Annotated in this window: 43 protein-coding genes, 1 tRNA gene and 1 pseudogene (1 of these 45 only partly in view); 14 read left to right on the plus strand and 31 right to left on the minus strand. The window is 71.0% G+C overall.

Going from position 1 to position 50,966, the window contains the following annotated elements; all coding sequences use genetic code 11:
• Both ACFC0D_RS04525 and clpS read right to left on the minus strand, forming a co-directional pair.
• On the minus strand, nt 1-437 hold the 5' portion of the coding sequence (locus ACFC0D_RS04525) for a DUF2017 domain-containing protein (RefSeq protein WP_376430971.1). It extends 148 nt beyond the left edge of the window; the window shows 437 of its 585 coding nt (coding positions 1-437); its start codon is at nt 435-437; its stop codon lies off the left edge, out of view.
• Entirely contained in the window at nt 437-742 is a 306-nt protein-coding gene (gene clpS, locus ACFC0D_RS04530; RefSeq protein WP_329120087.1) for an ATP-dependent Clp protease adapter ClpS, read from the minus strand. The genes ACFC0D_RS04525 and clpS overlap by 1 nt, the downstream gene beginning before the upstream one ends.
• Nucleotides 743-842: 100 nt before the next feature.
• On the opposite strand from clpS, the gene ACFC0D_RS04535 reads away from it, so the two are divergent.
• Together ACFC0D_RS04535 and ACFC0D_RS04540 are read left to right on the plus strand one after the other, a co-directional pair.
• The gene (locus ACFC0D_RS04535) at nt 843-2,171 is read left to right on the plus strand and encodes a nicotinate phosphoribosyltransferase (protein WP_376430972.1); all 1,329 of its coding nucleotides are present in this window, start codon (nt 843-845) and stop codon (nt 2,169-2,171) included.
• A 131-nt stretch (nt 2,172-2,302) separates the two neighbouring features.
• Nucleotides 2,303-2,899: an isochorismatase family protein gene (locus tag ACFC0D_RS04540; protein ID WP_376430973.1), complete on the plus strand. Its 597-nt coding sequence runs from the start codon at nt 2,303-2,305 to the stop codon at nt 2,897-2,899.
• Between the two features lie 128 nt (nt 2,900-3,027).
• On the opposite strand, the pseudogene ACFC0D_RS04545 reads toward ACFC0D_RS04540, so the two are convergent.
• A pseudogene (locus tag ACFC0D_RS04545) lies at nt 3,028-3,327 on the minus strand (hypothetical protein); the annotation flags it as partial.
• Between the two features lie 124 nt (nt 3,328-3,451).
• Entirely contained in the window at nt 3,452-5,893 is a 2,442-nt protein-coding gene (locus ACFC0D_RS04550; protein ID WP_376430974.1) for an immune inhibitor A domain-containing protein, read from the minus strand.
• A 343-nt stretch (nt 5,894-6,236) separates the two neighbouring features.
• On the opposite strand from ACFC0D_RS04550, the gene ACFC0D_RS04555 reads away from it, so the two are divergent.
• Nucleotides 6,237-6,509 carry a hypothetical protein gene (locus ACFC0D_RS04555; protein WP_376430975.1) on the plus strand — a complete coding sequence of 91 codons (273 nt, stop codon included), beginning with the start codon at nt 6,237-6,239 and terminating at the stop codon, nt 6,507-6,509.
• A gap of 13 nt (nt 6,510-6,522) precedes the next feature.
• Here the strand turns inward: ACFC0D_RS04555 and ACFC0D_RS04560 are convergent, their stop codons facing one another.
• Both ACFC0D_RS04560 and ACFC0D_RS04565 read right to left on the minus strand, forming a co-directional pair.
• Nucleotides 6,523-7,308: an RDD family protein gene (locus ACFC0D_RS04560; protein WP_376430976.1), complete on the minus strand. Its 786-nt coding sequence runs from the start codon at nt 7,306-7,308 to the stop codon at nt 6,523-6,525.
• Nucleotides 7,309-7,412: 104 nt separating this feature from the next.
• Nucleotides 7,413-8,912, minus strand: coding sequence for an RDD family protein (locus ACFC0D_RS04565; RefSeq protein WP_376430977.1), 1,500 nt, complete (start codon nt 8,910-8,912; stop codon nt 7,413-7,415).
• Between the two features lie 293 nt (nt 8,913-9,205).
• Here ACFC0D_RS04565 and ACFC0D_RS04570 point away from each other — a divergent pair, with 293 nt between their 5' ends.
• Nucleotides 9,206-9,697, plus strand: coding sequence for an SsgA family sporulation/cell division regulator (locus tag ACFC0D_RS04570; RefSeq protein WP_376430978.1), 492 nt, complete (start codon nt 9,206-9,208; stop codon nt 9,695-9,697).
• Nucleotides 9,698-9,810: 113 nt separating this feature from the next.
• Here the strand turns inward: ACFC0D_RS04570 and ACFC0D_RS04575 are convergent, their stop codons facing one another.
• The gene (locus ACFC0D_RS04575; RefSeq protein ID WP_376430979.1) at nt 9,811-11,190 is read right to left on the minus strand and encodes an FAD-binding oxidoreductase; all 1,380 of its coding nucleotides are present in this window, start codon (nt 11,188-11,190) and stop codon (nt 9,811-9,813) included.
• A gap of 109 nt (nt 11,191-11,299) precedes the next feature.
• On the opposite strand from ACFC0D_RS04575, the gene ACFC0D_RS04580 reads away from it, so the two are divergent.
• Nucleotides 11,300-12,826 carry a tetratricopeptide repeat protein gene (locus ACFC0D_RS04580; protein WP_376430980.1) on the plus strand — a complete coding sequence of 509 codons (1,527 nt, stop codon included), beginning with the start codon at nt 11,300-11,302 and terminating at the stop codon, nt 12,824-12,826.
• A gap of 457 nt (nt 12,827-13,283) precedes the next feature.
• Here the strand turns inward: ACFC0D_RS04580 and hppD are convergent, their stop codons facing one another.
• Nucleotides 13,284-14,429, minus strand: coding sequence for a 4-hydroxyphenylpyruvate dioxygenase (hppD, locus tag ACFC0D_RS04585; RefSeq protein ID WP_376430981.1), 1,146 nt, complete (start codon nt 14,427-14,429; stop codon nt 13,284-13,286).
• Between the two features lie 121 nt (nt 14,430-14,550).
• Between hppD and ACFC0D_RS04590 the strand changes: the two genes are divergently transcribed.
• The 4 genes from ACFC0D_RS04590 to ACFC0D_RS04605 all read left to right on the plus strand — a co-directional run bounded on the left by ACFC0D_RS04590 (nt 14,551) and on the right by ACFC0D_RS04605 (nt 17,295).
• The gene (locus tag ACFC0D_RS04590) at nt 14,551-15,027 is read left to right on the plus strand and encodes an Lrp/AsnC family transcriptional regulator (protein WP_329120067.1); all 477 of its coding nucleotides are present in this window, start codon (nt 14,551-14,553) and stop codon (nt 15,025-15,027) included.
• A 106-nt stretch (nt 15,028-15,133) separates the two neighbouring features.
• Nucleotides 15,134-15,748 carry an ArsR/SmtB family transcription factor gene (locus ACFC0D_RS04595; RefSeq protein ID WP_376430982.1) on the plus strand — a complete coding sequence of 205 codons (615 nt, stop codon included), beginning with the start codon at nt 15,134-15,136 and terminating at the stop codon, nt 15,746-15,748.
• Nucleotides 15,749-15,766: 18 nt separating this feature from the next.
• Complete coding sequence (locus ACFC0D_RS04600; RefSeq protein WP_376430983.1) at nt 15,767-15,991, plus strand: hypothetical protein; 225 nt, start codon at nt 15,767-15,769, stop codon at nt 15,989-15,991.
• Nucleotides 15,988-17,295: an MFS transporter gene (locus ACFC0D_RS04605; RefSeq protein ID WP_376430984.1), complete on the plus strand. Its 1,308-nt coding sequence runs from the start codon at nt 15,988-15,990 to the stop codon at nt 17,293-17,295. Before ACFC0D_RS04600 ends, ACFC0D_RS04605 begins: the two co-directional genes overlap by 4 nt.
• Here ACFC0D_RS04605 and ACFC0D_RS04610 read toward each other — a convergent pair.
• Nucleotides 17,228-18,022: a S16 family serine protease gene (locus tag ACFC0D_RS04610; RefSeq protein WP_376430985.1), complete on the minus strand. Its 795-nt coding sequence runs from the start codon at nt 18,020-18,022 to the stop codon at nt 17,228-17,230. The two genes, ACFC0D_RS04605 and ACFC0D_RS04610, sit on opposite strands and share 68 nt — an antisense overlap.
• A gap of 9 nt (nt 18,023-18,031) precedes the next feature.
• Complete coding sequence (locus tag ACFC0D_RS04615) at nt 18,032-19,243, minus strand: alpha/beta hydrolase family protein (RefSeq protein WP_376430986.1); 1,212 nt, start codon at nt 19,241-19,243, stop codon at nt 18,032-18,034.
• 91 nt (nt 19,244-19,334) lie between these two features.
• On the opposite strand from ACFC0D_RS04615, the gene ACFC0D_RS04620 reads away from it, so the two are divergent.
• Entirely contained in the window at nt 19,335-20,294 is a 960-nt protein-coding gene (locus tag ACFC0D_RS04620; RefSeq protein WP_376430987.1) for an ArsR/SmtB family transcription factor, read from the plus strand.
• 126 nt (nt 20,295-20,420) lie between these two features.
• On the opposite strand, the gene ACFC0D_RS04625 is transcribed toward ACFC0D_RS04620, so the two are convergent.
• The 5 genes from ACFC0D_RS04625 to ACFC0D_RS04645 all read right to left on the minus strand — a co-directional run bounded on the left by ACFC0D_RS04625 (nt 20,421) and on the right by ACFC0D_RS04645 (nt 25,458).
• Entirely contained in the window at nt 20,421-21,062 is a 642-nt protein-coding gene (locus tag ACFC0D_RS04625; RefSeq protein WP_376430988.1) for an IclR family transcriptional regulator, read from the minus strand.
• Nucleotides 21,063-21,474: 412 nt separating this feature from the next.
• Complete coding sequence (locus ACFC0D_RS04630; RefSeq protein ID WP_376430989.1) at nt 21,475-23,265, minus strand: DEAD/DEAH box helicase; 1,791 nt, start codon at nt 23,263-23,265, stop codon at nt 21,475-21,477.
• Nucleotides 23,266-23,367: 102 nt separating this feature from the next.
• Nucleotides 23,368-23,760 (minus strand): type II toxin-antitoxin system death-on-curing family toxin, encoded by a 393-nt coding sequence (locus tag ACFC0D_RS04635; protein WP_376430990.1) that lies wholly within the window; start codon nt 23,758-23,760, stop codon nt 23,368-23,370.
• On the minus strand, nt 23,757-23,957 hold the full coding sequence (locus ACFC0D_RS04640; RefSeq protein ID WP_376430991.1) for a CopG family transcriptional regulator: 201 nt from the start codon (nt 23,955-23,957) through the stop codon (nt 23,757-23,759). The genes ACFC0D_RS04635 and ACFC0D_RS04640 overlap by 4 nt, the downstream gene beginning before the upstream one ends.
• Nucleotides 23,958-24,003: 46 nt before the next feature.
• Nucleotides 24,004-25,458, minus strand: coding sequence for an MFS transporter (locus tag ACFC0D_RS04645; protein ID WP_376430992.1), 1,455 nt, complete (start codon nt 25,456-25,458; stop codon nt 24,004-24,006).
• A gap of 287 nt (nt 25,459-25,745) precedes the next feature.
• Here ACFC0D_RS04645 and ACFC0D_RS04650 point away from each other — a divergent pair.
• From ACFC0D_RS04650 to ACFC0D_RS04665, 4 genes are all read left to right on the plus strand, one after another.
• A tRNA-Cys gene (locus ACFC0D_RS04650) sits at nt 25,746-25,820 on the plus strand.
• Between the two features lie 165 nt (nt 25,821-25,985).
• The gene (locus tag ACFC0D_RS04655) at nt 25,986-26,894 is read left to right on the plus strand and encodes a serine/threonine protein kinase (protein WP_376430993.1); all 909 of its coding nucleotides are present in this window, start codon (nt 25,986-25,988) and stop codon (nt 26,892-26,894) included.
• A gap of 4 nt (nt 26,895-26,898) precedes the next feature.
• Complete coding sequence (locus ACFC0D_RS04660; RefSeq protein WP_376430994.1) at nt 26,899-29,058, plus strand: protein kinase; 2,160 nt, start codon at nt 26,899-26,901, stop codon at nt 29,056-29,058.
• Nucleotides 29,059-29,089: 31 nt separating this feature from the next.
• The gene (locus tag ACFC0D_RS04665; protein ID WP_376430995.1) at nt 29,090-31,168 is read left to right on the plus strand and encodes a PQQ-binding-like beta-propeller repeat protein; all 2,079 of its coding nucleotides are present in this window, start codon (nt 29,090-29,092) and stop codon (nt 31,166-31,168) included.
• Nucleotides 31,169-31,214: 46 nt separating this feature from the next.
• On the opposite strand, the gene ACFC0D_RS04670 is transcribed toward ACFC0D_RS04665, so the two are convergent.
• The 16 genes from ACFC0D_RS04670 to ACFC0D_RS04745 form a co-directional block, all read right to left on the minus strand.
• Entirely contained in the window at nt 31,215-31,799 is a 585-nt protein-coding gene (locus ACFC0D_RS04670; RefSeq protein WP_376430996.1) for a hypothetical protein, read from the minus strand.
• Nucleotides 31,796-33,616, minus strand: coding sequence for an alpha/beta hydrolase (locus tag ACFC0D_RS04675; RefSeq protein ID WP_376430997.1), 1,821 nt, complete (start codon nt 33,614-33,616; stop codon nt 31,796-31,798). The genes ACFC0D_RS04670 and ACFC0D_RS04675 overlap by 4 nt, the downstream gene beginning before the upstream one ends.
• 5 nt (nt 33,617-33,621) lie before the next feature.
• On the minus strand, nt 33,622-34,083 hold the full coding sequence (locus tag ACFC0D_RS04680; protein WP_376430998.1) for a hypothetical protein: 462 nt from the start codon (nt 34,081-34,083) through the stop codon (nt 33,622-33,624).
• Nucleotides 34,084-34,326: 243 nt separating this feature from the next.
• Complete coding sequence (gene mycP, locus ACFC0D_RS04685) at nt 34,327-35,772, minus strand: type VII secretion-associated serine protease mycosin (RefSeq protein WP_376430999.1); 1,446 nt, start codon at nt 35,770-35,772, stop codon at nt 34,327-34,329.
• A gap of 28 nt (nt 35,773-35,800) precedes the next feature.
• Nucleotides 35,801-37,348, minus strand: a complete 1,548-nt coding sequence (locus tag ACFC0D_RS04690) for a hypothetical protein (RefSeq protein WP_376431000.1) — start codon at nt 37,346-37,348, stop codon at nt 35,801-35,803.
• A gap of 30 nt (nt 37,349-37,378) precedes the next feature.
• Nucleotides 37,379-37,939, minus strand: coding sequence for a hypothetical protein (locus ACFC0D_RS04695; RefSeq protein WP_376431001.1), 561 nt, complete (start codon nt 37,937-37,939; stop codon nt 37,379-37,381).
• 229 nt (nt 37,940-38,168) lie between these two features.
• On the minus strand, nt 38,169-38,786 hold the full coding sequence (locus tag ACFC0D_RS04700) for a hypothetical protein (protein ID WP_376431002.1): 618 nt from the start codon (nt 38,784-38,786) through the stop codon (nt 38,169-38,171).
• Nucleotides 38,783-40,273: a hypothetical protein gene (locus ACFC0D_RS04705; RefSeq protein WP_376431003.1), complete on the minus strand. Its 1,491-nt coding sequence runs from the start codon at nt 40,271-40,273 to the stop codon at nt 38,783-38,785. The genes ACFC0D_RS04700 and ACFC0D_RS04705 overlap by 4 nt, the downstream gene beginning before the upstream one ends.
• Before the next feature lie 17 nt (nt 40,274-40,290).
• Nucleotides 40,291-40,767, minus strand: a complete 477-nt coding sequence (locus tag ACFC0D_RS04710) for a hypothetical protein (protein ID WP_376431004.1) — start codon at nt 40,765-40,767, stop codon at nt 40,291-40,293.
• Between the two features lie 250 nt (nt 40,768-41,017).
• Nucleotides 41,018-43,333: a xanthine dehydrogenase family protein molybdopterin-binding subunit gene (locus ACFC0D_RS04715; RefSeq protein ID WP_376431005.1), complete on the minus strand. Its 2,316-nt coding sequence runs from the start codon at nt 43,331-43,333 to the stop codon at nt 41,018-41,020.
• Nucleotides 43,330-44,589: a 2Fe-2S iron-sulfur cluster-binding protein gene (locus tag ACFC0D_RS04720; protein ID WP_376431006.1), complete on the minus strand. Its 1,260-nt coding sequence runs from the start codon at nt 44,587-44,589 to the stop codon at nt 43,330-43,332. Before ACFC0D_RS04720 ends, ACFC0D_RS04715 begins: the two co-directional genes overlap by 4 nt.
• On the minus strand, nt 44,586-45,461 hold the full coding sequence (locus ACFC0D_RS04725) for an FAD binding domain-containing protein (RefSeq protein ID WP_329120019.1): 876 nt from the start codon (nt 45,459-45,461) through the stop codon (nt 44,586-44,588). The genes ACFC0D_RS04720 and ACFC0D_RS04725 overlap by 4 nt, the downstream gene beginning before the upstream one ends.
• 224 nt (nt 45,462-45,685) lie before the next feature.
• Complete coding sequence (locus tag ACFC0D_RS04730; protein ID WP_376431007.1) at nt 45,686-47,533, minus strand: beta-N-acetylhexosaminidase; 1,848 nt, start codon at nt 47,531-47,533, stop codon at nt 45,686-45,688.
• 105 nt (nt 47,534-47,638) lie between these two features.
• Entirely contained in the window at nt 47,639-48,478 is an 840-nt protein-coding gene (locus ACFC0D_RS04735) for a carbohydrate ABC transporter permease (protein WP_376431008.1), read from the minus strand.
• Complete coding sequence (locus tag ACFC0D_RS04740) at nt 48,475-49,494, minus strand: carbohydrate ABC transporter permease (RefSeq protein ID WP_376431009.1); 1,020 nt, start codon at nt 49,492-49,494, stop codon at nt 48,475-48,477. The genes ACFC0D_RS04735 and ACFC0D_RS04740 overlap by 4 nt, the downstream gene beginning before the upstream one ends.
• Entirely contained in the window at nt 49,491-50,798 is a 1,308-nt protein-coding gene (locus tag ACFC0D_RS04745) for an extracellular solute-binding protein (protein ID WP_376431010.1), read from the minus strand. Before ACFC0D_RS04745 ends, ACFC0D_RS04740 begins: the two co-directional genes overlap by 4 nt.
• Between the last annotated feature and the right edge of the window lie 168 nt (nt 50,799-50,966).

Consider the following 50,966-nt stretch of genomic DNA (forward strand, 5'->3'; position numbering starts at 1 on the left):
CCGATGGTCAGCCGGAGGTCGTTGAGGGCGCCGAGCCAGGACCGGGACTCGTCGGCGGTCAGCTTGAGGATCGCCCCGCCCTCGCCGGAGGAGGAGAGCGCGTCCAGGTTGCGGATGACCGCGAGGGCGTCCTCGCGCTTGCGCGCGCGCAGGTCTTTCTCGGTGTAGCGGCGGAAGTCCGCCGCCGCCGCGCGCAGCTCCTCGTCCTCGTCGCCGTACGCGTCGGGGAAGAGCCGCTTGAGCGCGGGATCGGACGGGGGCTCGCTCGGGCCCTCGGCGAAGAGCGCGGCCAGCGGGTCCTCGCCCTCCACCGGCTCGTCGCCCGGGCCGATCAGCTCCAGGAGCTGGACGGCGAGGGAGCGCAGGATGGAGATCTCGACCTCGTCGAGCGCGACGGCCGCGCCGCCGCCGGGCAGCGCCTCGAATTGCCCCGCCATCAGCCGCGGTCCTGGGTGAGGGTCGCCCACAGCCCGTAGCCGTGCATTGCCTGCACGTCCCGTTCCATCTCCTCGCGGGTGCCGCTGGAGACCACCGCGCGGCCCTTGTGGTGCACGTCGAGCATCAGCTTGTGCGCCTTGTCCTTGGAGTAACCGAAGTACGCCTGGAAGACGTAGGTCACATAGCTCATCAGGTTGACCGGATCGTTGTGGACGAGGGTCACCCAGGGGACGTCCGGCTCGACGACCGCGTGGGTCTCCTCGGCCGACTCCGTGCGTTCGATCTCAATAGGCGCGACGCTCACTTACCCCATGCTGCCACCTCGGAAGGGGGGTCGCACAAACGGGTCACCCCCTTGCCAGAGAAATCGTCAGTCTGACGATTTCTCGTGTAGCATCGCTGACATGAACGCTGCGGACCTTGGGCTCCCGGTGGACGTGCCGTCGACCGCGCTCTTCACCGACCAGTACGAGCTGACCATGCTGCAGGCCGCCCTCCAGGCCGGCACCGCCGACCGGCGCTCCGTCTTCGAGGTCTTCACCCGACGCCTGCCCGAGGGGCGGCGCTACGGCGTGGTGGCCGGTATCGGACGCGTCCTGGACGCCGTCGAGAACTTCCGCTTCGACCCGGGCGTCCTCGGCTTCCTGCGCGACCAGGGCATCGTCGACGAGCCGACGCTGAGGTGGCTGGCCGGCTACCGCTTCTCGGGCGACATCTGGGGCTACCCCGAGGGCGAGGTGTACTTCCCCGGCTCCCCGATCCTGCGGGTCGAGGGCTCCTTCGCCGAGTGCGTGCTCCTGGAGACCGTGATCCTCTCGATCCTCAACCACGACTCGGCCATCGCCGCGGCCGCCTCCCGGATGTCGGCCGCGGCCGACGGCCGGCGGCTGATCGAGATGGGCGCCCGGCGCACCCACGAGCTGGCCGCCGTCGCCTCCGCGCGGGCCGCGTACGTCGGCGGCTTCGACTCCACCTCGGACCTGGCGGCCGGCTTCCGCTACGGCATCCCGACCGTCGGCACCTCCGCGCACGCCTTCACCCTGCTGCACGACAGCGAGCGGGACGCCTTCCAGGCCCAGGTGGAGTCGCTGGGCCGCGGTACGACGCTGCTGGTCGACACCTACGACGTGGCCGAGGCCGTGCGCACCGCCGTCGAGGTGGCGGGCAAGGAGCTCGGGGCGGTCCGGATCGACTCCGGGGACCTGCTGCTCGTCGCGCACCGGGTGCGGGCGCAGCTCGACGAGCTGGGCGCGAAGGAAACCAAGATCGTGGTCACCTCGGACCTCGACGAGTACGCCATCGCCTCGCTGGCGGCGGCACCGGTGAACGCGTACGGCGTGGGAACGCAGCTGGTCACCGGCAGCGGCCACCCGACCTGCTCGATGGTCTACAAGCTGGTCGCCCGGGCCACGTCGGCCGACCCGAAGGCGCCGCTGATCCCGGTCGCCAAGAAGTCGGTCGGCGGCAAGGTCTCGATCGGCGGCCGCAAGTGGGCGGCGCGCCGGACGGACGCGGAAGGGGTCGCGGAGGCCGAGGTCCTCGGCACGGGTCCGGTCCCGCCGGAGCTCGCCGACCGCCAGCTGCTCGTCGAGCTGGTCAAGGGCGGCGACGTGGTGGCCCGCGAGCCGCTGGAGGCGGCGCGGACGCGGCACTTCGAGGCGCGGGCGGGGCTGCCGATGTCGGCGATCCAGCTGTCGCGGGGCGAGCCGGTACTGCCGACGGAGTACGTGTAACACCCTGCGACGCCCCCTCCCGCGCGAAGGGGGAAGTCTCTAGGCTCGACGTCATTCCTCTCCAGGCTCGACGTCATTCCCCCTTCCGTGCCCCTCCGTTCCCCCCACCGGCCCACCAAAGGACACCCGCCATGCACCGCGCATTGATCGTCGTGGACGTTCAGAACGACTTCTGCGAGGGCGGCAGCCTCGCGGTGGCGGGGGGAGCGGATGTCGCCGCCGCCATCACCGACCTGGTCGGGGAGACGGCGGGCGCCGCGTACCAGCACGTGGTGGCGACGCGTGACCACCATGTCGACCCGGGCGACCACTTCGCCCCGGCGGGCCAGGAGCCGGACTACGTCACCTCCTGGCCTGTGCACTGCGTCGCCGGCACGGAGGGCGTGGGCTTCCACCCGAACTTCGCGCCGGCGGTCGCCAGCGGGGCGATCGAGGCGGTCTTCGACAAGGGGGCGTACGAGGCGGCGTACAGCGGCTTCGAGGGGCGCGACGAGAACGGTCGCACGCTCGCGGAGTGGCTGCGAGAGCGGGATGTGCGCGAGGTCGACGTGGTGGGGATCGCGACGGACCACTGCGTGCGGGCGACGGCGTTGGACGCGGCGCGGGAGGGGTTCGCGGTCCAGGTTCTCCTCGACCTCACGGCGGGCGTGGCCAAGGAGACGACGGAGCGGGCCCTGGAGGAGCTGCGGGGCGCCGGGGTTCAGCTGACCGGGAAGCCCGTGGTCTGAGGGCTCCCGAGACGAACGACCAGGTCGGCGGGGTGCGGGTGCAGGTCCGCGAGGAGCGCACCCGGGTCGACGGGGTGCGGCTCGGCGGATATGCCCCTGCGGTCCGCCTCCGTGGCGGTACATGTACTCGCCACGGGTTCGCGCGGCAGCAGGCGGGCCGAGTGCCAGAGCTCTCCGGCCGTGGATCTCCACAGCAGGCCGTCCGGGTGGTGGAGGACCGCGGTGATCTCGTCCGGCGTCGGGGGTTCCGTGTTGCCGCGGAGGTAGACCGCTCGCAGGCCCAGGTTCCGCAGCCGGGTCAGGGCGCGGGCGCGGTTCGCGGCATGGACCAGGAAGCGGACCGTGACCCCGTCGCCGGCCGGGCTCGGCAGCCCGATCGCGACGACCACGCTGCCGCCTGGCAACTTGCAGAACCCTCCACCGGGCATCCCGAAACCACTCCCCCTGTGAGCTTGCTGTCAATAAGAACTCGGTCAGAGGCACCTAAACACGATCGGCCGCCGCCCGCTAGAGGGCGACGGCCGATCATGGTTTGACCTGCGAAGATGCAGATTACTTCTGGGACGGACCCACCTGGACGGTGATCGTCTGGCCGTCCTTCGGCTCCTTGACGACCGCGATCTTGGTGTTGGTGTCAGTTACCTGGACACCGGCGCGCTCGGTCTGGGTGTACCAGTACGTACCCCGCCGGTCGTCGAAGACCGGGACGCCGGGCTGCGACTTCACCCACGCCGGCTGGTCCGCCTTGTGCAGCCGGATCGCGTCGGTGCGGTAGGTGCCGAACGTCGAGTCGTACGCCTGGACGCGGTTGCGCATCAGGGTGCCGTCGGCGTTCTTCAGCGGCGTCGGGTGCGCGTCGATCGGAAGGATCAGACCCTGGCCGGGGTGGACGGCCGTGTTGTTGTCCTTCTGCGAGGTGTCCCACTGCCAGATCAGCAGACCGTTCTGGTACGGGTAGTGCTCGACCCAGCTGGCCTTGTCACCGGTGAACCCGAAGTTGTACGGGCCGACCTTGAGGGTCGCGTCGTACGAGACGTACTGGCGGTTCTCCGCGATGTAGTACTGCTCGTACTCCTTCGTGAAGCCCTTGGCGATCCGCGAGAAGCCCTTCGCCGTCCAGCCGTTGTCACCGTTCTCGGCGTTGTCCGAGAAGACGGTGGCGCCGTCCGCGGTCAGCGTGATGGCGTCGGCCGCGAAGCCCTTGCCGCCCGCGCCGCCGTCCGTCTGGTAGCGGAAGCGGAGGTCGAACTTCTTGCCCGCGTAGGCGTCCAGCGGGAAGACGAGCGGCTTGTACGCGCCGGAGACGTCGGTCAGCGCCGGGGCGCCGCTCGCGTCGCGCGGCAGCGGCTTGCCGTCCACCGTGCCGTCCAGGGCGGTCCAGTTGGCGCCGCCGTCCGTCGACACCTCGGTGTAGAGGTAGTCGTAGTCCAGCTCGATGTCGTACCAGCCCTTGAGCTCCAGGGTGGCCTTCGACTTGCCCGTGAGGTCGACGGAGCGGGTCAGGGTGTTCTTGAGGTCGTCACCCATGTCGCTCCACCACTGCGTGGCACCCTCGGCGGGCGCGACGACATCGGTGGTGACCTTCTTCTTCGGCAGCTCGACGACGAGCGCCTGCGGGTTCTTGGTGTTGTACTCGGCCACGCCCAGCTTGTGGGTGGACTTCGTACCGCGCTGCTCGTTGCTCACCTTGGTGTAGTTGAGCCAGCCGAGCTGCAGCTTGTCCCAGGAGTTCATGTCGCCGGGCAGGTCGCCGATGGACTCCTTGCCCCGGCCGAGCCAGGAACCGGAGGACATCAGGGACCAGAAGCCGGTCGAGTTCTCGGCGCCGGCCTTGCCCGAGGTGTCGTACAGGTCGGGCAGACCCAGGTCGTGACCGTACTCGTGGGCGAAGACGCCGAGGCCGCCGTTCTCGGGCTGCATCGTGTAGTCGCCGACCCAGATGCCGGTGTTGCCGACCTGCGTGCCGCCGGACTTGTTGTGCGACGGGCCGGTCTTGCCCGCGTCCGTGCCGTACGCGTACCAGCGGTGGGCCCACAGGGCGTCGGAGGCCTGGGCACCGCCGCCCGCGGACTCGTCCTCACCGGCGTGGACGATCTGGAAGTGGTCGATGTAGCCGTCGGCCTCGTTGAAGTTGCCGTCGGCGTCGAAGTCGTACCGGTCCCACTGGTCGTACTGCGCGATGTCGGCCTTGATCTGGGCGTCGGTACGGCCCTTGGCCTTCTGGTCCGCGGTCCACGCGGTGACACCGTCGCGGACGGCGTCCCAGACGTTGGCGCAGTTGCTGTTGCCGCAGTAGTTCGAGCCGTAACGGGCCTCGTTGTACTCGACCTTGACCCAGTCCGAGACGCCGCCCTCGACCGAGTACCGGCCCGAGGAGGTCTTCTCGTAGTAGGTCTTCAGGGACTGCTTCGGCTGGCCCTTCTTGTCCTTGCCGGTGCCGAAGTACAGGTCCTGGAAGTGCTGCTGGTTGTAGTCCTTCTGCCAGGCCGTGGAGTTGTCCTTCGCACGGTCCGGCTCGGCTATCTGGTTGTGCAGCGGGCCGGGCGTGCCGCCGAACTTCGGCTTCGGCTCGGTCGTGTCGTCGTCGGCGCGGTCGACCAGGGTGGTGTTGTCCACCTTGTCGCCGAACTCGACGAGGATCGTGAAGATCTTGTCGGTCTTCTCACGGCCCAGCTCGACGTACTTCTTGCTGTCGAGCTTCACGACCTGGGAGCCACCGCGGCGCTCGACCTTGGTCTCGCCGCTCAGCACCTGCTCCAGGGCAGCCTTGCGCTGCTGCTCCTGCTGCTTGCTGTACGGGCCTTCGAGGTCGTGGTCGACCGCCGTCTTGTCGACGCCTGCACCCGGGGCCGGGTCCTGACGCTCGATGCCGGCCGGTGCGCCCGGGCCCTTGTCGTCGGCCCATGCGGTGGCAAAAGTCGAGGCGCTGGCGGCGGTGGCCGCGAGCGCCACGACGACTGCGGACGCTCTGATCGCCCGTCGTCTGTTGGTCACTTGATGATTCCTCCCCGGCGCCCACGACCGCACGGACCGAGGGTGGGGTGTCCGCGGGCGGGGTCGCGCGTCACAAGTGACGACATTCGACCGGAGTTACGAGAGAAAAGACAGACCTTGACTTGAACAGGCCAACTGCACTATGCAGGAGTTGATTTCCGTTATCCGGACGGCCAGCAGGCGCATCCCGAGGGGTGGTTGGCGGTACCGATGACTCCATGCGCCCCCTGTGCACCCGTACCGTGGGTTAGGTCACGCTTACTACCCGTTTCGCTCGGGCATCCACCGTCGTAGAGTCGCTCGCGAGTGCGACCCGCCGATGCTTCGAGGGACGGTACCCGTCATGCCGCGTCCGAACGCCGCACAGCTCGCCTATGGTTCGGCCACCGTCGTCTTCTCGACCGTCGCCCTGCTACTGCTGTCCCGCACCACGACCGCGCTGGGGATCGTCGTGATCAGCGCCGCCGGACTGCTTCTCGGGCTGCTGGTCACGGTGACGATGCCCGTGCACCGCAAGGGCGCCCCGGCACCCGCGCCGTCCCTCCCCCGGAACGACGAGATCCGGGTACCGGCCGCGCCGGTGGGCGCGGGGGTCGATACCCGGATCGGTTCGTGAGGCTCGTCCGTCGCTACTGCGGCACGGACACCACCACGGTCTTGGCGGCCTTGTCGTGCAGGCCCTGCTTGTAGGGCTTGTCGACCAGGATCAGGATCAGCAGGAGCAGCGGCCACAGGCAGGCGCAGCAGATCAGCGCCGGCAGCCACAGCACGATGGCGCGGATCAGCGAGGCGTTCATCGGCGGTGTGGAGCCGTCGTTGAGCATCGCGACCCGCAGCTTGAACCACTTCTTGCCGAGGGTCTGACCGTTCTTCGCCACCATCACGGTGTCGTACCCGACGTACGCCACGATGGTGATGAGCTGGAAGACGAGACCGGTGCCGGTACTGGTCGCGGTGATGGTGTCACCGAAGTCGTCGCCGTCGGTCGCCCGGTCGTACACGTTGAACGGGATACCGATGATCGCGAGCGGAATGGCGACGATCAGCCAGTCGATGATCCTCGCGAGGATGCGCTTGCCGGAGTCGGCGAGCGGCGGCATCCCGGCGAGCGGGTCCGCACCGCCGTACGCACCACCGCCGCCGTAGGGCTGGGAGCCGTACGGCGGGGGCGGCGGGGGCGCGTTGTCGTACGGGGAGCCGGGCGGCGGGCCCCCCGGCGGGGGACCTCCGGGCGGCGGCCCCTCGGGCGGGGGGCCTCCCGGAGGAGGGCCTCCGGGCGGCGGTCTTTCGGGGGGAGGCGGCTGCCCCCCGCTCCCCGGGGGAGAGCCCGCCGACGGCGGCGTGGGCTCCTGCGGCTTCTTGAGGAACGGGTCGTCCTCGGGCGGCTGGCCGGGCGTCGGCTGGTCGTTGCTCATGGGGGCAGTGCATCCCGCGAGTCAGTGCCCCGCAAGGAATCGCCGCCCGTTCGAGCGACCGCCGTACGGGCCACCCCGGCGTGGCGGTGTCCGGCGGCTGCCCTCTAGCCCGCCACGAACGTGTGGGCCGCCTTGTCGTGCCAGCACTGGCGCCACGGCCGGTCGAAGAGGCACCACAGGACGTTCAGGACACCGAGGACCAGAAGCCCCAGGACGCTGTAGACGAGCCAGCGGCGCAGGGCCGCGCCGAACGTCGGCGGCTCGTGCGCCTCGATGTCCCGCACCTGGAGGCCGCAGAGCTTCTTGCCGAGCGTGCGACCCCACTTGGCGGTGGGCAGCGCCTCGTACAGCACGCCGATGACGAGCAGCGCGGCCAGCGCGATCCCGAAGTTGAGGGAGGTCGTGCCGTCCAGGAGCCAGACCTGGACCGTGGTGCCGGTCTGCTTGGCCGCCTCGATCTTGGCGTCGATGTGGTCGAGCGCCTGAGTGACGAAGGGGAAGGACGCCCCTCCGACGAGCGCGCCGAGGACCAGGGTGTCGACGAGGCGTGCGGCCAGGCGCTTGCCGAGACCGGCGGGGCGGGCGGCGGCCTGCGCCCGGGCGGCCTGCAGGAACGGGTCCTCGACGGGCGGCTTCCAGGGCAGGACGGGCGGCTCGGCCTCGGCCCGGGGGCTCGCCGCGGCGGGCGAGGGCTGCGCGAGCTGCTGCACCTGCTGCGGCCAGGAGGGGGCGCCGCCGCCGGGGCCGGTGGTGACGGGGGCAGGGGCGGGGGAGGCGGCGGACGCGGGCGTCGGGGCGGGGGCCGGTGCGGGCTGCGGCTGGCCGGGCACATGCGGAAGCGGGGCCTGCGGGGCCTGGGGGGCCCTGAGGCCCTGCGGGCCTTGCGGGCTCTGCGCCCCGGGGGCGTCCGGTGTCCCGTGCAGTCCCTGAGCCGCCTGCGCGCCCTGGGGCGCACGCACGGCCTGAGAGGCCTGTCCGCCCTTCGGCGCGAGGGCACGGATCGTCATCGTCCCGTCCCCCTGGGACTGCCGTACGCCGGGCAGCGCGCCGCCCGTCGGGTCGGCGGCCGGAGCCGGGGTGACGGGCATCCCGCCGAGCCGCGCCGGAGACGAGGTCGTCGGGCGCGCGGCGGGCGTGGGAGCGGGCTCGGGGTCAGGGGTCCGGGCGGCGGCCACACGGGGGTCCTGCGTCGCCGGCGTCGAGGCCGCGGGCTCCGCCTCCGGCGCGCCCCAGGAGACCCGCTGGTCGCGGTCGCCGCCGAAGCCGGTCTGCCGCGAGACGTCCGCCTGCCAGGCCGAGGCCGGCTCGGGCCGCGTCTCGGCGACCGGTTCCTCGTCCAGGAAGACGGGTCCCGTCTCCTCCACGGCGGGTACCGGGGTGGACGGAACCGCGGGGGCGGGCGAGGGGTTCGGGGCCAGGGCCGGCCCCGCGGGCATCACCCCTGCGGGGGCGGCCGGTGGTGCCTCGCCCTCCCTGGGCGCGGGACGGCTCGTCCCGGGCACCCAGGCGCCCCCGTTCCAGTACCGGATGTATCCGGGAATGGACGGGTCCGGGTAGTACCCGGCCTGCGGTACCTCCCCGCCGGCTCCAGGAGGAGTAGCCACTGCCCCGACTCCGTTCCGTGACAACGCTTCTACGACATCGGGCCCCGCGGGCCCAAGGAGGACAGTAACGAAGAACGGTGCCGCGGGAAGAACGTGGCCGTGAGAAACCCGCCTTCGAGCGACATACCCACGGATCCCGCCACTCACCGTCACGCTCGGGCCGACGATCCCGCCGGAACCTCGCGGAAATCTCCGCAAAAAACTTCTCCGAAGTCGCGTAATGGCCAGCCACGACCGCGCTCTCTTCCGGTGCGGGCCCACCCGGGGCCCCGGACCGGAGAGGACGTCACGCCATGCAGAACACCGAGAACACCGTGGTCGAGCGCGAACTGGAGCTGAAGCTGGTGCTCTCCCCCGAACGTTCCATCCCCGTGCCCGCCCGGCTCGCGTACCGCACCGACGACCCGTACGCCGTGCACATCACCTTCCATGTCGGCTCGGACCACCCGGTCAACTGGACGTTCGCCCGCGAACTCCTCGTCGAAGGTGTCTTCCGGCCGTGCGGCCACGGGGACGTCCGTATCTGGCCCACCAAGGTCGACGGGCGCAATGTCGTCCTGATGGCGCTCTCCTCCCCCGACGGCGACGCACTGCTCGAAGCACCCTCCGCGCAGGTGTCCGCGTGGCTGGAGCGAACCCTGCGCGCCGTTCCGCCGGGCACCGAGTCCGAGCGGCTCGGCATCGACGACGGGCTGGCCGAACTCCTGGCCACCACCTCGGTCGCGGACGACCTGTGGCTGCGCGACCCGTGGCCGTCGGACGAGTCCCAGGACGGTGAGGTGTGAGCGGGAGCGCCACGAGGTCGGAATCCGGGATCGCTTCGGGGGCGGGACACACGACCGCTTCAGGGGCGGGACACGTCACCGCTTCGGAGGCGGGACACGAGACCGCTACCGGGTCAGAACAGCTTTCCCGGGTTGAGGATCCCCAGCGGGTCGAAGGTCCGCTTGATGCCCTGCTGCATCTCCACGCCCACCGGCCCCAACTCCCGTGCCAGCCACTCCTTCTTCAGCACACCCACACCGTGCTCGCCGGTGATCGTGCCGCCCAGCTCCAGACCGAGCGCCATGATCTCGTCGAAGGACTCCCGCGCGCGCCGCGACTCGTCCTCGTCCCCCTGGTCGAAGCAGACGACGGGATGGGTGTTGCCGTCGCCCGCGTGCGCGCAGACGCCGATGGTCAGGTCGTACTTCTCCGCGATGGCGGAGGTGCCGTCGAGCATCGCGGCCAGCTTGGTGCGCGGTACGCACACGTCGTCGATCATCGTCGCGGACTTGATCGTCTCCAGGGCGGTCAGCGACAGCCGGCGCGCTTGGAGGAGGAGTTCGGACTCGGCGGCGTCCTCCGCCGGGACGATCTCGGTGGCCCCGGCGGCCGCGCACAGCTCTCCGACGGCGGCCAGATCGGCTGCCGGGTCCGGGGTGTCGAAGGCGCACAGCAGCAGGGCCTCGGTGGTGTTCGGGAGCCCCATGTTCGCCATCTTGTTGACGGCGCGGATGGTGGTGCCGTCCATCAGCTCGAGCAGCGAGGGCGTGTGGCCGCGCTCCATGATCGCGCAGACGGCTTCGCAGGCGGCGGCCGCGGAGGGGAACTCGGCGGCGAGCGCGAGCTGTACGGGCGGCTGCGGCCTGAGCGCGAGGGTCGCGCCGACAACGATGCCGAGACTGCCTTCCGAGCCGACGAAGAGCCGGGTCAGGTCGTATCCGGCGACGCCCTTGGCGGTGCGCCGGCCGGTCGACATCAGCCGCCCGTCGGCGAGGACGACGTCCAGGCCGAGGACGTACTCCGCCGTCACTCCGTACTTCACACAGCACAGGCCGCCGGACGCGGTGCCGATGTTCCCGCCGATCGTGCACATCTCCCAGCTGGAGGGATCCGGCGGGTAGTACAGCCCGTGCTCGTTCACGGCGCGGGACAGGACGGCGTTCACGACGCCCGGCTCGACGACGGCGATCCGGTCGACCGGGCTGATCTCCAGGATCCGGTCCATCTTGACGAGAGACAGCACGATGCAGCCCTCGGAGGCGTTCGCGGCGCCGGACAGACCGGTGCGCGCGCCCTGCGGGACGACCGGGACGCGCAGCGCGGTCGCGGTCCGCATGATGTGTTGGACCTGTTCGACGGTGCGCGGGAGCACGACGGCCGCGGGGGTGCCGGCCGTGCAGAAGCTCGCCATGTCGTTGGCGTAGGAAGCGGTGACGTCCGGGTCGGTGATCAGCGCCTCGGCGGGCAGGCCCGCGCGCAGTTCCGCGTGGAGCCGCGTCAGAAGATCGTCCATGCGTCCAGCGTGGCACCCGGGGCCATCGGTGTGAACCCGCCTGACGTTCGGGTTCGCCGAGCGGAGTGGACGCTTCGTGTGCTCTTCGTACTGGCCCAGAGTGGGCGCCATGAAGACGGAGAACGTGTCGAGGACGGTCCTCGCGGCCGGGGTGGGCGCGGTGCTCGCGGCGACGGCTCTGCTGTACGCCCCCGAAATCGCCCCCGGCCTGTTCGACGACGGGCGGCCGCCCGCCCCCGGCCCGGCCGCGCGGGCGGTGATCGCGGCGAAGGCCGGAACACAGGCCTCGCTGCCCGATCTGGACGCACTCATCGGAGACCGGGAGAAGTGGCTGGCGGACCATCCGACTGACGACGCGTCATGGGCCGTGCTGGGCACGGCCTATACGGAACGGGGTACGCGGCTCGGCGACACGACGTACTACCCGCGGGCGGAGCGTGCGCTGAAGCGCTCGCTGGAGGTACGGCCGGCGCAGCGCGGGAACCTCGACGCGCAACTGGGGCTCGCCGCCCTGGCCAACGCGCGGGGCGACTGGCGCACGGCACGGACCTGGGGCGAGGCGGTCCGCAAGGAGGACCCGAAGCGCTGGTCGGCGTACCCGCTGCTGATCGACGCGTACAACGGGCTCGGCGAGTACAAGTCCGCCCAGAAGGCGCTCTCCACGCTGGAGGAGCTGCGCACGGGCGGGGCGGTCAGCGCGCGGTCGGCGCAGATGTACCGCAACCGCGGCTGGCGGGAGGACGCGGCGGTGGCCGCGCTCGACGCGGTGGGGCAGGCGGAGTCGGGCGCGGAGAAGGCTGCGGCGCTGGCCCGGCTCGGCGATCTGGCCTGGGAGCGGGGCGAGCCGGAGGAGGCGCTCACGGAGTACGGGAAGGCACTGGCGCTCGTCGGGGACCACGGCCCTTCGCTGGCCGGCCGGGCCCGGGCGCTCGCGGCGCTCGGCCGCACGGACGAGGCGGTCGCCGGCTACCGGGCGGCACTGGCACGGCTGCCGCTGCCCGAGTACGTCCTGGAGGCGGGCGAGCTCTACCAGTCGCTGGGCCTGGACGGGGACGCGCGGAGCCAGTACGAGCTGCTGCGGACGCGGACGTGGGTCAACGCGGAGGCCGTCCTCGGCCTGTTCGAGGCGGACCACGGCGACCCGGAGGCGGCGGTGCGGCGCCTGAAGGCGGAGTGGGCGCGGGGGCACCGGTCGGTGCAGGTCGCGGACGCGCTGGGGTGGGCGCTGTACCGGTCGGGGGAACCGAAGGAGGCGCTGGAGTACGCGAAGCGGGCGACGGACGAGGGGCTGCGGAGCGCGCTGTTCGCGTACCACCGGGGCGAGATCGAGCGCGCGGTGGAGGAGCACGGCCCGGCCCGCCGCCACCTGGCGGAGGCGCTGCGGATCAACCCGCACTTCTCGCCGCTGCTGGTCCCGAAGGCCCGCAAGGCGGTGGCAGCGCTCGGCGACCCGCCGGACGAACTGCCGGAGGAACTCCGCGGGGAGCGGCAGGAGCAGCCGAAGACGGACGAGCCGGCGTCGGAGTCGGAGTCGGAGTCGGAGTCGGCGTCGGCGTCGGCGTCGGCGTCGGCGTCGGGGGAGAACGCGGCCACCCCGACTCCCCGGGAGACGCCGACGGCACAGGACGCGGGCTAGGAAACCTGCCCCGTTGGGGCAACCGGCCCCGCAGGGCGGTGCCCACTCACCCCTCGTCCGGCGCGCCACCCCCGTGTGGGCAATCGTCCCGCTGGGCTGGGGATCCCCCCGGACGGAGTCTGGGGGAGGGTGGGCACACGGGACGGCGCCCTTGCCGGGCCCAGGCTCCCCGTGCCTGCGGTGCTCACGGGTGCGGCGCCGTCGTGGGTTGTGCCCACCCGTTCCGCCTTGCGGAACGCCTGCCCACAACCGGGGTAGCGGGGGTGGGCACCGCGCTGCGGGGCGCCTGCCCACAACCGAGGTGAGGGTGGGCACCGCCCTGGGAACACGCGTGAGCCGGTCGCGCTGCGGCGCCAACCCCGCGGGCGCCGCAGCGTGCCGGCGCCCCGGGGGTGGCCCGGGTGCTCACAGTGACGGGCCCGGGGCGGTCGCCCCGGGCCCGTCCGGCCTCGGTGGACTACAGGTTGCCGCGCTTCTCCTGCTCGCGCTCGATCGCCTCGAACAGGGCCTTGAAGTTGCCCTTGCCGAAGCCCATGGAGCCGTGGCGCTCGATCATCTCGAAGAAGACGGTCGGGCGGTCCTGGACCGGCTTGGTGAAGATCTGCAGCAGGTAGCCGTCCTCGTCGCGGTCGACGAGGATCTTCAGCTCACGGAGCGTCTCGACGGGCACCCGGGTCTCGCCGGCCCACTCGCCGAGGGTGTCGTAGTACGAGTCCGGCGTGTCGAGGAACTGGACACCGGCGGCGCGCATGGAGCGCACCGTCGCCACGATGTCGTTCGTGGCCAGCGCGATGTGCTGGACGCCCGCGCCGCCGTAGAACTCCAGGTACTCGTCGATCTGCGACTTCTTCTTCGCGATCGCCGGCTCGTTGATCGGGAACTTGACCTTGAGCGTGCCGTCGGCGACGACCTTCGACATCAGCGCCGAGTACTCGGTCGCGATGTCGTCGCCCACGAACTCCTTCATGTTCGTGAAGCCCATGACCTTGTTGTAGAAGGCCACCCACTCGTTCATCTTCCCGAGCTCGACGTTGCCGACGCAGTGGTCGATCGCCTGGAAGGTGCGCTTGGCCGGCGGCTCGACCATCGGGTTGGCGGCGACGAAGCCCGGCAGGTACGGGCCGTCGTAGCCGGAGCGCTCGACGAGGGTGTGGCGGGTCTTGCCGTACGTGGCGATGGCGGCGAGGACCACGGTGCCGTGCTCGTCCTTCACCTCGTACGGCTCGGTGATGCCGGTGGCGCCGTGCTCGACGGCGTAGGCGTACGCGGCGCGCGCGTCGGGCACCTCGATCGCCAGGTCGACGACACCGTCGCCGTGCTCGGCGACGTGCTCGGCGAGGAAGCGTCCCCAGTCGGTGGCGACCTTGATGACGGAGGTGAACACGAAGCGGGCGGCGCCGTTCGTCAGGACGTAGCTGGCGGTCTCGCGGCTGCCGTTCTCCGGTCCGGAGTACGCGACGAGCTTCATGCCGAAGGCCGTGGAGTAGTAGTGCGCGGCCTGCTTGGCATTGCCGACGGCGAAGACGACCGCGTCCATGCCCTTCACGGGGAAGGGATCGGCCTGCCGCGCCGTGGAAGGGGTGTGATCGATGGTCTCAGTCATAGCGGCAGAGTCCCGCCGATCGGCAAGCTGCGCAATAGTTCGCCGGAGCACTGGGCAATCTGCACAGCAGCGGGCCAGTATGGCGGGGATACTTGTACAGGATGACCATGGGGAGGCCACTGTGGCGATCGATCATCTGGACGGGCGGCTGATCGTGCTCCTCGCCCGGGAGCCGCGGATCGGGGTCCTGGAGGCCTCACGCCGGCTCGGGGTGGCGCGCGGCACGGTCCAGGCGCGTCTGGACCGGCTCCAGGCCAACGGCGTGATCCGCGGGTTCGGGCCCCAGGTCGATCCGGCGGCGCTCGGCTATCCCGTGACGGCGTTCGCGACGCTGGAGATCAAGCAGGGACAGGGGCCCGATGTCCGGGGTCATCTGGCGACCGTGCCCGAGGTGCTCGAGCTGCACACGACCACCGGCCACGGGGACATGCTCTGCCGGCTGGTCGCCCGCTCCAACGCGGACCTCCAGCGGGTGATCGACCGTGTCGTCGGCTTCGAGGGCATCGTGCGGGCCTCCACGGCGATCGTGATGGAGAACCCCGTACCGCTGCGGATCATCCCGCTGGTGGAACAGGCGGCGGAGGACGGGCCGCTGTAGCCGACCGACCGATCCGCCGTCGATCGCCAGAACTCCCCCTGGATTCCAAAGAAGTAGTTGCAAAGAATCCCTTGCAAGCATCTCTTTGCAACTCTAGGCTCGAGCCATGCCCGAGCCCGAGTCCCAGCCTCAGCCCGAGAAGCCCCGGCCCGAGAAGCCCCTGAGCCGCACACTCGATCCGCGCTCGCTGCGCGGCCTCGCCCACCCCCTCCGCATCCAGCTGCTGCGCGCCCTGCGCCACCACGGCCCCGCCACCGCCTCCCAACTGGCCGAGCGGCTCGGCGAGTCCAGCGGGGCGACCAGCTACCACCTGCGCCAGCTCGCCGTACACGGCTTCGTCGAGGACGACACGACGCGAGGCAAGGGCCGGGAGCGGTGGTGGAAAGCGGCCGTACAGGGCACGACGTTCGACGAGTCGCTGTACAAGAACCCCGACCCCGAAGTCAGGGGCGCCGTGGAGGTCTACCTCCACGAGATCGCGACCATCCACGCCCAGGAGCTCAACACCTGGCTCGGCACCCGTCACGAATGGGACGAGAGCTGGCTCGGCACGTCCGACATGAGCGACTTCACGCTTCGCCTGCCGCCCGAGCGGCTGCGCCGACTCACCGCGGAGATCCACGAGTTGATCGACGCGTATCGCGACAGCGCCGACCCCGACGCGCCCGGCGCCGCCCGCGTACGGATGCACCTGCACGCGTTCCCCCAGTACGAGAACTGAGAAAGGGATCACGAGGCCATGCACGCCGACATCCACCTTCACCTGCACCACCTCGACGCGGCCGAACTCCACCGGTCGACCCAACTCCACCGGGCGGCCGCCGACTCCCTGCCCCACACCCCGGCCCACGCCCCCGTCCGCGCCCGGATCGGCTGGACGCTGGTCGCCTTAGGGCTGCGGCTCGCCGTCCCGGCCACGGCCCGACCCGCCAACGGCGCCCGACGCCTCCCGCTCGCCGCATGAGCGCTCCCGGGGGACGTGCTCCGCTGGCCACCGTCCTGGCCGCCAACGCCATATCCATCACCGGCAACGCGCTCACCCTCATCGGTGTCCCGTGGTTCGCGCTCGACACCACGGGCAGCCCCGGCAAGGCCGGCCTGGTCGCCTTCTGCGCGGCCGTTCCCGTCGTCGCCTCCGCGATCGTCGGCGGCCCGGTCATCGACCGGATCGGGCGCCGCCGGATCAGTGTGGTCTCCGACCTCGTCTGCGCGCTCGCGCTGGCAGCGATCCCGCTCCTGCACCGTGCGGGCGTGCTCGAGTTCTGGATGCTGTGCGCGCTGATGGCCGTGACAGGCCTCTTCCACGCGCCCGGCGAGACCGCCCGCCACGTCCTGATCCCCGACCTCGCGCAACGCGCCGGGACCCCGCTCCCCCGCGCCGCCAGCCTCTACGACGCCGTCTCACGGGGCGCCCGGATGACCGGCGCCGCCCTCGCCGGCGTCCTCGTCGCCCTCATCGGCGCGGACACCGTGCTGATCCTCGACGCCGCCACCTTCGGGCTCTCCGCCCTGCTCGTCCTCGTCGGCCTGCGGGGCGTGCCGTCCGCCGCGCCCCAGCGCGACCCGGCCCCTTTCTCCCTCTCCGGCTACCGCACCGAGCTGCGCGAGGGGTACGCGTTCGTGCTCCGCTCCCGGCTGCTGCTCGGCATCGTCCTGATGGTGATGGTGACCAACGGCCTTGCCCAGGGCTGGAGTTCGGTCCTGCTGCCCGTCCACGCCCGGGAGAACCTCGGCGGCTCCGCCGCCCTCGGACTGCTCGTCGCCGTCTTCGGCGGCTCCGCGCTGCTCGCCGCGGTGCTGTACGGGGCGATCGGCCACCGCTTCCCGCGCCGGGCGGTCTTCACTGCCGGGTTCATTCTGTGCGGGGCCCCGCCGTACGCGGTGGCCGCGCTCACCGACACCACGCTGCCGCTGCTCGTCACGATGGCGGCCGGCGGGTTCGGGGCCGGGCTCCTCAACCCGATCCTGGCCACCGTGATGTACGAACGCGTCCCCGACGACCTGCGCAGCCGGGTGTCCGGGGTGACGATGGCCGGGGTGCTCCTCGCCACCCCGCTCGGCGGCCTCGTCGCCGGGCAGCTCGTCGAACGAACCGGCCTGACGGCGGCGCTGCTCACGCTCGGCGGGGCCTACTTCCTGGCCACCCTCGCCCCGATGGTCTTCCCGGCCTGGCGCGGGATGGACACCGCCCCGAAGGACGTCAGCAGCTCGGAATCTTCGCTTCCTGCCCCTGCTCCAGCGCCCGGAGCGACGACACCGCGTCGCTGAGCGTGGAGACCGGGATCAGTCGCATCCCCTTCGGCAGCTCCGCCTGCGCGTCGGAGCACTCCGCCTTCGGTACGAGGAAGACGCTCGCCCCGTCCCGGCCCGCGGCCTGGGTCTTCAGGGAGACCCCGCCGACGGCGCCGACCGTGCCGTTCGGCTCGATCGTTCCCGTACCGGCGATGGTCCGGCCGCCGGTGAGGCCGCCGCCCGAGCCGTCGCCTGCGAGCTTGTCGACGATCCCGAGGGAGAACATGAATCCCGCGCTCGGCCCGCCGATGTCGGCGAGGTGAAGCGTGACGTCGACGTCGTTCGGGTCGAGCTTCAGGTACCCGAGGGCGGCCATGGTGGCGGCGTCCTGCGACTCCTTCATCTCTCCCAGGTTGTGCTTCTCGACCTCGGCGTCCGACTTCCCGGGAGGGTAGACGGAGTCGCGCGGCAGCACGGCCCGGTCGGTACGGAACCAGGCGTCGACGACATCGCCGAAGTCGTTGTCGACGCTGGGCCCGGTGGCGGAGATGGTCGTCATCAGCAGCTCGCCCTCCGTCGGGAGGACCGGCTTGCCGCTGATGGTGATGACCTCGCGCCCCTTGTCCTTGCCGAGCACGTCGGCGGTCGTGCCGGGCTGTGCGATGGCGTACGGCAGCGGCGCCAGGCCGACGACCGCGAAGAGCGCGGCGACGGGCAGGGCGCAGAGCGCGAGGGCACGGTTACGCGTGAGACTGGAGAGCACGCACCCAATCTACTGGGCGCCCCTGAGCGGGACGGTCCGGGCGAAGAAGGAGCGGATCAGCCGGCGCACCGCCGGCACGGACACCCTGGGATCGATCGCACCGACGAGCCGGACCCGGTCCGCGGTGGTCACCAGACCGGCGGCGTGCAGCTGCGGCACAAGGGCGGCGAAGTCGGCGAACACACCGTGCGCCGCGTCGTCGAGCTGCCGCCGGCGGGTCGGGCCCGTGGGGTGGGCGAGCATCGCGGACCAGGAGCGGTCGAGCCGCGCGTCGCGGAACCCGTCGGTGCCGAGCAGGAGCAGCGGGCGGTCGACGCCGTACCGGGCCACCGGGAAGAGCTCGCCGTCCGCCCGGTCCAGGTAGCCCTCCAGGTTCACCGCGGCGGCGATCCGCCGGTCGTCGTACAGCGTCTGGGCGGCCGTGGTCCCACCGGCCGAGTGCCCGTAGATCCCGACCCGCCCCAGGTCGAGGGCGCGGCCGAGGGGGCCTTCCAGGGCTTCGAGCCGGTCGAGGACGAAGCGGACGTCGGCGAGACGGGTGTCGATCATGGTGCGGAACTGCTCGGCGTCGGGCGGGCCGAGGAAGACGGTCGGGCGCACCTTGTCGCGGCCCGGCCGCTCGGTGGGGAACTCCACCTGGCTCGCGTCCCCCGGGTGGTCGACGGTGACGACGGCCCAGCCGTGACTCGCCAGCTCCTCGGCCAGGGACGTACCCATGGTGCGGGCGTCGCCGCCACCCGGGCTGTACAGCAGCACGGGCCAGCGGCCGGGCAGGACGGGTGCGCCGGTGTGGGAGTGCGTGAGGGTGGCCGCCCAGTCGACACTGGCCGGGGGAAGCCCCGGGTGGATGCCGGGGGCGAGCTCGGCGAAGAGCTCGGCGGCGCCCGCGGTCAGCTGGGGTGCGCGCGGACGGCCGCGGACGGTCCGGGCCGGGTGGAGGACGGTCACCATGACCTCCCGTACCCCGATCGCGGGATCCCACGGGTCGTTACGGGAGGGGTCGACCAGGTGGAGGGTGGTGGCGCCGACCTTGTACGGGCCGGTGGGTGCGGGCAGCCGGAGCCGGGTGGAGGCGGCGGCTCGGGCGGCCGTCGGGGCGAGCGCGAGGGCGGCGGCGAGGACGCCCGCCTTGGTGACGGTCCGTCGGGTCGGCCCGGTCGGTCGGGTCGATGCGGTCCGTCGGGTCGGTGCGGTCGGTCGGGTCTCGCGGGGAGTTGTCATGCGGACAGGCTGGCGCGGGGCAGGGGCTTCGGACGAAGGTTGAGGCTGTGATCGAAAGGCTTGCGGGGGAGAGCGGAATGAGGCGGCGGCGTTGATCCGGATCCGGTTCACGGCGGAGGACTTCGCCCGGGTACGGTTCGCCGCCCGGGCGGCCCCGGTGCCGGAGCTGAACGCGGCCTTCATGATGATGTTCGGCGGCGGCGACGAGCTGCTCCACGACCGCTGGCGACGACGGGTGCTGCGGTCCCTGCCGGACGCCGTGGCACCGCTCGCGGACCTGGTCCCGGCGGGCGATCCCCCGCTCTTCCTGGACGTGCTCGGCGAGACGCTGACGGAGGGCCTCGACCTGGTGGAGGCGGCCCCCTCCGAGCTGGTGCGGTCGGAACTGGAGCGGGTGTACGCGGGGCGTCCGTCCCCACGGTGGATCCGCGAGCTCCACGCGGGCGGGGCGGGCGCCCGGCATGTGCTGCGCCGCGCCCAGCGGGCGGCGTTCGAGAAGGTGGTGGCACCGGTGTGGGCACAGGTGCAGGACCTGCACCGGGCGGAGTTCACCCGCCACGCCGTGACGGTCGCCGAACACGGCGTCGGTGCCGCCCTGCCGGCTCTGGTCCCGGGCACGCGGCTGCGGGACGGCGTCTGGGAGTGGGCGGCGCCGGAGCCGCGGGAGATACCGCTGGCCGGACGCGGTCTCGTCCTCCTGCCGACCTTCCACTGGACCGGCCGTCCGCTCGTCCAGGACCTGCCGGACCGACCGGTGGTCGTGACCTACGCGGCGGGCCCCGGCCTGCCGCTCACCCCGGACGCGGCGCCCGGCACGGACGATTCCCTGGCAACGGTCCTGGGCCGCACCCGCCTGGAACTCCTCCGCGCACTGGCCGACGCCCACACGACGACGACCCTGGCCCGCCGCCTGGGCATCAGCAACGCGACGGCGTCGGCGCACGCGTCGGCCCTGCGCGGCGCGGGCCTGATCACGACGACGAGAGCGGGCCGGTCGGTGGAGCACCGCAGAACAGCGCTGGGAGATCTTCTGGTGGGCGATGGGAGCTGACACCCCCGCCGTCGCCGTGGGGGCGACGTTTCCGCAGGGCTGGGGGTCCCGCCAGACTCCGTCCGGGGGGTCCCCAGCCCTGCGGGACGATTGCCCACAAGGGGTGGGAGCAGCCCGCCGCGCGCCCTAGCGCAACGCGTCGGCGACCTCGCGCGCCGCGTCCACGACCCGAGGCCCCACCCGCTCCGGCACCGCGTCCGCGAGCATCACGACGCCCACGCTGCCCTCGATGCCCGTGACCCCGACCAGCGGAGCCGCCGCGCCGCTCGCGCCCGCCTCCAGCTCGCCGTGGGTGAGCGTGAAGCCGGGTTCGATCAGGCTGCCCTGCCGGGCCGCGAGGATCGCGCGGCCCGCCGCGCCCCGGTCCAGCGGGTGCCGGAAACCGGCGCGGTAGGCCACGTGGTAGTCGGTCCAGGTCGGTTCGACGACGGCGACCGCCAGCGCGTCCGCCCCGTCCACGAGGGTGAGATGGGCGGTCGCGCCTATGTCCTCGGCGAGCGAGCGCAGCGCCGGCAGCGCGGCCTCGCGGACCAGCGGATGGACCTGGCGGCCCAGCCGCAGCACACCGAGGCCGACCCGGGCGCGACCGCCCAGATCGCGTCGTACGAGCGCGTGCTGTTCGAGTGTGGCGAGCAGACGGTAGACGACGGTCCTGTTCACTCCGAGTTTGTTGGACAACTCGGTGACGGTCAGGCCGTGGTCGGTGTCGGCGAGCAGTTTGAGGACCCTGAGGCCCCGGTCGAGCGTCTGGGAGGTTTCCGCGGTCACGACGCCCTCTCCTTCGGAGTGAGTGACGGCGGACCTTCAAACGAGAGCAGCGGCGCCGGTCCCGCGGCGACGCACGTCAGAGGCCGCCGGCAGGCCATGCGCACCGGCTGCGCTCCGCGGCGGCGCTGCCACGGGGCGTTTGCATTGCGGGGGACAGTAGCGATCCACTCCGCTCAGCGGAAGACCTCGTCCAGAATCCGGGCGCGAGCGACCGGATACGGTCGGTTCGAGGCGGAAGTCAGCCGGTCAAGGAGATTCACCGGACAAAGTCGACGATACGTGCGACGCACACGGTGTCCGGACAACCCCGACGGACGACCCATGGAACGCGAAAGGCCCGTACGCCCCCGCGTACGGGCCGCCCCCACACCCCTCGGCACTCACCGCGGGCGGGCGCCGCACCCGTACGCACTCACCGCATCCGGGTGGCCCACTCCTGCACCTTCTTGATCCGTTCGCGGATCTGGCCGGCCGTCGCCTCGGCGCTCGGCGGACCGCCGCACACCCGCCGCAGCTCGGTGTGGATGACACCGTGCGGCTTGCCGCTCTGGTGAACGTACGCACCGACCATCGTGTTGAGCTGTTTCCTCAGCTCAAGAAGCTCCTTGTGGGAAACGACGGGCCGCCGCTCGGCCGGAAGCTCCAACAGATCGGCCTCGGAGTCCGGCCTCTTGCGGCTGTGCGCGATCTGCCGGGCCTGTCGCTTCTGGAGGAGCAGCTGCACCTGGTCGGGCTCGAGGAGCCCGGGGATGCCGAGGTAGTCCTGCTCCTCCTCGCTGCCCGGGTGGGCCTGCATGCCGAACTCGGCGCCGTCGTAGAGGACCCGGTCGAAGACGGCGTCGGACTCCAGCGCCTCGAAGGGCAGCATGTCCTGCTCGCCGGTGTCCTCGTCCTGCTGCTTCTCGGCCTCCGCCATCTCCTTCTCGGACTCGGCGTACGGGTCCTCCTCGCCGTCCTTCTTCGGCTTGTCGAGCACGTGGTCGCGCTCGACCTCCATCTCGTTGGCGAAGCCGAGAAGGTTGGGGATGGTGGGAAGGAACACGGAGGCGGTCTCGCCGCGCCTGCGCGAACGTACGAAACGTCCGACGGCCTGGGCGAAGAACAGCGGGGTCGAGATGGTCGTCGCGTACACGCCGACTGCGAGACGGGGAACGTCGACGCCTTCGGACACCATGCGGACGGCGACCATCCAGCGGTCGTTGTTCTCGCTGAACTCGTCGATCCGCTTGGAGGCGGCGGCCTCGTCGGAGAGGACGAGCGTGGCCTTGGTGCCGGTGATCTCGCGGATCAGTTTGGCGTAGGCGCGCGCGGAGTCCTGGTCGGAGGCGATGACGAGCCCGCCGGCGTCGGGGATGCCCTTCCTGACCTCGGTGAGGCGCTGGTCGGCGGCGCGCAGGACGTTCGGCATCCAGTCGCCACGGGGGTCGAGGGCGGTGCGCCAGGCCTGGGAGATCGCGTCCTTGGTCATCGGCTCGCCGAGGCGGGCGGCGATCTCGTCACCGGCCTTGGTGCGCCAGCGCATGTTGCCGCTGTAGCTGAGGAAGATGACGGGCCGCACGACGCCGTCGCCGAGGGCGTTGCCGTAGCCGTACGTATAGTCCGCCGACGACCGCCGGATGCCGTCGTTCCCCTCTTCGTACGTGACGAAGGGGATGGGGTTGGTGTCGGAACGGAACGGCGTACCGGTCAGGGCGAGCCGGCGGGTCGCCGGGTCGAAGGCCTCGAGACATGCCTCGCCCCAGGACTTGGAGTCACCGGCGTGGTGGATCTCGTCGAGGATGACGAGGGTCTTGCGCTGTTCGCAGCGGTTGCGGTGGAGCATGGGCCGCACACCGACACCGGCGTAGGTGATGGCGACGCCGTGGTACTCCTTGCTGAGCGGCCCGGCGCTGTAGTCGGGGTCGAGCTTGATGCCTATCCGCGCGGCGGCTGCGGCCCACTGCTTCTTCAGGTGCTCGGTGGGCGCGACGACCGTCACCTGCTGCACGACGTGGTGGTGCAGCAGCCAGGACGCGAGCGTCAGCGCGAAGGTGGTCTTGCCGGCGCCGGGCGTCGCGACCGCGAGGAAGTCACGGGGCTGCTCCTGGATGTACTTCTCCATGGCGCCCTGCTGCCAGGCTCGCAGCTTGTTGGCGGTACCCCAGGGGGCCCGGCCGGGGAAGGCGGGAGAGAGGTGATGGGAGGAGGTGGCGGTGGTAGTCACGGTCTCCGGTTCGACGCTCGTCCAGGTATGACAACCGGGCCACCCTACCGGCGACCCGACCGGATCCTCGTGCGAACGCCCCGGGGGCGGCGGGGGTGCGACTCAGCTCACGTCGGTGGGGAGGAGGTCCCGCAGCACGTGCGAAATCACTTTCACCTCGTCGAACTCACCCGTGGCCACGGCGATGACCAGGCGCTCTGCGGCATCGACGTCCGGGCGCAGCTGAACTCCGTTCATGGCGAGGAAGGTGACGCAGGAGAGCCAGGCCGTGCGCTTGTTCCCGTCGATGAACGGACGGTTGATCGCCAGCGACTGGAGGAGTGCGGCCGCCTTGTCGATGAGGTCGGGGTACGCCTCCTCGCCGAACATCGCGGCGGACGGCCGGTGAACCGCCGACTCGAGCAGTCCCGCGTCGCGCACGACAACGGTCTGGTCATCGACCGCGTGCTCGGCGATGACCAGAACGTCCTCGGCGGATAGGTAGACACACGTCACTTGAGGCGCTCCATGAGCTCGTGCCACTTCGTCGCCTGCTCCATGGCGGTCTTCCGCACGATCGCCTGCTGGGCGGTGCGCGCCAGGTAGTCGTCGACCGCCTGGAGGAGTATGGCGTGCATGCTGGTGCCCTCCTGCTCGGCGCGCAGCTTGAGTGCCTCGGTCTGGTCGTCGCGGAGACGAAGGTTCATAGCCATACCAGAACAGTACCATTCGATGGGGCCAAATTGGTACCATCCCGTTTCATTGCTCGCCGTTACTTCCACCCAGCCGCGTCGCCACCCACGCCCCCACCAGCGCCACCCCCGCCATCGGAAGGAAGACCGCCGCGAAGGCCACCGGGTGCGCGCCCGCGCCCGAGGCCACGCCGTGCCCCACCGCTCCCCCGCCCAGCGCCACGAACGCCGCGCCGCCGGCCGCCAGCAGCAGCACGTTCGACAGGCCGTCCGAGATCTGCAGGGCCGCCGAGTTCGCGCCCGCCTCCTCCGGTGCGGAGAGCTTCAGGAGCAGCACGCTCGTCGAGGAGATCACCAGGCCCATGCCCAGGCAGCCCCACGCCCAGGCCAGGGCGACCGTCCACGCGGGCACCCAGGGGACCAGCACGGCCGGCGCGGTCGCGATCGCCGCCGCGACGAGAAGCATCCCGATCACCACGAGCCGCTCCCGGTACGGCTCCGTCCACGGCCGGGACTGGATCCAGGAGCCGAGCGCCCACGTCGCGCCGCCGACCGCGAGCGACATGCCCGCGAGCGTGGGGCTCAGGCCCCGCTGGGTGACCAGCATGAGCGGCACGAAGGACTCGGCCGCGATGAACGACCCGGCCGCGATCCCCCGCAGCAGCACCACGGACGGCAGCCCGCGCGCCGCGCGGTACGTCCCGCGCGGCAGCAGCCCCCGCGCGGCCGGGACCAGCAGCGCCGCGCCCACCACGGCGGGCAGCAGAGAGAGCCAGCGCAGCTCCTGGCCCGCGTACTGCAGCAGCCCCGCCCCGGCCGAGATCCCGAGCGCGAGCCGGATCCGCCGCCGGTCGTACGGCGGGAGCGGCGCGGCCGGGTCGGCGGGCCCGGAGGCGGTACGGCGGATGGCGGGAAGGGCGAGGGCGAGCGGCAGGAAGACCAGCACGGGGATCCCGACGAAGACCCACCGCCAGCCCAGATGCTCGGTGATCGTCCCGGCGGCGAGCGGCCCGACGACGGAAGGGACGACCCAACTGGCCGCGAAGGCGGCCATGATCGCGGGCCGCAGCGTCTCGGAGTAAGCCCGGCTGACGACCACGTACAGCGCCACGATCACCAGCCCGCCGCCCAGCCCCTGCACGGCCCGCCCGAGGATGAACAGCCACATCGCGCCGGCGGTCCCGGAGAGCAGCAGCCCGGCCGCGAAGGCGGAGATGCCGGTGGCGAGCGGGGCGAGCGGCCCGGCACGGTCGGACCACTGCCCGGAGAGCACCATGGCGAAGAGGCTGGTGGTGAAGTACGCGGAGAAGGCGAACGCGTACAGCGGGATCCCGTTCAGCTCGCGCGCCGCGACCGGCATCGCGGTCCCGACGGCTGTCGCCTCGAAGGCGATGAGCAGGACGACGGAGACGATGCCGATGCTGAGCGCCCGATGATCCCGGTCGAGCACGGATCCGCCGCCCGGGGAGGGGACGGCGGCGAGGGGCGCGACGTCGGCGTCGCGGGGTTCGAGGGCGCTCATATCATCAGAGTAAGGGGCATAACACTGAGTGGACCCTGTCGGGAGTCGGGTCCGACCTGGTCCCTTGGTCGTAAGCCGACGGACCGACGGCCCCACCGGCCGGCGCACAGACACCCCGCGGACGGACCGGATACGGGCCGCGGGCGGACCGGATACGGCCGCGGACGGGCGGCAGACGTACCGAATACGGGCCGACCATGAACGCCACATGGCAGTCGTGTTGCACGCCGCCCGGAACCCTTGAGCCCCTCCCCACCCCGCCCTACGGTCGTACTCGTGCACAACACGACCGTGTGCCCGAGTGGTTGAGGGGCTCGCCTGCAAAGCGAGTTACGCGGGTTCAATTCCCGCCACGGTCTCCAGCTGCCTGACCAGGCAGACGAAAGGGCGGCACCCTCGGAAGGGTGCCGCCCTTTCGGTCCCTCCGTCTCATTTGACCCGGTGGCGGTCTGGCGGGGATCACCGCCCCCGCGCCCCCTCCCCCCACTTGAGTAGGCTCCTGTTGCTCCAGCAACCGCTGGGGCGGCATGGGCGTACGACTGGGGGGTTCGCACGTGGAACGGCCGCGCCCGAACGAGGATTCCGCGCGAAGGATCGGCCCGTACCGTCTGATCACCCGCCTGGACCCGTCCCCCGAACTCGTCCCCTGCCGCCGTTTCGTCGCCCGCAGCGCGGAGGGCGACCGTACGGTGCTGCTCTCCGCGCCCCTGCCCGGCGCCGACCCCGCACGCTTCCTGACGGAGGCCCGGGCGGCGCAGCGGCTCCTGGGCCCGTGGATCGCACCGGTGACGGAGGTGGCGGATCCGGCCTCCGCCCCGTTCCACGCGACCCCGTACGTTCCCGCGCTTCCGCTCCCCGTCGCCCTCGCCGTACACGGCGGCCCGTTGCCGGAGGAAACGGTTCGGGCGATCGGCGTCGCCCTCGCCGAGACCCTGGCCGCCGCACACGCACAGGGCGTCACGCACTCGGGCGTGTCCCCCGCCGCCGTGCTGCTCACCTCCGACGGCCCGCGCCTGACGTGCTTCGGGGCGGTACGGGCGGCGGCGCCGGACGGGGAGCGGCGGGACGGCCTCCCGGGCCTCGACCCCGGCGCGCTGGCGCCCGAGCAGGCGTCGGGCGGACGGCCGCGCCCGCCGGGTGACGTGTACGCGCTCGGCGCCGTCCTCGCGTACGCGTCCACCGGGCACACCGCCCCGGAACGCTCCGAACTCCCGTCGGCCCTGGGCCCGTCGACAGCTTCCTGCCTCACCCGCGACCCCGCGAACCGACCCACCGCGGCCGACGTCCTGACCGCGCTCGCGCCGCCGACCCCGCACGGGACGGTGCTGAGCTCGGCGGGTTCGCTGCTGCCGCCCGGCCGGCTGCCCGGCCGGGTCGTGGCGGCGCTCGCCCGCCAGTCGTCCGAGATCCTCGCCGCCGAACTGCCCTGGAACTGACGCGATGCTGTCACCACTCACCCACGCCGACCCGGCGGCCATCGCCGCGTACCGTCTGCTCGCCCGCCTGGGCTCGGGCGGTATGGGCACGGTCTATCTGGCCCGTACCCCCGGGGGCCGTACGGTCGCCCTGAAGACGATGCACGCCCGGCTCGCCTCCCAGGCCGACTTCCGTACCCGCTTCCGGCTGGAGACGGACGCGGCGCGGATCATCGGCGGCCGGCACGGAGCGGCCGTCGTGGACGCGGACCCGCTGGCCGAAACCCCGTGGCTGGCCACCGAGTACGTCCTCGGCCCACCGCTCGACGACGCGGTGTCGCTGTGCGGCGGGCTTCCCGAGCCGACGGTCCGCGCACTCGGCGCGGCCCTCGCGGGGGCCCTGGCGCAACTCCACTCCTCGGGCGTCGTCCACCGCGACCTCAAGCCCTCCAACGTCCTGGTCACCGCCTACGGGCCGAAGATCATCGACTTCGGCATCGCCCGCGCGGCCGGCGACGACCGCCTGACGAGCACGGGCGCGGCGACGGGCACCCCGGCGTTCATGTCCCCCGAACAGGCGGGCGGCCAGGAACACACCCCGGCCGGCGACGTCTTCGCCCTCGCGGGCGTCCTCGTCTTCGCGGCCACGGGCCACGGCCCCTTCGGCACGGGCGCCCCGGCGGACCTCCTCTACCGCGTCCGCTACGCCACCCCCGACCTCACGGGCGTCCCCGAGTCCCTGCTCCCCCTCCTGACGGCCTGCCTCGCGAAGGACCCGGCGTCCCGCCCGACGACCACGGACCTGGCGGCCCACCTCCACGACGGCCAGGGCGAGTTCGCGGACCACCTCCCCGCCCTCCTCCTCACCGACATCGCCCGCCGCGCCACGGACGTCTGGCTCCCCCACCCCCAGCGCCTCCCGGCGCCGGCGGACGACCCGTACGCGGAGACAGCGGCGACCGGTTCTCCACGCCCGTCTTCCCGCCTGCTGTCTCGGCGCTCTCTTCTGGCACTCGGCGGCGGCGCGCTGCTCGCCGCCGGCGGCGGAGCCTGGGTGTGGCAGAACGGCGGGACGACGGAGAACAAGAAGCTGCCCACCGCTCCTTTGCTCGGTGACGGCCCGCCGTCCCTGTGGATCCGCGACATGGCTGTGGGCGGAGAGGACGAACGAGGCTTCCCTCTGGTCATCGAGGACGCCGTGGCCGTGGTGGCCGGCACGGGGATTGCCGCCCAGGACCAGGAGACCGGTGACAGTGCATGGTTCTGCACGGTGGAGACGTCCGCTCAAGCGGTCACCACAGACGGAACGCAGATCTACGTCGTGCCACAGAGACGGGAGGACGTGCACAAGGAGTTCGCGATCCACACCGTCGACCTGGACAGCGGTGATCTCGGACCGGCCGTGGCGCGGATCAAGGACCTCAACGCCAACATGTACTCCACTCAGTTGGTCTGCGCCGACGACGGTGTCGTGTTTCTGGCCGGGGCCGGCGGCACGCGGGCCACGCCGGCGAAGTCGTTCCTTCTCGCCGTCGATGTCTCCACGGGCAAGGAGCTGTGGCGGGAGGAAGTCGTCAACCCGGAGGGGGACACCACGTTCGTGGGAGGCGCGTCCATGCGGGGCGGCGTGCTCGTCTCCGCCGAGTTCGGCAGGGAGAAGTCCACCTCGCGCCTCGTCACCCGGGATGTACGTACCGGTGCCACACGGTGGCAGCTGACGTCCAAGTACGGCCCCGGACGCATCCCGCCCTGTATCGACGACCAGCACGTGTATGTCGGCGGTGACTCCCTCGTGGCCCTTCGTCTCTCCGACGGAAGCCGCGCCTGGTCGTTCGCCGCCGGAGAGCGTAAGGCCCTCGGCCCCTCGGCGGTCCGGGACGGCGTGGTGTACACCGTCGGGTCCTCAGGCATCGTCGCCGTCGGCGCCGCCGACGGGAAGATCCGCTGGCACGAGCAGCGACCCGGCGCGCAGCAGGGCGCGGACACCTACGAGAGTGTGGCCCCGGTCGTGGGCGAAGGACACGTCTACAACAAGATTGCGTCGGGGCTCAGCGCCATCGATCTCAAGACCCACCGCAGCAGTTGGGTCTACCAGACCGACGTCGCCCACCTCGTCGCGCAGGAGCGGGACGGACGGCTCTTCGCCGTGGGCGAGAACTTCCTGATCGCCCTCCCTCTCCAGTGACCCGTACAGACAGACAGGACGTACCCCACCCATGAACCCCCTCGATGTCGGCGATCCGCTGCGGCTCGGCCCGTACCGTCTCATCGGCGTACTGGGCGAAGGCGGCATGGGCAAGGTCTACCTGGGAGCCGACCAGGGCGGCAGCCCTGCCGCGCTGAAGGTTCTCCGACCGGACCTCGCGCACGACCAGCACCTGGCCCAGCGCTTCGTTCGCGAGGCGCAGACCGCGCAGGCGGTGACAGGCAAGGGAGTCGCGCGCGTTCTCGGTGCCCAGATGGAGGGCGGCAGGCCGTGGATCGCCACCGAGTTCCTCGCCGGTCCGACCCTGGAGGAGGCCGTATCCGCGCACGGAGCACTCGATGAGCAGAGTGTCCGGGCACTGGCCTCCTCGCTCGCGCGGACACTGGGCGACATTCACGCGGCAGGGCTGATCCACCGCGACATCAAGCCGGCCAACATCGTGCTGACCTCCGACGGGCCCCGAGTCGTCGACTTCGGCATCGCCCGCCCCGAGCACGGGCTGACGCTGACCACGACGGGCCAGACCCCTGTCACCCCCGGCTACGGCGCGCCGGAGCAAGTGCTCGGACGGCGCGTCACCGGCGCTGCGGACGTGTTCTCGCTCGGCGCCGTTCTCGTGTACGCGGCCAGCGGCAGGCGCGCGTTCACGGGACCGCATGTCGCGGCCGTCCAGTACGCGGTCGTCCACGAGCAGCCCGATCTTGCCTCGCTGTCACCGCAGCTCCTCGGACTCGTGGAACCCTGTCTCGCCAAGGACGCGGTTCTTCGCCCGACACCCGAGCAGATCGCCCGCGTCTTCTCCGTGTCCCGGAAGGCCCGGCCAGTCTGGCGCCACGGGCCCGTCTTCCAGGAGATCAAACTTCGGGAGACGACCGTCCGCCGGCAGACCACCGCGACTCGCACCTCGGTGCAGTCGGTGGAGTCGGTTTCCAACAGGCGCCGTTTCCTCACGACGTGGGGTGTCGGCGGTGGCGTGCTGCTGGCCGCCGGCGGCGGATCCGCCTGGTGGCTCCGGGATCGTGCCGCGAACGCACTCCCACCTGCGGGAGACGCTCCGGACGCCCCTCTCCTCGATGCGGAGAAGGAGGGAATCAGGCCGAAGCCCCTGTGGGGGCCGGTCGAAGCCGCTGCCCGGGGTCCTCTTCCCACCCCGGTCGTGTTGCGGGACGTGGTGATCTTCGCAGCCAGGGACGGCGGCCTCACGGCCCTCGCGGTCACCGATGGGAAGCGGAAGTGGACGCTGCCTCACCTGTCCGCCCGCGCCCGGCAACTCGCCGTCGACGAGGACCATGTGGCCGTGGCGGACGATTCCGGCCGGCTCGTCGTCCTCGAGGCGTCGACCAGCGCGGAGAGGTGGTCGGTGGCGGATGCCGACGTGGCAGTCCTGTTGGCGACGGATTCCGGTGCCATCTACTTCATCACCAGGAAGGGGACACTGCGCGCCGTCGACATCACCGGCCGGAAGGTGCGTTGGACCGGTCCCCCCGTCAAGACTCCGGAGGGCGACACAGGCCCGCTCGCCGCGGCGAGCGGGAATCGCCTCATCGTGTCCCTGGCGAGCGGCAACGTCTCGGCCGTGGACACCATGACGGGCCGCGAGCTGTGGGAGATCCGCGGCCAGGGCACGACCGTCCTGCAGCCTCTGATCGACGACGACACCATCTACCTCGGCGGCCGGACGCTGGCCGCCGTGACGCTCGACGGACGCCGGTTGTGGGCGGTGGACGCCCATTGGCCGCCGAGCGGCACCCAGGGCGGCTGGGGGCCTCCCGCCCTTGACGGCGAGGGGATCATCGCGGTCGAGGGCGCCTTTGCCTACCGCTTCGACAAGTCGGGGAAAAGGGACCTCGACCTGTTCGCCGACCTGAGGGGCGGAAGGTCACCTCTGACTCCTCCCGTGATCCAGGGGAGCTGCATCTGGGTGATCGAGGGGGAACCGGAGCACGGCGTATCCGGCCTTTCCAAGCCGAGCAGCAAGCGCGTGTGGACGTATGAGCGGGACAACCGCGGCCCATGGAGCATGGTGGGCGCGGGCAACCGGGTCTTCCTGATCAGCAAGGGCCAGGTGGTAGCCATGCCGGTCTTCTGACCGGCATGGCGGGTTCGGTCACCTGCTGGGGAGCGGCGTCGATCCGTCAGCTGCTCGGCGTCGCCGACGCCCCGGGCGCGGGAGTCTTCGCGGACCAGAAGTCGGAGGTGACGTTCGGCGCCGTGGGCGGCTGCTTGCTGTAGTCGGGGCCGTTCGGCGGCGCGGTGGGGGGCGCCACGTCGGACGGATCCACGCACGGGGTGGTCACCTCGAGGTGGGCCTGGCCCTTCCACCCGATCTGTACGTTCACCTGGAACCCGTCAGGAGTCCAGTAGTACGCCGAAAGCTTGTCCTTGCTCGTCGCGCGGAACGTGAAGCCCTTGCTCCGCCAATGGCGGTCGACCACGCCGAGGAATGCGGACCGGCGCTCCTCGGAGATGACGGTCATGACCGTGCGCTTGCGGTCGGTGGAGCACTTGCCTGCCATCGTCTGCCGGTGTGTCCACTGCACGGGAGGCACGATCGCCGCGAAGGTGTCGTCGAGGATCTTGTCGGCCCTGTCCGCAGCCTCTTGCATGTCCATCTTCGGAACAACCCTCTCCTTGCCGCTCTGTTCCTTCTCCTCGCCCGTCGGCGAGCAGGCCGCGACGAGGACCATGAGGCCCAACGCCGCCAGTGCCCTGCGCTTCATCGTCGGGCCTCCGGGATCAACTGTCCGGGCTGCCCGGCGACGATGGCGGCGATGTTGTCGGCAGACATCTGGTCCTTCTCGGGTGTGAAGTAGTTCGAGTGGGCTCCGAGGTCGCCCACTTCGCTGTTCCAGACGTCGGGGAACTTCGGGTCCACGACCGGGGGGCCGGGGTCGACCCTGAACCTGGTGGCGCCGAACGCCTCGCTCGCCGGGTCCTTGCCGAAGTAGACGTCGTCGTCGCCGATGTCGCCCGCGTCGGCACCGATGGCACCGCCGAGGAGCGCCCCGCCCGGGCCGAACACGGAGCCGATCGCGGCGCCGGTGGCTCCGCCCTTGATCGAGCCTTCCGACGGCAGCTTGGTCACGATATCGTTATCCGCCGCGCCGACGAAGACATGTCCCTTGTCGACACCGAGGTCCGTGGCCTTGTCCACCCCGACGCCGGGGCTGCCGACCAGGACGATGTCGTCGACCCCGGGGATACCGCCGGGCTGCTGCTGGGTCGCCTGCCCCACGGTGAGCGAACCGTAGGAGTGGCCGATCGCGGTGATGTGGGCGTCGTCACCGAAACCGTTCGTGGCGGATATACCGGACATGAAGGAGTTGTACGCCGGCGCGCCACGCTGGGCGTCGTCCTTGGACATCACGTCGACGTCCTGCGGGGCGTCGTAACCCAGCCAGACGATGGAAGCGCTGGAGGGATCGATGTCCCGGGCACCCGACGCGGTGTCGAAGGCGCGCTTCACCGTGCCACCCGCGAACTCCCCGTCGAGCTTCGTGCCGAGGCCCGGTACGTAGGCGGAGACGTTCCTCGAGGTGTCCGGATTTCCGTAGGCCACGATGGCGCGACCATTGCCCTGGTCCCCGATACCGAGCAGGAACATGGGCGGTTCGGATGCCGTGTTCAGCTTGTCCTGGATGCCCCGCAGGCCGGCGAGCTTGGTCATCGACGCCTCGTCGCCCTGGTCGGCGAGCTTGCCCATGAGCTGGGGCATGTAGTTGCGGTTCGCCTCGTCGCGTGCCACCGACGGGACCCCGTCGAGGTTGCCGATGGTCTCCGGGTAGGCGGCCATGTACGCGATCTTGTCCTCCTCGCTGAGCCCGTCCCACCATGCCTTGCGCTCGGCCGGGCTCTTGTCGGTGGGGATGCCGTCCTTGAAGACATCGTCCGCCGCACCGTGCACCGCCTGCGAGTCCTTCTGGACGTCGGCCCAGGTGTTCTCGGTGACGTCGAGGCCCTGCTCCGCCTTGAGCTTGCGTACGGCGGTGGCGTACTCGCCGTCGATCCTCCGGGCCTCGGCGAGCGCGTCACCGATCGTGTCGGCGATGTCCTGTGCCTTGGCCGCGTTCGGATTGAGGTTGGCCATGGCGGCGACGTCCGCCATCACTCCGCCGAAGAACCCGCTCGTGCCCTTGACCGTGTCACCCTGCGGCTTCTGGCCCGCGACCTCGGGGCCGGCGGCGGGGTAGCTGACCGATCCGTCGGGGTGGACCGTGAACCCGAGGTGCTTGGCGTCCTCCAGCGCGTTGACCAACTTCCGCTGGGGACCGGCCAGTTCCTGGGCGAGTCCGTTGAGTGCGAACTGCAGCAGTCCGCACTCGGTGTGGATGTACTGGTAGTTGCGGCTGAGCCGGCCGAGCCGGGCCGCTGCGGCCAATGTGGACATGCCCTTGGTGACGTCGGTCAGCTTGGGCACCACACCGCTGTCGATCTGTCGGCGGGACTCGTACGCCTGCTTGCTGACGTCGCCCCATCCCTGGCCGGCTTCCGTGAGCTCAATGAGCTTGAGGTCTTTGAGTTCCTGTATCGACATCATCGCGATCACCGCCCGCCCTTGTCCGGCTTGGGCGCGATCTGCGCGAACTTCGCCAGCTGGGCGGCCTCGAGCTCACCGTGCTCCACGGCGACCTGCCTCAGCGGCCCCTCCAGGTTCCCGGCCTCGTCCCGCACGGTCTTCAGACGCTCCTGCCAGGAGAACAGCACGGCGCTGAGCGCGGCGGTGGCCTCGAGCCCCTCGGTGTTCGCCTGCACGCCGTCGTGCGAGGTCCCCAGCTTCGTCAGCGCGGAACTGGTGTCGGACTGCAGCTTCACCACAGCACCCGCGGCGTGGGTCCACGGCCCCTCGGTCTGCTTGAGGTCCGCCGCCCCACCGGAAGCGCCACCCCCACCACCACCGGATTCCGGGGCGAGTTGTGCCAGTTTCATCCCCGGCTCACCCGAAGAACTGCTGCTCTCGGCCTGCAGCAGTTGCTGCAGGCTTTGCGGTTGCGTCTCACCGGCCACGGCGTCTCCCCGTTTTGCGAATCCCGATGCGTCAATTTCCAACGCGCGCGGTAACGCTACCGGGTGAGCCCCCGGCATACACAAGTGCAATGCGGAATCCCGGCGAATCAGGCGCTGAGGACCGATTTGAGCCCCGCGGAAGGCGCGCTCCACCGCTTCCGGAACCCGTGGACGAGGCGCACGTCGACCGGTACCCGGAGGCAGGCTGACGCCCGGCGTGATCGTCCCGGGTTGCGGGGTACGTCAGCCGGGCTGCCCGGGCCCGGGAGGCGGGCCGTACTGGGTGGTCTGCTGCGGGTACGGGTTGGGCTGCTGCTGCGGGGAGCCGTAGGCCGGGTACGGGTTGGGCTGCTGCTGCGGGGGGCCGTAGGGCGGGTACGGGTTGGGCTGCTGCTGCGGGGGGCCGTAGGGCGGGTACGGCGGTGCGGCAGGTGCCATGGCCGGAACCGGGGGCGTCTCACTGCGTCGTCGCGACCGCACGACAACAGCGGCAACGGCGCCGCCTATCAGGACGGCTGCGCCGACCCCAAGAGCAATCCACAGTCCGGAATTACTGCCGTCCTCCGACGCGGCGGGTGCGGGCGCGGCCGTGGCCGGCTTCTCACTGGGCGCCGCCGACGGCGCGGACGAGGCGCTCGCCGAAGGCGACGCGGACTCGGCGGCGGCGAGGTCGGGCAGCGGGTAGACGTCGGCGGGGCCGGGGTCACCGGGGTTGGTCAGGGCGATTCGGGGGCGGATGGCTCCGTATCCGATGAGGTCGGTACGTGCGTCACCACTCTTGGGCTTGCCCGCGGTGTTCAGCATGACGCGGAGGACCTGGTTGTTGGTCCAGTCGGGGTACTTGGACCAGATGAGGGCGGCGGAGGCGGAGGCGAGGGCGGTGGCGTTACTCGTTCCGTCACCCCCACACAGCTGAGTACCGCCGGAGCAGGCACTGACGATGTCTACGGCAGGGGCTGCCAGGTCAACCTGCGGGCCAGTCTGCGACTTCGACCACCGAGTCGCCTTCCTGGTCAGCCCGCCCACACCGACGACACCGGGAGTCGCGGCCGGGTACTCGACCTGATTTCCCTCGTCAGCACTGTTGCCTACTCCCGCAAAGATCAGCTTGTTCTTCGACAGTGCGTATCGGACTGCCTCGGCGAGTACAGGCTGCGGTGTCACCGGACTGGCCGCAGAGATGTTGATGATCTTCGCATCGGAGTCGGCCGCGAACCGAATGGCCGTCGCCATCCCTTGCGCGAACGTCGCCGTGACCTTGCCCTGCAGGCGTTCTGTGTTGCTAGCAACGCGAATGGGCAGAATCTTCGCCTTCGGCGCCAGTCCGTACGAGCCCGCAGCCGCGCCTCGTGCCCCTGTAGCGGCAATCAAGGCAGCCATGCTCGTGCCGTGATTGTCGATGTCTTTGTTCTCGTCACCGGCACGGGACGAGTAGTCCTTGCCAGGGAGCACCTGGCCTCGGAGGTCGGCGACGGAGTCGTCAACGCCGGAATCGATGACCGCGACGGTGACGCCGGCACCTTTGGTGATCTTCCACATCTCGTCGGCCTTCATGGCATCCAAATGCCATTGCTGCTGACGGACGGTCTCCGCATGAGCCGGCGTCGCGCCGATGCCCAGCAGTGTCAGGGCCATGGTCGCCGCCACAAGGGAGCCTGAACCGATGGCCCGTCCACTGCTGGTCCGCATGCGCTTCTCCGTGTCCTTTGTTAAGAGATCAGTCGACGACCGGGGGGACGATGCGACGGGCGCCCTGCTGCCACGTCTCCTCGTCCTCGGTCAGGTAGTCCGGGCGCTCACCGTTCCGCTCGTCGGAACGAGAGTCTCCGGTCCGGGCACCCGCACCGTGGAGCGGCGCTCCCATCGCACGACCCTGTGCCGCACCTGCACCCGTACCCGTACCCGGCTGGCCACCCCGGACGAGGCCGGAGCCACCCGGAGTGAAGGGACGCGCACTGGCCTGGCCCGACTGCTGAGCCCGGCCACCGACCACGCCGCCCGTCTCCGTCGCCAGTCGACGCCCGCCCGGATAGCCCGGGCCCTGTCCAGGACCGGTGCCCATGTGCGGACCGGTACCCATGGGACCGCGGCCGTGGGTGCTCTCCTGACCGATCACCGTGCTCCGTGGAAGCCCGGTCTGCGGACGCCCGGTCTGCGGCACCTGTCGGCCACCGGAGATCCCGTCCCGCGGCATACGGGACGTGGGGTTCGTGGGACCGACGGTCCCAGGGCCCGGCAGGCCTCGCATGGTCGGTGCGACCTTGCCACCCCCACCCGGCGGATACTGGTTGCCCGAGCCGCCGGTGAGGGACGGCGGAACCATGGTCCTGCCGTCGGGGTACGTGATGGGGGTGTCCGGCCGATGCGGCGCCGTGGTGCCGGGAGGCCCCGACGGAATGGTCGGGGCGTCGGGGAGCACCAGACCGCCGTCGATCTCCATGTCCACGTTACGGTCGGGGACGACCGTGCCCGGCTTCGTCGGGGTCGTATCACCGGGGCGAACGACGCCGCCGTCGGTGTCGCCCACAACGGACCCGTCACTGCTGCCTGTCGACTTCGTCCGCCCGGCAGTCTCGTAGCCACCCGTGGTCGACGACACTCGGCTGCTGGACGAGCTGCCGGGGACCGCCATGTAGCCCTTCGGAGCGATCCACTCATCGTTCATGCTGGAGGGCGCCGGAAACTCCGGCCTCGGCGCGCTGTTCACCCGCTGGCCGTTGTGCGTGTACGTCTGCCCGAGCGAACGAAGCTTCATCATCGCCTCGATGCGCGCCCGCTCACGAGCGGTCGCCGCCGCGTTCATGCTGTCGGTCGCGTCCTTCACGTCGGTCTTGCCCGCGCCGGGGTCGTGGGCGGCCGCGTACTTCACGCGCTGAGCGCTCGCGTAGTCAGCCTTCGCGTCCGCGCTCGTCTTGGCGAGGTCGTCCACGCCGCTCTTCGCCTCGACCATGGCCTGGGCCGACTCGGCCAGGCACTTGCTGGCCAGCTCGGTGTACCCCGCGAGGTAGAACGTGGCGCTCGCCGTGGCGCTCGTCCACTCGACGAACGACTCCGACGCCGCGCCCTTCCAGTTGAGGCCGCCGGATGCGCGAGCGCGCAGGTACTCGGCGATCTTCGTGATCTCCGTCGCCGCAGTCGCGAGCTTGATCGAAAGCGCCTCGGCCCGCTCCTTCTGGATCGGAGTGAGCATGGCCAGCAGCTGCTCGTTGGTCAGCCCATCGAGTGGCGTCGATGCGGCTTCTGGTGTCTTGGGCGTGTCACCCATGCGAGTCTTCCCCCGTTTCCGTCTCGTACCTCACCCGTAGCTGCCCTCTCCACGGCTGTCGCCGTCGCCCGTAGGCACGGCCGTCTGCGACGTCCCACCCATGGCACGCCGATCCCCGTCCTCGTCGCTCTCACGCCTCTGCAGGTCCGTGATCTGCGTGTTGAGCGACCTCATGCGCGCGCGGATGTCGTCGTCGATGTTCTCGTACCCGGTCTTCGAGAAATCGATCGCGATCTTCATGCTCTCCATCTGAAGTCCGAGGACCTTGGAGAACTTGACCAGCTCCTCGCGCACGACGTCGTACGAGGAGAAGAGGAACTCGGCCTCCTTGAACCCCGGACCCGCGAGCGCACCCTTGTCCAGCCAGTCCGCGGCGATCTTGCCCGGGCCCGCGTGGGAGTCCTGGAAGTCCTTGAGCAGCTGGTCCACGCGGCTCTTGAGGTTGGCCAACTCGCTTACCTCGACGGCCAGACTGGCAGCCGCCGCAGCCGCCCCCATGACCCCACCGAACATCCCCATCGTCGACAGCGAGCCAACCGCTCCCCCGCCACCGTCCAACGCCTCCGCCATCGCCGCCTCCCCGTTCGACAAGTCTCAGACCTTCACTCTAGTCAAGACGACGGACAGAGTGCACCTCTGGGTTGCACGCGCAACGCAGATCCCGTGGTTACGACTTGGGCACGGTGATCAGTGGCCGGCCAGGCCAAGGGCCGTTCCGCCAGGCCCTGGATGGCCGAATTCGCACGGCCGCGGAAGACCTGGTCCGGAGCCCCCCAGCCATGTGACGCGTTTCATGGTGCGAACGGCCCCGGAGCTCGGCTCACGTGCCGGACGGAGCCGGAGGTGGGGTGAGACCCGGCTCGATCGTCGCCCGGAGGTAGATACGGGTGATGCCGGGCGTGAACTCATGGGAGAACAGCTCCAGACAGTCCCCGACGTCACTTCCGACGTCCACGGATTCCGCCCCCGGGCAGAGGTCCCCTCTCAAGAGTCCGTCGACCAGGGTTTCGGGTTCCGGAAGTTGTAGGTGGGCGAAGCCATCGGCCCGCTCGTAGTCCTTGCCCTGAGGGTGGTGGTTCCGGATCAACCGCGTGCCCTTCGGGATCGACGGCGCCAGGTAGGCCGTCGCTTCCTGGGTCGGCAGCGTGAAGCTCAGCAGTCCCGAATCATATCGTTCGCCCGTTTTATAGCCTGCACGCCGGTCCTCGGCGTTCTCGGGAATCCGGATGTCGAACTGTTCGGCCATCCATGCGGGGGTTGCCCCGCTCTTCCAGCAGCACTCCCGCTCCCTCTTCTGGGAGTCGGACAGCCATCTGTCCGCGAGCAGGGAGAAGGCCAGAACTGCCGTTGCGGCAACCGCGAGCACCACCGCACCGACAGTCAGCAGTCGACGATTCGAGGACGACCCCGTGCGCGTCTCGCGGTCGGTTCCGCTCACCTGCCAGTGCCTCCCCTGCCCTCGCGCGCCTCGCGCCCGTTGTCCGTCCGCCCGCCTTCGCGACCGGGGTCGTCGGGCTCGGGGAGCGGCTCGGGATTCGAGGCTGCGGAGCCCAAGTCGTAGTGCTTGACCGAACTGCTGCCGGACATGTCGAACTCCTGGGCAAGTCCCGTGGTGTGCAGGCGTGCCATCTGCCCGTCCGGAACGCCCATGCCGTAGATGTCCACGCCCTTGCCCTGGTCCCAGTTGTAGCGATCCCAGGCATTGACCTGGTAGTCGAGGCCGACTTGCGGCTGACCTGCGGCGTCAGGCACGACAGTCACCACACCCGTCACGTTGGCCCTGGTGGAACCAACGGCGTAGAACCAGTTCAAGTCGTCGCCCTGGCGGAACTCGTAGTCTCGCTGATTGGCCGTCTCCACGGGGATGGCCACAGGCCGGCCGCCATTGGCCTTGAACTCGGCCAACGCCATGTCTCGCCAGTCGTCCTGGCTCCTCCTGATGTGGTCCTCCATGTGCGCTCTGAAGCCCTCGTTCTCGGAGAGCATTTTGTCGACGGGCAGCACGATGGGTTCGCCCTTGTTGTCGTCCAGGTAGTGATCCATGTGGCGGGCGGCGTCGACCAGTCCCGCCGCGTCGGCGCCCTCCTGAATGGTCCGCATCTTCGCGCGGGTGTACCACTCCTCGAAGCCCGGTTCCTCCACGTTGTACGGCCCCGCGCCCCTGTCCGGGGCAATCTGCTTGACTGTGGGGTTCAACAGGCCCGCCGCCAGCAGTTTGTCCTTCTGGTTCGTCCAGAGTTCAGCCCTGGCCTCGGGGCTCAGCGAGCGCCACAGGCGCCGGAGTTCATCGCGCTGCGTGTCGTTCGCGTCCTTGCCGAGCGACGCCAGCTTGACGGCACGAGGCAGCTGGTCCTCGTCGAGCGAGGTGTACCGCGCATGGCCGGCATTGTGCGGATCACCACCATGGGTGCGTTTCAGGGCCCGCGTGACGGCCACATCGACCTCCGACGCGTGGGCGATGAGACCCGTGATGGTGTCGGCGTACCACTGCATCAGGTCCTTGGTCCGCTGCGTGGTGCCCTCAGGTGTGCACATGGCCTCCATGACTCGGACCGTTCCGCTGCCCGCGTCCGTCACCAACAGGCCGGGGTCCTTCTCCGAGCCGTTGGCCGCGTCCTCGGTGAGGGACTTCGCCCGCTTCTGAATGCTCTCCAGTTCGGAGTGGGCGTCCTCGAGTACGGCATGGATACTGCTCGCCTCGGTCCGGAGGTCGGCGAACTCCTTCGCGGTGCCGCGCACGAACTCCCTGGTGACGTCAGCGTTGACGCCCTTCCACTGAGCCGCTTCGGACTTCCGCAGCAAACCGTTCCTGGCAGCTGTCTCCAGCTTCGTAAGCTCGGCCACCATGGCTTTCCAGTCGCCCAGGGCGGTGTGGAGCTTGGCCAGGTCCATGCTCATGAGGTCGGTGTAGGTGAACGTCGTCATGAATCCGGCCCCCCTTGTCAGCTGACATACCGGGCTATGTCTGACGCTCGGACCGTAGAGCCGTCCCGGTGCCGCAACGAGTCCTCGATGTGCTTGTCGTTCTGCGCGTGCGACTTCTTCGAGTAGTCGAGGTGATTGGAGATGTGGGCACACATCTGCAGAACCGTCTTCACCTGCGAACCCCACACCGAAAGCGTGGTGAGCAGCTCTCCTCCCATGGTCAGATGCCGCGACGACAACTCTCCGGCCGCCTGGGCCGTGGAGCCCGAGCCGCTCTTGTCGCTGCCGGTGCCCGCGATATCGGCTTTCTTGCGCAGAAGATCGTGCAGCAGAAACGCCTCATGGCCCACGGCGCCGAGGTCGTCCTGTGTGACGACCATGTCCATCGCCCCCGAAGCAGACCCACCCGGGCCCGCCGCGTTGAGCCGGGTACCAGCGGATTGCCGCCCCTGGGCCGCCGATAAGACCTCTGCCCATTCGTCATCGAACGCCATGACTCCCCCGCTCGGCGTCAATACGTGATTGGAACGTTCATGCTATCGATGCAGTCGCCGTGATTGCAGGTGTAATCAAGACCGTCTTCACCACATGACGGACTCAGCGGACCACAAGCAGGGCTGGATGGCTGCCCGGTCGAATCCGGCCAGCCCGGGACAGAGCGCCGCGTTCACGCCCCCATACCGGCAACGCCGCTACCGCCGCCGCCCCGCCCCGTGGGGGCGGGGCGGGCCCAAGCGCCCGTTGTCAGGCGCCCACCGCCGCCTGCGCCCTGATCGGCAGTCTGTTGACGGGGCGTCCGGTCGCTGCGCGTACCGCTGAAGCCACTGCCGCCGGGGCCGTGACCACCGGGACCGCGCTGGCCGGCTTGGCGCCGAAGGGGGCCACCACGTCACGTTCTTCGACGAGTTTCACGATGCGAATGTCCGGGGCGTCCAGGGATGTCGGGAGTGCGTAGCCCGTCAGGTCCGGGTGGCGGATCAGGCCCCGGGTCGTGCGGAGGTTCTCCGTGAGGGCCGCGCCGACGCCCTGGGTGACGCCGGCCTCGATGCGGGTTGCGAGCTGGGCCGGGTTGAGGATGCGGCCGACGTCCTGGGCCACGGCCATCTCCACCACGCGGATCGCCCCCAGTTCGATGTCCACGTCCACCACCGCGCGGATCGCGCAGAACGCCAGGCCCACGAAGGCGTCGCCCTGGCCCGACTCGTCCAGGGGCTCCGTGGGATGGGGACGGCACTGGGCCGTGGCCCAGAGTTCCTTGCCGTCCATGGCCTCCGTGACCGTGGTCGACAGGACGCCGTCGTACGACGTGATCTTGCCGTCCGTGATCTGCAGCAGCTCCGTCGACATCCCGAACTTGTGGGCCAGGGGCTGCAGGAGTTGCGTACGGACCATCTTCGCCGCGCGCTCCACCGCACCGCCCGACACCCACGTGTGGCGGCCGTGCGTCGCCGGGCCCGCCGGGGGCTGGTCCGTGTCGACCGAGGCGACGTGGACCTCCTCCAGGCCCAAGGTCTCCTGGACGATCTGGCGCGCCAGCGTGCTGAAGCCCGAACCCGTGTCCACGGCCGAGCAGATGACCGTCGCCACGCCGTCCTGGACCCGTACCGTCGCCGTCGAGACCTCGTCCGCGCCCTCGGCGCCGAGCATGTGCACCATGCCGAGCGCGTAGCCGACGCCCCGCCGCACCGCGCCCGGCTCGCCCGCGCCCTCCAGGCCGCCCGGGAGCAGCCAGTCCTCCTCCGGGGAGTCCAGCGGGAGCGCAGGAAGCGGGAAGTCCCTGACAGCCGCCAGGAGTTCGGCCACCGGTGCCGGGCAGGTCACCGTCTGGCCCGTCGGCAGGATGTCGCCCGTCGCGAGGACGTTACGCAGGCGCAGCTCCGCCGGGTCCATGCCCAGCTTCAGAGCCAGCTTGTCCATCTGCGCCTCGTACGCCGCGCACACCTGCATCGCGCCCTCGCCCCGCACATGGCCGGAGGGCGGGTTGTTCGTACGGACCGCCCAGCCCTCGATGAAGGCGTGCGGGACGACGTACGGGCCACAGGCGAAGGCCACGGCCGCGGCCAGCGACTCCGACGAGGCGTCCGCGTAGGCGCCGGCGTCGAGGAGGATCTGGGCCTCCACCTTCACCAGCCGGCCCTCCGCGTCCGCGTGGTGGCGGTAGCGCAGCAGGGTCGGGTGGCGGTGGGCGTGGCCGAGGAAGGACTCCTCGCGCGTAGCGGCCAGTTTGACCGGGCAGCCGGTACGGAGTGCGAGGAGGCCCAGGGGGATCTGGAAGCCCGGGTCCTCGCGGTCGCCCGTGGCACCCGGGACGCCCGTCACCACGACCTTCACCTGGTCGGGCGAGAGGCCGAAGCAGGCCGCCGCCAGGTCCCGGTCCGTGTGCGGGTCGGTCGAGGCCGTGTAGATCTCGACCCCGCCGTCCGGGCGGGGCACGGCCAGGCCGGCCTCCGCGCCGATGGGGGCCGGGTCCTGCCGGCCGATCCGGTACAGGCCCTCGACCACGATCTCGCCCGCCGCCTCCGCGTCGCCGAAGCGCAGCGGGATGTGGCGGATCAGGTTGCCGTCCGGGTGCAGCGGCTCGGCCGCGAAGGCCTTCTCCGGGTCCGTGACCGGCTCGAGGACCTCGTACTCGACGGCGATCGCCGCCGCCGCGAGCCGGGCCGTGTCCGGGTGGTCGGCGGCCACGGCCGCGATCGCCTCACCGTGGTGGCGGACCAGCTCGGAGGCGAAGACCGGACGGTCGGCGACGGTACGGCCGTACGTCGCCTCCCCCGGTACGTCGGCGTGCGTCACCACGGCCCGTACGCCGGGCATGTCGGCCGCGGCCGTCGTGTCGATGGAGACGATCCGGGCGTGCGGGTGCGGCGAGCGGAGCAGGGCGGCCCACAGCAGGCCCTCGGCCCACAGGTCGGAGGCGTACGGGAACGTGCCCTCGGTCTTGGCCCGCGCGTCGGCCGGCGGGAGGGACGAGCCCAGGCCGTGGGCGACCGGCTCCTCCTCGACGGCGTCGAGCGCCGTCGGCGAGGGAGCAGGGGTGGCGGTGGTCGCGTCGCTGCTCACGCCATGCCTCCGTCGTGCGGGTGGGGGATCTGGTGCGGGATGCGCGCCTCGTCGGCGTGGTCCGAGGCCGCGCTCGCCTCGCGCTCGGCGACGACCTCCCGTACGGCGTCGAGGACGCCCCGGTAGCCCGAGCACCGGCACAGGTTGCCGCAGAGCGCCCGGCGGGTCTCCAGCTCGGTCGGGGCGTGGTTGCCCTCGAGCAGGTCGTGCACGGTCATGGCCATGCCCGGGACGCAGAAGCCGCACTGGACGGCTCCGCAGCGGGCCAGGGCGCGCTGGACGTCCGAGGGTTCGCCGTCGGTCGCGAGGCCCTCGACCGTACGGACCTCGCTCCCGGCTGCCGTCGCCGCGGGCACCAGGCAGGAGGCGACGAGCCGGCCGTCGACCTGGACGTTGCACGCGCCGCATTCGCCCTGCGAGCAGCCGTCCTTGGCACCGGCGAGACCGAGCCGCTCGCGCAGCACGTAGAGCAGCGACTCGCCGATCCAGGAATCCGTGACGGGGCGGTCGGCACCGTTCACACGAAGGACGTACGAGGTGTGCGGGTGCTCGTCGCTGTCCGCGCTGTTGCCCGTGGAGTGCGCCGGAGGGGGCTCCGGGTCGTCCGCCGGGAGGGACGACGGGTCGGAGGCCCCGTCCACAACTGCCTCTGCGGCCGTCTCGGCGGGCTCGGCGGCCTCCGAAGCGGCCTCGCCGGCGATCTCGCCCGCCTCGGCGGTCTCGACGGCCTCCACCGTGGGGACGGCCTCCGGCTCCTGCACCGCCCACGGCGCCGGCGCGCCGCCCGGCAGCGTCGCCGGTGCGCTGCTCGCGTACTGCGCCAGCATCGACGTCGTGAACTCGCCCGATTCGTCCGACGAATCCGCGCCGTCCGAAACGACAGGAATGGTCCACTGGCCCGTGGCGGCCGGGTCCGGGTCCGACGCCGCCTCGAAGCTCCACTGGCCCGTCGCGTGGGGATCCGGCTCCGACAGGAACTCCGGCTCCTGCTCCACGGCCTCCGCCGCCGTCGGCGTCTGCACCACCCACGAACCGGTCGCCGCGGGATCCGTCGCCGCCTCGGGCGTCATCGGGGCCAGCGGGACGAGCGGAGTGATCATCGGCGGTACGTAGCCGTGCCCGGGCGCCTCCAGCGGGACGCCGTCCAGCATGAACTCGGGCGGCAGCTGCACGAAGGCGGTGGCATCGCCGTCGTAGCCCTCGCTCTGCGGGATCGGCTCCCAGCCGCCCCCCTGGCCATGGTTCTCGTTGCTCACGACAGCGCCCTCCCCAGTGCCCGTCGGGCCAGCGCGGCGACCGTGCGCCGCAGGTGCAGTACGGCCGGCGGCAGCTGCTCGTCACCCGGCGGGTCCGGGATACAGGCGGCGGCCACGTACTCGCCGAACGCCGTCAGCGCCTCCGGCGCGAGGCCCCGCTCCCCGTCCCAGTCCACCAGCGAGGCGATCCAGTGCTCCGCCTCCAGCGGGCGCAGCGGCATCGGCGCGATGGCGCCGACCGCACAGCGCACACCGCGCCTGGCAGGGTCGAGGACGACGGCGACGGAGGCCGATGCGCGGGCCGGGCCCGTACGGCCCGTGGCCTTGAGGAAGACCTGGGGGGCGTGCAGGAGGGGGACCCGGACGAACGCGACCAGCTCGCCGGGCGCCAGCAGGTCGCGGCCCGCCAGCAGGTGGGAGACGGGGATCTCGCGGGTGCCGAGCGGGCTCATGACGACCAGGTCGGCCTCCAGGGCCGCCAGGACGGGCAGGGAGTCACCCGTGGGCGCCGCGGTGACGATGTTGCCGCCGAGCGTGCCCGCGTTGCGGATCTGGGGCGGTCCGGCGGCGCGGGCGGCGGCGGCGAGGGCGGGGATGAGGGCCGCGAAGTCGGGGCGGCCCATCCGGGAGTGGGTCAGGCCGGCGCCGAGGAGCGCGTGACCGTCCTGGTACTGCCAGCCGCGGATCTCGTTGATCCGGCCGAGGCCGACCAGCGCGGCGGGCCTGAGCTGGCCTTTGTTGACGGCGGCCATCAGGTCGGTGCCGCCCGCGACGGGCACGGCGGCGGGCATGGCGGTGAGCGCCGCCACGGCCTCGTCGAGCGAGGCGGGCAGCGTCACGGACTGCGCCGTCTGTGGTGCGTGCGTGGTCAACCCGCTGCCCCTTCCCGGTGTCCCCGGCGGTCCCCGACTGTCCCCGGCTGTGACGCCTGTGTGGCCGTACCGTACGTGCTCACAGCCCGGACGTGGCAACTCTGGCACATCTTCCGAGCCGTCCGACGCGAGGGTCCGCGAAGGACGGTTCCGTCCAGGAGATCCCACCGGTGACGGTAACTTCTGGTTTGTCGCTCTTGGGTGACACGGGGGCGCGAGGTTACTCACACGTTCGGGGGCAGCCCCTCGATGGGCCGTCCCAGGACGCCGGGGCGCTGCTGCCACGGCAGCGGTCCGGCCGGCGGCCGGTAGCCGACGCCGAGGGAGTCCAGACGCCGGTAATGGGCCGCCATCCGGCGCTCGAACTCCGCGAAGTCCCGCTCCGCGGGCACGGGAAGGGCCGACCAGGCGACCTCGGCGAAGGCGGCGAGGCGCGGAAAGACCTGGTAGTCGACCCGGGCGCGGTTCTCCATGACCTCGGTCCAGACGTTGGCCTGGGTGCCGATGACATGGGCGGCGGCTTCCGGGGACAGGCCCGGCGGCACGGGTTCGAAGCGGTAGACGTCCTCCAGGGTCCGTACGTAACCGATGGGCATCGGCTCGTCCTCGCCCGGCGCCTGACGGTGGTCCAGATACACCTGCTGCTCGGGGCACATGACGACGTCGTGGCCGGCCTCGGCCGCGGCGATCCCGCCCGCGTACCCCCTCCAGGAGGAGACGGCGGCGCCGGGCGCGAGGCCCAACTCCGTCGTCTCGCCTCCGCGCGCTCGTACCCGCTGTCGACTCCCCCAGCTACCGCTGGGAGGTGCCCCCACCTCGTCGAGCGGTCGCTCTCCCCCAGACTTCGTCCGGGAGGTGCCCCCACTCGCTCCCTCCTCCTCGTCACTCTCGACAGCGGCGCGCCCTTCGGCTCGACTCCCGCCCTCCAGGATCTCGTCCCAGCCGATCAGCCGGCGTCCGCGGTCGGCGAGCCAGCGGTCGAAATGCCGGATGAACCAGGACTGCAGCTCGTTCTCGTCGGCGAGCCCCAGCTCCTTGATGCGGGCCTGGGCCGTCGCGGACTCCTTCCACTGGCCCTTGGGACACTCGTCGCCGCCGACGTGCACGAAGGTGGACGGGAAGAGGTCCAGGACCTCCTCGAACACTCCCTCGTAGAAGCGAAGGGTGGCGTCGGTGGGAGCGAGGACGTTCGGGTTGACGCCCCAGGTGTCCCAGACGGTGAGGGCGGCGGTGTCGACGACGTCGACGTTGCCGAGCTCGGGGTAGGCGGCGATGGCGGCCTGCGAGTGGCCCGGGATGTCGATCTCGGGGACGACGGTGATGTGCCGTTCGGCGGCGTACGCGACGATCTCGCGGATGTCGTCCTGGGTGTAGAACCCGCCGTGCGGCGTCTCGTTCCAGAGCGGCGAGGCCCGGTGTCCCCATTTGGTACGGGCGCGCCAGGCGCCGACCTCGGTGAGCCGGGGATGGCGCTCGATCTCGATGCGCCAGCCCTGGTCGTCGGTGAGGTGGAAGTGGAAGACGTTGAGCTTGTGAGCGGCCATCAGGTCCAGCTGGCGCAGGACGTCGTCCTTGGGCATGAAGTGCCGCGAGACGTCGAGCATGAGCCCACGCCAGCGGAAGCGGGGGCTGTCGGTGACCGTGAGCGGGGGGAGGCCCCAGTCACGGTCGACCGGGCCGACGGGCGCCTTCCGGTACGCATCGGGGCCCAGCAGCTGACGGAGCGTCTGGGCTCCCCAGAAGACGCCCGCCGCGCTGCCGCCCTCGACGAGGACGGCGGCGTCGTCGAGAGAGCCGTCGGTCGAGAGACGGTAGCCCTCGGGGCCGTACGCCTCCTCGATCGCGGGGCTGATACGCAGCCGGATCCCGCGCGGATCGCCTTCGGCCGGCGCGAACGGCAGCCCGGTGGCGGCGCCGAGCGCGGCCCGCAGCCAGCCCGCCACGCCCTCGGTGCCGGGCCCGGCGTCGAGGGTGGTGTCCACGCCCAGCGAGAAGCCGGGAGCGTCCCCTCGCGCCTCGATCCTGCCGGGCGCGGGAATCAGCGACTCGTGACGGTCGAGGTCGTCATGCATGGCATCGGCCTTTCGAAGCGGAGGTCGTCGGACACGGGCGGCAACGGCCCTCGGGGGCACGGGGGGGGCGGGCACAGGCACGGGGGGCACGCGGGGGCAGCCCCTTCAGTCCTTCACCGCCCCGCCCAGTCCCGAGACCAGGCGGCGCTGTACGAGTACGAAGAAGACGAGCACCGGGATCGTCATCACGGTCGACCCCGCCATGATCCCTCCCCAGTCGTTCTCGTCCGGCTTGAAGAAGACCAGCAGCGCCATCGGGAGCGTCGACTGCGAGGTGTCGCTGATGAGGAACGACTTCGCGAAGAGGAAGTCGTTCCAGGTCGAGATGAACGAGAAGACGCTGGTCGCCACGAGCCCGGGGAAGACCAGCGGGAACAGGATCTGCCACAGGAATCGCGTACGGCTCGCGCCGTCGATCTGGGCCTGTTCCTCCAGCGCCTCCGGGACCGCCTTCACGAATCCGCGCAGCATCCAGATCGCGAACGGGAGCGAGAAGGCGATGTGCGGCAGGATCAGCGAACCCAGCGTGTTCAGCTGACCGAAGTCCCGCATCAGGAAGAAGAGCGGGATCGTCAGCGCCTCGATCGGCACCATCTGGGCGACCAGGAACATGATGAGCAGCGTCGTCCGGAAGCGGAACCGGAACCGGGTCACCGCTGTCGCCGCGAGGAACGCGATCAGCGCGGAGGCCAGGACGACCGTGCCGGCCACGATCATCGAGTTGAGGAAGTACCGGCCGAACTCCTGCTGTTCGAAGACGCGCCGGAAGGAGTCCAGGGACGGGGACAGCGTCCACGGCCGCGGGTCGGTCGACTGGATCTCGCCGGCCGGTTTGAAGGCTGAGAGGACCATCCAGTACAGCGGGAAGGCGACGACGGCCGCGACGAGCAGGACGGCGGCCTCCGCCGCGAGGCGCCCGGGGCGCCGGATGCGGAAAGCGCTCACAGTTCTTCTCCCTGGCGGCGCAGCAGACGGAGGTACACCAGCGTGACCGCCAGCAGGATGAGCAGCATGACGACACCGATCGCCGAGCCCAGGCTGTACTCGGACGAGGCGAACGCCTTCTGGTAGGCGTACACGTTGAGGACGAGGTTCTGGCCGGCGATGCCGCCGCCGTTCGTCATCACATAGATCTGGGTGAAGACCTTGAAGTCCCAGATGATCGACTGGATCGTGACGACGACCAGGATGGGCCGCAGCATCGGCGCCGTGACCGAGCGCCAGATCCGCCACTGCGAAGCGCCGTCGAGGGACGCGGCCTCCAGGACCTCCGACGGGATGGCCTTGATGCCCGCGTACACCGTCACCATCACGAACGGGAACGAGCACCAGACGACCTCGAAGAGGACGAGCGCGAAGGCGCTGAGGCGGCCGTACGTCCATGAGTGGTCACCGAGGCCGAGCAGCCGGTTCACCGGGCCGAAGTCGGGGTCGAAGAGGAAGACCCAGACGGTGGAGCCGGTGACGGCGGGGGTGGCCCAGGCACCGAGCGCGGCGAGCATGAGCGCCAGGCGCGGCAGCGCCCGTACGCGGGTCAGCAGGACCGCGAGCGCGCAGCCCACCGCGAGGGTGGTGACGACGCAGGCGGCGGCGAACAGGACCGTGGCGAGGAGAACCTGCCAGAACTGCGGGTCGGAGAAGAGCGCGGTGTAGTTGCCGAAGCCCCGGAAGGAGGTCGGCTCGCCGCCGCTGACCTGGGCCTGGGTGTACTCCAGGAAGGAGATGAGCCCGAGCTGGTAGATGGGGTAGAGCAGAAGCCCGCCAAGGACGACGAGCGCGGGCAGGAGGTAGAGCCAGGGCGTCCACCCGGAGCGGCCGGGCCCCTTGCGGGACCGGGCCGCCTGGCCACCGGGGGCCCGGCGGGGACCGGGGACCCGGCGCCGGGTCGCGGGGTCGCCCGCGACGGTGTGCGCGCCGTCCGCCTCCGTACCGCTGGAATCCGTACGGGCCGTCATCGTCATCGGCCCGCGGACGCGAACGCCTCGTCCATCTTCCTGGCGGCGGCGTCCGAGGCTGCGTTCACGTCCTTACGGCCGCTGACGACCTCCTGGAACATCGTCGGCAGCACAAGCGAGGAATCGATCTTGCCCCAGCCCGGGGAGGCGGGCACGAACTTGGCGCCGGCGCCGAGGGAGTCGATGAAGGGCTTCACGAAGGGCTCCTTCCGCGCCGCCTCGGCCCGCACGTCGGTGTAGGTCGGCAGGAAGCCCATCGCGTCGAAGAGCTTGCCCTGCGTCTCCTTCCCGGCCAGGGACTTCATCAGGTCCACGGCGAGGGTGCGGTGCGAACTGCTCTTCATCACACCGATGTTGTTGCCGCCGGCGAAGGCGGGTGCGATCGAGCCGGCGGTGACGCCCGGGAGCGGTACGACGGCGTACTTGCCCTTCACCGAGCCCGCCTCGACGGCCGCGTGGCTGAAGTCCCCGCCGATGGCCATGGCGGCCTTGCCGGAGGCGAAGGCGGTGACGGTCGCGTTGCCGCCCATCTGCGCGCACTTGGCGGCCGGGCAGTTGTCGTCGCCGAAGAGGGAGGCGTAGGAGGCGATGCCCTTGCGCGCGGCCTCGCTGTTGACGGCGGACTTGTACGACCCGCCTTCCTCCGTGGCGAGTTCGCCGCCGTTGGCCCAGATGAACGGCATCGCGCCGTAGGTGTAGGCGCCTCCGACGGCGATGCCGTAGAGGTCCGGCTTGGCCTTGTGGATCTTCTTGGCGGTGGAGACGAGCTCGTCCTGCGTCTTGGGCGCGGAGAGGCCGAGGTCCTTGAAGACGTCGGTGCGGTAGTAGAGCGCGCGTACGCCGACGAAGAGCGGGGCGCCGTAGATCCTGCCGTCCACGGTGACGGAGGCCTTGGCGGTGGGGTCGGTGTCCTTGGCGTCCGCCCAGGCGCCGAACTCGGCGCTGATGTCGGCGAGTCCGCCGTCCTTCACGTAGCCGGCGGTGTCGGTGTTGCCGTACTCGATGAGGTCGGGGGCGGACTTCGGGTCGTTGAAGGCGGCCTTGATGCGCTGGGCACGGGTGTCGACGGGGATGTACTCGACCTCGACCTTCGCCCCCTTGTGCTGCTGCTCGAAGGCGGCGACGGCCGCGTCGACGACCTGCTTCTTGGGCGCGTTGCTGACCTCCTGGAAGAGCCAGACGCGCAGGGTGCCGCTCTTCTCGTCCGTCGCGGCCTTGCCGTCGGAGGTCTGCGGGGCACAGGCGGTGGCGGTGAGGCCGGCGAGCACAAGTGCGGCGACCGGGGCGGCGATACGGGCAGAAAGCTTCATACGGGTGCTCCCACCAATCGGCGTTGCAGCATACGCAACGGGCGTTTCGTGCTGCACAACACGCGAGAGGTTAGGGCCGGACCAACTCCCCGACAAGTGGTCTCAACCACTCTGTGACCGGCGGAAGCACCCTCTGCAACGCGAGACGGCCCCCGGTGCGTGTACCGA

This window comes from Streptomyces sp. NPDC056222 (genome assembly GCF_042264065.1).
Lineage (GTDB): Bacteria > Actinomycetota > Actinomycetes > Streptomycetales > Streptomycetaceae > Streptomyces.

Excerpts from the sequence above, each read along its gene's own strand:
- ACFC0D_RS04535 (WP_376430972.1), top strand. The coding sequence starts at position 843 with ATGAACGCTGCGGACCTTGGGCTCCCGGTGGACGTGCCGTCGACCGCG.
- ACFC0D_RS04540 (WP_376430973.1), top strand. The coding sequence starts at position 2,303 with ATGCACCGCGCATTGATCGTCGTGGACGTTCAGAACGACTTCTGCGAG.
- ACFC0D_RS04555 (WP_376430975.1), top strand. The coding sequence starts at position 6,237 with ATGCCGCGTCCGAACGCCGCACAGCTCGCCTATGGTTCGGCCACCGTC.
- ACFC0D_RS04560 (WP_376430976.1), bottom strand. The coding sequence starts at position 7,308 with ATGAGCAACGACCAGCCGACGCCCGGCCAGCCGCCCGAGGACGACCCG.
- ACFC0D_RS04570 (WP_376430978.1), top strand. The coding sequence starts at position 9,206 with ATGCAGAACACCGAGAACACCGTGGTCGAGCGCGAACTGGAGCTGAAG.
- ACFC0D_RS04575 (WP_376430979.1), bottom strand. The coding sequence starts at position 11,190 with ATGGACGATCTTCTGACGCGGCTCCACGCGGAACTGCGCGCGGGCCTG.
- ACFC0D_RS04580 (WP_376430980.1), top strand. The coding sequence starts at position 11,300 with ATGAAGACGGAGAACGTGTCGAGGACGGTCCTCGCGGCCGGGGTGGGC.
- hppD (WP_376430981.1), bottom strand. The coding sequence starts at position 14,429 with ATGACTGAGACCATCGATCACACCCCTTCCACGGCGCGGCAGGCCGAT.
- ACFC0D_RS04595 (WP_376430982.1), top strand. The coding sequence starts at position 15,134 with ATGCCCGAGCCCGAGTCCCAGCCTCAGCCCGAGAAGCCCCGGCCCGAG.
- ACFC0D_RS04600 (WP_376430983.1), top strand. The coding sequence starts at position 15,767 with ATGCACGCCGACATCCACCTTCACCTGCACCACCTCGACGCGGCCGAA.
- ACFC0D_RS04605 (WP_376430984.1), top strand. The coding sequence starts at position 15,988 with ATGAGCGCTCCCGGGGGACGTGCTCCGCTGGCCACCGTCCTGGCCGCC.
- ACFC0D_RS04615 (WP_376430986.1), bottom strand. The coding sequence starts at position 19,243 with ATGACAACTCCCCGCGAGACCCGACCGACCGCACCGACCCGACGGACC.
- ACFC0D_RS04640 (WP_376430991.1), bottom strand. The coding sequence starts at position 23,957 with ATGGCTATGAACCTTCGTCTCCGCGACGACCAGACCGAGGCACTCAAG.
- ACFC0D_RS04645 (WP_376430992.1), bottom strand. The coding sequence starts at position 25,458 with ATGAGCGCCCTCGAACCCCGCGACGCCGACGTCGCGCCCCTCGCCGCC.
- ACFC0D_RS04655 (WP_376430993.1), top strand. The coding sequence starts at position 25,986 with ATGGGCGTACGACTGGGGGGTTCGCACGTGGAACGGCCGCGCCCGAAC.
- ACFC0D_RS04660 (WP_376430994.1), top strand. The coding sequence starts at position 26,899 with ATGCTGTCACCACTCACCCACGCCGACCCGGCGGCCATCGCCGCGTAC.
- ACFC0D_RS04665 (WP_376430995.1), top strand. The coding sequence starts at position 29,090 with ATGAACCCCCTCGATGTCGGCGATCCGCTGCGGCTCGGCCCGTACCGT.
- ACFC0D_RS04670 (WP_376430996.1), bottom strand. The coding sequence starts at position 31,799 with ATGAAGCGCAGGGCACTGGCGGCGTTGGGCCTCATGGTCCTCGTCGCG.
- ACFC0D_RS04675 (WP_376430997.1), bottom strand. The coding sequence starts at position 33,616 with ATGATGTCGATACAGGAACTCAAAGACCTCAAGCTCATTGAGCTCACG.
- mycP (WP_376430999.1), bottom strand. The coding sequence starts at position 35,772 with ATGCGGACCAGCAGTGGACGGGCCATCGGTTCAGGCTCCCTTGTGGCG.
- ACFC0D_RS04690 (WP_376431000.1), bottom strand. The coding sequence starts at position 37,348 with ATGGGTGACACGCCCAAGACACCAGAAGCCGCATCGACGCCACTCGAT.
- ACFC0D_RS04705 (WP_376431003.1), bottom strand. The coding sequence starts at position 40,273 with ATGACGACGTTCACCTACACCGACCTCATGAGCATGGACCTGGCCAAG.
- ACFC0D_RS04710 (WP_376431004.1), bottom strand. The coding sequence starts at position 40,767 with ATGGCGTTCGATGACGAATGGGCAGAGGTCTTATCGGCGGCCCAGGGG.
- ACFC0D_RS04730 (WP_376431007.1), bottom strand. The coding sequence starts at position 47,533 with ATGCATGACGACCTCGACCGTCACGAGTCGCTGATTCCCGCGCCCGGC.
- ACFC0D_RS04740 (WP_376431009.1), bottom strand. The coding sequence starts at position 49,494 with ATGACGATGACGGCCCGTACGGATTCCAGCGGTACGGAGGCGGACGGC.
- ACFC0D_RS04745 (WP_376431010.1), bottom strand. The coding sequence starts at position 50,798 with ATGAAGCTTTCTGCCCGTATCGCCGCCCCGGTCGCCGCACTTGTGCTC.